Source organism: Rhodanobacter spathiphylli B39 (genome assembly GCF_000264295.1).
Taxonomy (GTDB): Bacteria; Pseudomonadota; Gammaproteobacteria; order Xanthomonadales; family Rhodanobacteraceae; genus Rhodanobacter; species Rhodanobacter spathiphylli.
In genome coordinates, this window is sequence record NZ_AJXT01000005.1 from 57,672 (window position 1) to 112,213 (window position 54,542).

Annotated in this window: 59 protein-coding genes (2 of these 59 cut by a window edge); 29 read left to right on the plus strand and 30 right to left on the minus strand. The window is 67.4% G+C overall.

Annotated elements, in window-relative coordinates:
* A protein-coding gene (gene mrcB / locus UU7_RS04170) for a penicillin-binding protein 1B (protein WP_007805653.1) crosses the window boundary here: on the plus strand, window positions 1–201 show its 3' portion. Its footprint begins 2,133 nt before the window's first position; only the last 201 of its 2,334 coding nucleotides appear in the window; its start codon lies beyond the left edge, outside the window; the stop codon is at window positions 199–201.
* A 2-nt stretch (window positions 202–203) separates the two neighbouring features.
* Complete coding sequence (locus UU7_RS04175; RefSeq protein WP_007805654.1) at window positions 204–731, plus strand: tetratricopeptide repeat protein; 528 nt, start codon at window positions 204–206, stop codon at window positions 729–731.
* A 255-nt stretch (window positions 732–986) separates the two neighbouring features.
* On the opposite strand, the gene UU7_RS17335 is transcribed toward UU7_RS04175, so the two are convergent.
* The 4 genes from UU7_RS17335 to UU7_RS04195 form a co-directional block, all read right to left on the minus strand.
* Window positions 987–1,406, minus strand: coding sequence for an STY0301 family protein (locus tag UU7_RS17335; RefSeq protein WP_157581859.1), 420 nt, complete (start codon window positions 1,404–1,406; stop codon window positions 987–989).
* Between the two features lie 12 nt (window positions 1,407–1,418).
* Window positions 1,419–1,811: a BPSL0067 family protein gene (locus UU7_RS04185; RefSeq protein ID WP_007805663.1), complete on the minus strand. Its 393-nt coding sequence runs from the start codon at window positions 1,809–1,811 to the stop codon at window positions 1,419–1,421.
* A 199-nt stretch (window positions 1,812–2,010) separates the two neighbouring features.
* Window positions 2,011–2,400: an MAPEG family protein gene (locus UU7_RS04190; RefSeq protein WP_007805664.1), complete on the minus strand. Its 390-nt coding sequence runs from the start codon at window positions 2,398–2,400 to the stop codon at window positions 2,011–2,013.
* Between the two features lie 74 nt (window positions 2,401–2,474).
* Window positions 2,475–3,023 carry a redoxin domain-containing protein gene (locus UU7_RS04195; RefSeq protein ID WP_007805665.1) on the minus strand — a complete coding sequence of 183 codons (549 nt, stop codon included), beginning with the start codon at window positions 3,021–3,023 and terminating at the stop codon, window positions 2,475–2,477.
* A gap of 103 nt (window positions 3,024–3,126) precedes the next feature.
* Between UU7_RS04195 and yoaA the strand changes: the two genes are divergently transcribed.
* The 4 genes from yoaA (at window position 3,127) to UU7_RS04215 (ending at window position 7,204) form a co-directional block, all read left to right on the plus strand.
* On the plus strand, window positions 3,127–5,094 hold the full coding sequence (yoaA, locus tag UU7_RS04200; RefSeq protein WP_007805666.1) for a DNA repair helicase YoaA: 1,968 nt from the start codon (window positions 3,127–3,129) through the stop codon (window positions 5,092–5,094).
* A 64-nt stretch (window positions 5,095–5,158) separates the two neighbouring features.
* Window positions 5,159–5,527 (plus strand): VOC family protein, encoded by a 369-nt coding sequence (locus UU7_RS04205; RefSeq protein ID WP_007805667.1) that lies wholly within the window; start codon window positions 5,159–5,161, stop codon window positions 5,525–5,527.
* A gap of 32 nt (window positions 5,528–5,559) precedes the next feature.
* Window positions 5,560–5,997 carry a nuclear transport factor 2 family protein gene (locus tag UU7_RS04210; RefSeq protein WP_007805668.1) on the plus strand — a complete coding sequence of 146 codons (438 nt, stop codon included), beginning with the start codon at window positions 5,560–5,562 and terminating at the stop codon, window positions 5,995–5,997.
* Window positions 5,998–6,046: 49 nt separating this feature from the next.
* Window positions 6,047–7,204 (plus strand): alpha/beta hydrolase family protein, encoded by a 1,158-nt coding sequence (locus UU7_RS04215; protein ID WP_007805669.1) that lies wholly within the window; start codon window positions 6,047–6,049, stop codon window positions 7,202–7,204.
* Between the two features lie 84 nt (window positions 7,205–7,288).
* Here the strand turns inward: UU7_RS04215 and UU7_RS04220 are convergent, their stop codons facing one another.
* Together UU7_RS04220 and UU7_RS04225 are read right to left on the minus strand one after the other, a co-directional pair.
* Entirely contained in the window at window positions 7,289–8,533 is a 1,245-nt protein-coding gene (locus UU7_RS04220) for an MFS transporter (RefSeq protein WP_007805670.1), read from the minus strand.
* Between the two features lie 189 nt (window positions 8,534–8,722).
* The gene (locus UU7_RS04225; RefSeq protein ID WP_007805672.1) at window positions 8,723–9,622 is read right to left on the minus strand and encodes an AraC family transcriptional regulator; all 900 of its coding nucleotides are present in this window, start codon (window positions 9,620–9,622) and stop codon (window positions 8,723–8,725) included.
* 96 nt (window positions 9,623–9,718) lie between these two features.
* Here UU7_RS04225 and UU7_RS04230 point away from each other — a divergent pair, with 96 nt between their 5' ends.
* Complete coding sequence (locus UU7_RS04230) at window positions 9,719–10,462, plus strand: SDR family oxidoreductase (RefSeq protein WP_007805674.1); 744 nt, start codon at window positions 9,719–9,721, stop codon at window positions 10,460–10,462.
* Between the two features lie 135 nt (window positions 10,463–10,597).
* On the opposite strand, the gene UU7_RS17590 is transcribed toward UU7_RS04230, so the two are convergent.
* From UU7_RS17590 to UU7_RS04245, 4 genes are all read right to left on the minus strand, one after another.
* A complete protein-coding gene (locus UU7_RS17590; protein ID WP_083845930.1) occupies window positions 10,598–10,873 on the minus strand; it encodes a LysR substrate-binding domain-containing protein in 276 nt (91 codons plus the stop codon).
* 31 nt (window positions 10,874–10,904) lie between these two features.
* A complete protein-coding gene (locus UU7_RS17595; RefSeq protein ID WP_162098634.1) occupies window positions 10,905–12,056 on the minus strand; it encodes a lipase family protein in 1,152 nt (383 codons plus the stop codon).
* Window positions 12,057–12,094: 38 nt separating this feature from the next.
* On the minus strand, window positions 12,095–12,610 hold the full coding sequence (locus UU7_RS04240) for a DUF6795 domain-containing protein (RefSeq protein ID WP_202946787.1): 516 nt from the start codon (window positions 12,608–12,610) through the stop codon (window positions 12,095–12,097).
* 294 nt (window positions 12,611–12,904) lie between these two features.
* Window positions 12,905–13,813 carry a LysR family transcriptional regulator gene (locus tag UU7_RS04245; protein WP_007805679.1) on the minus strand — a complete coding sequence of 303 codons (909 nt, stop codon included), beginning with the start codon at window positions 13,811–13,813 and terminating at the stop codon, window positions 12,905–12,907.
* Between the two features lie 127 nt (window positions 13,814–13,940).
* Between UU7_RS04245 and UU7_RS04250 the strand changes: the two genes are divergently transcribed.
* Genes UU7_RS04250 through UU7_RS04260 form a run of 3 tightly spaced genes read left to right on the plus strand, consistent with a single transcriptional unit; the run spans window position 13,941 to window position 15,904 of the window.
* Complete coding sequence (locus tag UU7_RS04250; RefSeq protein ID WP_007805680.1) at window positions 13,941–14,330, plus strand: DoxX family protein; 390 nt, start codon at window positions 13,941–13,943, stop codon at window positions 14,328–14,330.
* 60 nt (window positions 14,331–14,390) lie between these two features.
* The gene (locus UU7_RS04255) at window positions 14,391–15,203 is read left to right on the plus strand and encodes a dioxygenase family protein (protein ID WP_007805681.1); all 813 of its coding nucleotides are present in this window, start codon (window positions 14,391–14,393) and stop codon (window positions 15,201–15,203) included.
* Window positions 15,200–15,904: an alpha/beta hydrolase gene (locus tag UU7_RS04260; protein ID WP_007805682.1), complete on the plus strand. Its 705-nt coding sequence runs from the start codon at window positions 15,200–15,202 to the stop codon at window positions 15,902–15,904. Before UU7_RS04255 ends, UU7_RS04260 begins: the two co-directional genes overlap by 4 nt.
* Window positions 15,905–15,925: 21 nt before the next feature.
* On the opposite strand, the gene lepB is transcribed toward UU7_RS04260, so the two are convergent.
* On the minus strand, window positions 15,926–16,600 hold the full coding sequence (lepB, locus tag UU7_RS04265; RefSeq protein WP_007805683.1) for a signal peptidase I: 675 nt from the start codon (window positions 16,598–16,600) through the stop codon (window positions 15,926–15,928).
* 286 nt (window positions 16,601–16,886) lie between these two features.
* On the opposite strand from lepB, the gene UU7_RS04270 reads away from it, so the two are divergent.
* From UU7_RS04270 to tsaB, 3 genes are all read left to right on the plus strand, one after another.
* On the plus strand, window positions 16,887–18,515 hold the full coding sequence (locus UU7_RS04270; protein ID WP_007805684.1) for an ABC-F family ATP-binding cassette domain-containing protein: 1,629 nt from the start codon (window positions 16,887–16,889) through the stop codon (window positions 18,513–18,515).
* A 162-nt stretch (window positions 18,516–18,677) separates the two neighbouring features.
* Window positions 18,678–20,024, plus strand: coding sequence for a cell envelope integrity protein CreD (gene creD / locus UU7_RS04275; RefSeq protein WP_007805685.1), 1,347 nt, complete (start codon window positions 18,678–18,680; stop codon window positions 20,022–20,024).
* A complete protein-coding gene (gene tsaB / locus UU7_RS04280; RefSeq protein WP_007805687.1) occupies window positions 20,021–20,713 on the plus strand; it encodes a tRNA (adenosine(37)-N6)-threonylcarbamoyltransferase complex dimerization subunit type 1 TsaB in 693 nt (230 codons plus the stop codon). Before creD ends, tsaB begins: the two co-directional genes overlap by 4 nt.
* Window positions 20,714–20,751: 38 nt before the next feature.
* Here the strand turns inward: tsaB and UU7_RS04285 are convergent, their stop codons facing one another.
* Window positions 20,752–21,789, minus strand: coding sequence for a YeiH family protein (locus UU7_RS04285; protein WP_007805689.1), 1,038 nt, complete (start codon window positions 21,787–21,789; stop codon window positions 20,752–20,754).
* Window positions 21,790–21,876: 87 nt separating this feature from the next.
* On the opposite strand from UU7_RS04285, the gene UU7_RS04290 reads away from it, so the two are divergent.
* Window positions 21,877–22,770 (plus strand): LysR family transcriptional regulator, encoded by an 894-nt coding sequence (locus UU7_RS04290; protein ID WP_007805697.1) that lies wholly within the window; start codon window positions 21,877–21,879, stop codon window positions 22,768–22,770.
* Between the two features lie 39 nt (window positions 22,771–22,809).
* On the opposite strand, the gene ptsP is transcribed toward UU7_RS04290, so the two are convergent.
* From ptsP to UU7_RS04350, 12 genes are all read right to left on the minus strand, one after another.
* Window positions 22,810–24,579: a phosphoenolpyruvate--protein phosphotransferase gene (gene ptsP / locus UU7_RS04295; protein ID WP_040672823.1), complete on the minus strand. Its 1,770-nt coding sequence runs from the start codon at window positions 24,577–24,579 to the stop codon at window positions 22,810–22,812.
* A 145-nt stretch (window positions 24,580–24,724) separates the two neighbouring features.
* Window positions 24,725–24,994: an HPr family phosphocarrier protein gene (locus UU7_RS04300; protein WP_007805703.1), complete on the minus strand. Its 270-nt coding sequence runs from the start codon at window positions 24,992–24,994 to the stop codon at window positions 24,725–24,727.
* A gap of 8 nt (window positions 24,995–25,002) precedes the next feature.
* Window positions 25,003–25,395, minus strand: coding sequence for a PTS sugar transporter subunit IIA (locus UU7_RS04305; RefSeq protein ID WP_007805705.1), 393 nt, complete (start codon window positions 25,393–25,395; stop codon window positions 25,003–25,005).
* Window positions 25,396–25,433: 38 nt separating this feature from the next.
* Window positions 25,434–26,333, minus strand: coding sequence for an RNase adapter RapZ (rapZ, locus tag UU7_RS04310; protein WP_007805710.1), 900 nt, complete (start codon window positions 26,331–26,333; stop codon window positions 25,434–25,436).
* A gap of 4 nt (window positions 26,334–26,337) precedes the next feature.
* Window positions 26,338–27,288 (minus strand): HPr(Ser) kinase/phosphatase, encoded by a 951-nt coding sequence (hprK, locus tag UU7_RS04315; RefSeq protein WP_007805711.1) that lies wholly within the window; start codon window positions 27,286–27,288, stop codon window positions 26,338–26,340.
* A 145-nt stretch (window positions 27,289–27,433) separates the two neighbouring features.
* Complete coding sequence (gene hpf / locus UU7_RS04320) at window positions 27,434–27,757, minus strand: ribosome hibernation-promoting factor, HPF/YfiA family (protein ID WP_007805712.1); 324 nt, start codon at window positions 27,755–27,757, stop codon at window positions 27,434–27,436.
* A 146-nt stretch (window positions 27,758–27,903) separates the two neighbouring features.
* Window positions 27,904–29,361, minus strand: coding sequence for an RNA polymerase factor sigma-54 (locus tag UU7_RS04325; RefSeq protein ID WP_007805713.1), 1,458 nt, complete (start codon window positions 29,359–29,361; stop codon window positions 27,904–27,906).
* A gap of 97 nt (window positions 29,362–29,458) precedes the next feature.
* Window positions 29,459–30,178, minus strand: coding sequence for an LPS export ABC transporter ATP-binding protein (lptB, locus tag UU7_RS04330; RefSeq protein ID WP_007805714.1), 720 nt, complete (start codon window positions 30,176–30,178; stop codon window positions 29,459–29,461).
* Between the two features lie 3 nt (window positions 30,179–30,181).
* The gene (gene lptA / locus UU7_RS04335) at window positions 30,182–30,775 is read right to left on the minus strand and encodes a lipopolysaccharide transport periplasmic protein LptA (RefSeq protein ID WP_007805715.1); all 594 of its coding nucleotides are present in this window, start codon (window positions 30,773–30,775) and stop codon (window positions 30,182–30,184) included.
* A complete protein-coding gene (lptC, locus tag UU7_RS04340; protein ID WP_007805716.1) occupies window positions 30,738–31,334 on the minus strand; it encodes an LPS export ABC transporter periplasmic protein LptC in 597 nt (198 codons plus the stop codon). The genes lptA and lptC overlap by 38 nt, the downstream gene beginning before the upstream one ends.
* Window positions 31,331–31,882, minus strand: a complete 552-nt coding sequence (locus UU7_RS04345) for a KdsC family phosphatase (RefSeq protein WP_040672825.1) — start codon at window positions 31,880–31,882, stop codon at window positions 31,331–31,333. Before UU7_RS04345 ends, lptC begins: the two co-directional genes overlap by 4 nt.
* 81 nt (window positions 31,883–31,963) lie before the next feature.
* A complete protein-coding gene (locus UU7_RS04350) occupies window positions 31,964–32,974 on the minus strand; it encodes a KpsF/GutQ family sugar-phosphate isomerase (RefSeq protein ID WP_007805719.1) in 1,011 nt (336 codons plus the stop codon).
* Between the two features lie 208 nt (window positions 32,975–33,182).
* Here UU7_RS04350 and UU7_RS04355 point away from each other — a divergent pair, with 208 nt between their 5' ends.
* Window positions 33,183–33,422 carry a BolA family protein gene (locus UU7_RS04355; RefSeq protein ID WP_007805721.1) on the plus strand — a complete coding sequence of 80 codons (240 nt, stop codon included), beginning with the start codon at window positions 33,183–33,185 and terminating at the stop codon, window positions 33,420–33,422.
* Window positions 33,423–33,523: 101 nt separating this feature from the next.
* Window positions 33,524–34,783 (plus strand): UDP-N-acetylglucosamine 1-carboxyvinyltransferase, encoded by a 1,260-nt coding sequence (gene murA, locus UU7_RS04360; RefSeq protein WP_007805722.1) that lies wholly within the window; start codon window positions 33,524–33,526, stop codon window positions 34,781–34,783.
* 348 nt (window positions 34,784–35,131) lie between these two features.
* Here murA and UU7_RS04365 read toward each other — a convergent pair whose 3' ends face one another.
* From UU7_RS04365 to purM, 3 genes are all read right to left on the minus strand, one after another.
* Window positions 35,132–35,839: a DUF3108 domain-containing protein gene (locus tag UU7_RS04365; protein WP_007805724.1), complete on the minus strand. Its 708-nt coding sequence runs from the start codon at window positions 35,837–35,839 to the stop codon at window positions 35,132–35,134.
* A gap of 324 nt (window positions 35,840–36,163) precedes the next feature.
* Window positions 36,164–36,835 (minus strand): phosphoribosylglycinamide formyltransferase, encoded by a 672-nt coding sequence (gene purN, locus UU7_RS04370; RefSeq protein ID WP_425480500.1) that lies wholly within the window; start codon window positions 36,833–36,835, stop codon window positions 36,164–36,166.
* Entirely contained in the window at window positions 36,835–37,878 is a 1,044-nt protein-coding gene (gene purM, locus UU7_RS04375) for a phosphoribosylformylglycinamidine cyclo-ligase (protein WP_040672827.1), read from the minus strand. The genes purN and purM overlap by 1 nt, the downstream gene beginning before the upstream one ends.
* Before the next feature lie 166 nt (window positions 37,879–38,044).
* On the opposite strand from purM, the gene UU7_RS04380 reads away from it, so the two are divergent.
* The 5 genes from UU7_RS04380 to UU7_RS18220 all read left to right on the plus strand — a co-directional run bounded on the left by UU7_RS04380 (window position 38,045) and on the right by UU7_RS18220 (window position 41,645).
* The gene (locus tag UU7_RS04380) at window positions 38,045–39,028 is read left to right on the plus strand and encodes a DUF2066 domain-containing protein (RefSeq protein WP_007805730.1); all 984 of its coding nucleotides are present in this window, start codon (window positions 38,045–38,047) and stop codon (window positions 39,026–39,028) included.
* A 4-nt stretch (window positions 39,029–39,032) separates the two neighbouring features.
* Window positions 39,033–40,208, plus strand: coding sequence for an AI-2E family transporter (locus UU7_RS04385; protein ID WP_007805731.1), 1,176 nt, complete (start codon window positions 39,033–39,035; stop codon window positions 40,206–40,208).
* A complete protein-coding gene (gene hda / locus UU7_RS04390; RefSeq protein WP_007805733.1) occupies window positions 40,205–40,912 on the plus strand; it encodes a DnaA regulatory inactivator Hda in 708 nt (235 codons plus the stop codon). The genes UU7_RS04385 and hda overlap by 4 nt, the downstream gene beginning before the upstream one ends.
* A gap of 67 nt (window positions 40,913–40,979) precedes the next feature.
* Window positions 40,980–41,459, plus strand: a complete 480-nt coding sequence (locus tag UU7_RS18215) for a hypothetical protein (protein WP_157581861.1) — start codon at window positions 40,980–40,982, stop codon at window positions 41,457–41,459.
* Between the two features lie 12 nt (window positions 41,460–41,471).
* The gene (locus UU7_RS18220) at window positions 41,472–41,645 is read left to right on the plus strand and encodes a hypothetical protein (RefSeq protein WP_157581863.1); all 174 of its coding nucleotides are present in this window, start codon (window positions 41,472–41,474) and stop codon (window positions 41,643–41,645) included.
* 75 nt (window positions 41,646–41,720) lie between these two features.
* On the opposite strand, the gene UU7_RS04395 is transcribed toward UU7_RS18220, so the two are convergent.
* Window positions 41,721–42,524 carry an inositol monophosphatase family protein gene (locus tag UU7_RS04395; protein WP_007805735.1) on the minus strand — a complete coding sequence of 268 codons (804 nt, stop codon included), beginning with the start codon at window positions 42,522–42,524 and terminating at the stop codon, window positions 41,721–41,723.
* Window positions 42,525–42,636: 112 nt separating this feature from the next.
* On the opposite strand from UU7_RS04395, the gene UU7_RS04400 reads away from it, so the two are divergent.
* Window positions 42,637–43,398 carry an RNA methyltransferase gene (locus UU7_RS04400; protein WP_007805736.1) on the plus strand — a complete coding sequence of 254 codons (762 nt, stop codon included), beginning with the start codon at window positions 42,637–42,639 and terminating at the stop codon, window positions 43,396–43,398.
* A gap of 64 nt (window positions 43,399–43,462) precedes the next feature.
* Here UU7_RS04400 and UU7_RS04405 read toward each other — a convergent pair whose 3' ends face one another.
* The gene (locus UU7_RS04405) at window positions 43,463–44,782 is read right to left on the minus strand and encodes a hemolysin family protein (RefSeq protein ID WP_007805737.1); all 1,320 of its coding nucleotides are present in this window, start codon (window positions 44,780–44,782) and stop codon (window positions 43,463–43,465) included.
* 168 nt (window positions 44,783–44,950) lie between these two features.
* Here UU7_RS04405 and UU7_RS04410 point away from each other — a divergent pair, with 168 nt between their 5' ends.
* Together UU7_RS04410 and UU7_RS04415 are read left to right on the plus strand one after the other, a co-directional pair.
* The gene (locus UU7_RS04410) at window positions 44,951–45,580 is read left to right on the plus strand and encodes a DUF47 domain-containing protein (RefSeq protein ID WP_007805738.1); all 630 of its coding nucleotides are present in this window, start codon (window positions 44,951–44,953) and stop codon (window positions 45,578–45,580) included.
* A 78-nt stretch (window positions 45,581–45,658) separates the two neighbouring features.
* Window positions 45,659–46,771, plus strand: a complete 1,113-nt coding sequence (locus tag UU7_RS04415; protein WP_007805739.1) for an inorganic phosphate transporter — start codon at window positions 45,659–45,661, stop codon at window positions 46,769–46,771.
* A gap of 12 nt (window positions 46,772–46,783) precedes the next feature.
* On the opposite strand, the gene UU7_RS04420 is transcribed toward UU7_RS04415, so the two are convergent.
* Complete coding sequence (locus tag UU7_RS04420; RefSeq protein ID WP_007805741.1) at window positions 46,784–47,188, minus strand: hypothetical protein; 405 nt, start codon at window positions 47,186–47,188, stop codon at window positions 46,784–46,786.
* Between the two features lie 66 nt (window positions 47,189–47,254).
* Here UU7_RS04420 and UU7_RS04425 point away from each other — a divergent pair, with 66 nt between their 5' ends.
* The 5 genes from UU7_RS04425 to UU7_RS04445 form a co-directional block, all read left to right on the plus strand.
* On the plus strand, window positions 47,255–47,596 hold the full coding sequence (locus tag UU7_RS04425) for an MGMT family protein (protein ID WP_007805743.1): 342 nt from the start codon (window positions 47,255–47,257) through the stop codon (window positions 47,594–47,596).
* Between the two features lie 225 nt (window positions 47,597–47,821).
* Window positions 47,822–49,648 (plus strand): DNA helicase RecQ, encoded by a 1,827-nt coding sequence (recQ, locus tag UU7_RS04430; protein WP_007805745.1) that lies wholly within the window; start codon window positions 47,822–47,824, stop codon window positions 49,646–49,648.
* Between the two features lie 305 nt (window positions 49,649–49,953).
* Window positions 49,954–51,378 (plus strand): sugar porter family MFS transporter, encoded by a 1,425-nt coding sequence (locus UU7_RS04435; protein WP_007805746.1) that lies wholly within the window; start codon window positions 49,954–49,956, stop codon window positions 51,376–51,378.
* Between the two features lie 156 nt (window positions 51,379–51,534).
* Window positions 51,535–52,557 (plus strand): LacI family DNA-binding transcriptional regulator, encoded by a 1,023-nt coding sequence (locus UU7_RS04440; protein ID WP_007805748.1) that lies wholly within the window; start codon window positions 51,535–51,537, stop codon window positions 52,555–52,557.
* Between the two features lie 95 nt (window positions 52,558–52,652).
* Window positions 52,653–54,542, plus strand: the 5' portion of a protein-coding gene (locus UU7_RS04445) for a sensor domain-containing protein (RefSeq protein ID WP_007805749.1). The gene runs 993 nt beyond the window's last position; only the first 1,890 of its 2,883 coding nucleotides appear in the window; it begins with the start codon at window positions 52,653–52,655; the stop codon falls past the right edge of the window.

The window sequence follows — 54,542 nt, forward strand, 5'->3', positions numbered from 1 at the left end:
CTGGAGATGGCCTGGCTCAATCCCGCCACCGGCAAGCGTACCGAACCGCAATGCGAAGGTGCGCAGCAGGTGCCGGTGATCGCCGGCACCGTGTCGGCCGACACCGAAGGCTGCTTCTGGCAGAACCTGTTCGGCAGCGGCGACAACCCGCCGCCCGCCGACGCGCCGGTCGCGGCGCCTGCCATACCGAATGGAAACTGATCATGCTGTTCCGTGTCAGACATCTGCTGCTGTCCCTGCTCACCGCCGGCCTGCTCGCCGGCTGCGGCATGTTCGCCACCACGCCGCCCGCGCCGGCGCAGGTGCCCTTGCCGACCTATGACCAGGTGGCGGCGATCCGCGCGGCCGGAGCCCGCGAGAAGTCGATCATCGACGTCAATCCGCTGCGCGATCCCGGCGTCGACGCGCTGCAGGACGCCGCGAAGCAGGACGAGCAGGCCGGCAAATACGGCGCCGCCGCCGGCAAGCTCGACCAGGCCCTGAAGCTCAGCCCCGATTCGCCGGAACTGCTGCAGGAACGCGCCGAAGTGGCCGTGCGACTGAAGGATTTCGGCGCCGCCGAGCGCCTCGCCCATCGCTCGTGGAGCCTGGGCCCGCGGCTAGGCCCGCTGTGCGCACGCAACTGGCAGACCATCGTCGAAATGCGCCTGCAGGCCCGCGACCAGGCCGGTGCCGCCACTGCCCGCAAGTGGGTGGGGCAGTGCCACAAGGCCGGCGTGCCGCGGTACTGATAGGTTGTGAGTTTTTCAACCTCTCAGATCGGCCAAGGACGGCCGAGCATGAAGCAGTCACACAAGTGACTGTTTCATGTGAGCGAGTCCGGACATGCGCCGGACTCGCGATAGAAGAAAGCCACAGGAAGTGGTTTTCTTCTCAGGCTCTGAGTCAGCCGACGGGATCGCTCGCGTTTTCTCGCGCACCCGGCCAAGCGGACGTGCACACACGGCACGCGCGAATCACCGGCAGGTCGCGGTGCCGCGGCAAGCTTATTGGCAATGCGCCTCGGTCAGCCGCAAGCGCGATCCGGAGCGGGTGGTCGCGTAATTCACGCTGCAGCGTTTCATGCCGTGGGGCATCGGCTTCGCAATGAACAGCGTGGTGCCAACATAGAAGCACGCGACCCACAGAGGCTCGTCGGTCGACGGGGAGAAGGTCCAGACGTCCAGCGATTTTCCGCCGCCTTCCACGGTGCTGTCCGGTGCCAGCGACACCTGCTCCGACGGCGGCCCCGAATAGAATCCGACGCGATCGAGCGAACGGGTTCCGGTCGGCGTCACCACCTGCCAATCGCCCGGCGGACTGGCCGCGCTCGTGACAGCAAGCGTCGCCGGACAGTCGATCGGCTGCATCGCGGCGCATCCTGTTGACAGGGCAAGCAGGAAAGCACAAAAAAGGAAAGTCTTCATCGCATTCTCCCGCTATTCAATGACGTAAAACGAATCACCGTCGTTGCTGCGTTTCGTTCCGGGCGGGCGATGGAACCGGATGACCCGTTGTAAGACCTCACCCTGACTGTTCCACTGATCCAACACCACGATGCCACGACTGTCGTGGCTGAGATAGATCGCGGCATGTCTGCCCGAACTGTCGGTCGGGTATTTCGCATGGTCATCGAAGGTCGCGATGGCGGTGCCGCGAGCGAGTTCGCCGGGCTTGATGGATTTGACCAGTCGGCCACGAATCCATAGTGACGTCTGTGGAGCGGCGGTGACCTGGCGGACAAACTCGACGCACTCGGTATGTCCCTTCGTGTTGACGAACTTTCGCTTTCCGTAGACCGACGCTTCCTCGACGTTCATCAGATAAGGCATCTTCATCTTCCTTGATCGAAGCACTGGCTGGCAGGAATCCCACGATCCCTCCCGGATACTGGGAGCAAGATCGTATCGTCATGCTCCACGCGTAGTCATGTCGGGACTTTCCTTTCCGTGGGCGGGCCAGCCGACATGTGCTTGGGGGCATTCTTCTGGTCTTGTGTTCGTCGCCACACCCTGCCGGTTGCGCGGTGACTCAGAACAGCGCCGTCAGCACCAGCACGATGCCGACGATGCTCACTGTCCAGACCACCGTGCGCAGGTAGGGGATGCCGGCGGCATATACCGGCAGGTAGACCAGTCGGCTCCAGAAATACAGCTGGGCGCCGAGCGCGATCGTGCCGTCGTGGCGCTGCAGCACCAGGGCGAGCAGCACGACCACCGCGAACAGCGGGAAGGTTTCGAGGAAGTTTTGGCTGGCGCGGCACAGCCGCGCGGGGATGCCGGTCAGTGCCTTCGGTTCACCGTCGCGGGCGCTGGCGGCCCAGCCCAGGCCGCGCTGGCTCACCGAGCCGGTGGCGGCCAGTGCGATCTGCACCAGGCCCAGCACCACGCTCCACAACAGCATGCAAAGTTCGGTCGTCATGCGGCACATCTCCCGGTGGCGGTGCCCGCATGGTGAACGATTGTCGCGGGCGCGGCCAGTGACGCCGATGCGGCTCAGGCCACCTTCCGAAGTCGACTGGCCGGCAGCAGCTGTTGCACCCGTTCCAGCGGAATGCGGTCGCCGGCGTCGCGGCCGTAGTACGCCTCGACGATGCGGCCGTGCTCGTCGATCACGAAGTCGGCCGGCATCAGGTTGCCGGTGTTGAGCCCGGCCAGGCCGACCAGGCGCATGCCCTTCAGCAAAGTCGGCACGCGCGTCACGATCGCCTTCAGCTTGCGCCACAGCGAGCGCTCGATGCCGTAGATCTCGTGCGCGCGCGAGGTCGGGTCGGCCGCCAGCGGGAACGGTCGCGGCCGATGTCCGGCGAAGCGCAGCACGTCCGCCTGCGAGGCGCTGAACACCGCCACGATGTCCAGACCGCGCGCGGCCAGTGCCGCGTGTTCGCTGGTCAGTTCGTAGATGCGGAAATTGCAGAACGGGCAGGCCGCGTCGCGGAAAAACGAGAGCAGGGTCAGTCGCCCCGCGCGATGGATCGCGATCGGACGGCCGTGGATGTCGACCAGGTCAAGCGCGGGTGCGGCGGCGGGTGCGAACAGTCTCACGTGGATTCTCCCTGGGGTGGTGTCAGGCAAGTTGATGCAGTGGAGCGCGCCAAGGTTCCGCCCCGGGTTTTGTGGCGCGTCGCCGCTCCGCCATACTTGCCGGATGACTGCCCTCGACGACACCGGGTCCGACGACCTCGACGCCCTGCTCGGTGCCGACGGCCCGTTCGCCCGCGAGCTGCCGAACTTCGCGCCGCGACTGGCCCAGCAGGTGATGGCGCGCGCCGTGCAGCAGGCGATCGCGGGCCGCGACACGCTGGTCGCCGAGGCCGGCACCGGCACCGGCAAGACCTACGCCTACCTGGTGCCGGCGCTGCTGTCGGGCGAGCGGGTGATCATCTCCACCGGCACCAAGGCGCTGCAGGACCAGCTGTATTTCCGCGACCTGCCGAAGGTGCGCTCGGTGCTGGACGCACGGCTGAAGACGGCCTTGCTGAAGGGCCGCGCGAATTACCTGTGCCTGTACCGGCTGGACCAGACCGTGCGCGAAGGCGCCACCTTCGAACGCGCCCAGGCCGCCCAGCTCGCCACGATCCGTGCCTGGTCCGCGCGCACCCGCCGCGGCGACCGCATGGAACTGGCCGAGGTGCCGGAGGAATCGCCGCTGTGGCCGCGGGTGACCTCGACCGCGGAGAACTGCCTCGGCGTGGAGTGTCCGTTCCACGAGGACTGCCACGTGTTCAAGGCGCGCCGCGAGGCGATGGAGGCGGACGTGGTGGTGGTCAACCATCACCTGCTGTTTGCCGACCTCGCGCTGAAGCAGGAGGGCTTCGGCGAGATCCTGCCCGGCGCGGCGGCCTTCATCCTCGACGAGGCGCACCAGATTCCCGAACTGGCTGGCCAGTTCTTCTCGCAAAGCCTCAGCGCGCGCCAGCTCACCGACATGGCGCAGGACGCGCTGACCGAATGCAGCGGCGTCACCGGCGCGATCGGCCTGCTGCTGGAACCGGTCGAGGCGCTGCAGGACGCGCTGCGCAAACTGCGCCTGGCGATGGACCCGCTGCCCACGCGCGGCGCCTTCGCGCTGCTGGAGGATCGCGCCGATGTGCGCACCGCGCTGCACGAGCTGGGCGAACTGCTGGCCACGCTGGCCGAGCTGCTCGCCTCGCAGGCCGAGCGCTCGCGCGGCTTCGCCAACCTGCACGAACGCGCCGCGCTGTTCAGCGAGCGGCTGGAGCGCATCGTCGAGACGCACGGCGACCAGGACGTGCGCTGGTACGAAACCTTTCCCCGCGGCTTTGCCTTGTACGCCACGCCGCTGGACCTGGCCGCGCCGATGCGCGGCCTGCGCGAGCGGACCCAGGCGGCGTGGATACACACCTCGGCGACCCTGTCGGTGGCCGGCAACTTCGATCATTTCGCGCGCCAGCTCGGCCTGGACGAGCCGCAGACGCTGAGCCTGGAAAGCCCGTTCGACTATGCGCAGCAGGCCTTGTGCTACCTGCCGTCGGGCTTGCCCGATCCCAACGCGCGCGACTACACCGAGCAGGTGATCGACGCCGTGCTGCCGGTGCTGCACGCATCGAATGGCCGCGCCTTCCTGCTGTTCACCTCGCACCGGGCGCTGCGTCGTGCCGCCGAACTGTTGCAGGACAAGGTGCCGTGGCCGCTGTTCGTGCAGGGCACCGCGCCGCGCCCGCGCTTGCTGGAGGAATTCCGCGCCAGCGGCCACGGCGTGCTGCTGGGCGCGGCCAGTTTCTGGGAAGGCGTCGACGTGGTCGGCGAGGCGCTCAGCGTGGTGGTGATCGACAAGCTGCCGTTCGCTGCGCCCGACGATCCGGTGCTGATGGCGCGCCTTGCCGCGCTCGAACAATCCGGCATCAACCCGTTCATGGGCTGGCAGGTGCCCAGCGCGGTGATCGCGCTGAAGCAGGGTGCCGGCCGCCTGATCCGCAGCGTGCACGACCGCGGCGTGCTGGTGCTGTGCGACCCGCGCCTCACCGGCAAGGGCTACGGCAAGCTGTTCCTCGCCAGCGTGCCGCCGATGCCGCGCACCCGCGAGCTGGCGGACGTGCAGGCGTTCTTCAGCGACGAGCCGCAGGTGACCGCGAAGGATTCCTCCCGGGCGTAGCGCAGCGAGGTCGAAGGGGATTACCCTGAGCCCGCCCACAACCCGATCGGGAGAACATCGCAACATGGCCAAGGTCATCGGACTCGGCGGCATCTTCTTCAAGTCGCGCGATCCCGCGGCGCTCACCGCGTGGTACGCGAAGCATCTCGGCCTCGATGCCGAAGCATGGGGTGGCGCGCGCTTCGTCGAAGACGAGCAGCGTCCGGGCTACACGCTGTGGTCGCCGTTCGCGGCCGATACCGAGTACTTCGGCCCCGGCCCGCAAGCGTGCATGATCAACTTCCGCGTCGACGACCTCGACGCGCTGCTGGCGCAACTGCGTGCCGCCGGTGTCGCGGTGGACGAGCGCGTCGAGGAGAGCGAGTTCGGTCGCTTCGGCTGGATCACCGACCCCGAAGGCGCGCGCGTCGAGCTGTGGCAGCCGCCCCGGTAAGCGTTCGTTTCCTGTCGCAGCGCAACCAGGCCATGAGCCCGACATCGCACCGCGACCGCGAGCGGAACGGCCATCCGGCGGAACCCGACCTGGTCACGGCCCCCGAACTGCTGCCCGTGCTGGAAGCCCTGCGTCGGCGCGAGCCGATCTTCCACCGGCCGGGATTCGGCAGCCGCCGCGCCGACTTCGAACGCATGGTCGAGGCGGATTTCTGGGAAGTCGGTGCCTCCGGCCTGCGCTACAGCCGCGCCCATGTCCTCGATGTCCTCGAACACCGCGCCCCCGATCCTGCCGAACACGGCTGGACAACCCGCGACTTCCACTGCCGCGAGCTCGGCCCCGACACCTACCTGCTCACCTACACCCTGGAGCAGGGCGAACGCGTGAGCCGTCGCAGCACGATCTGGCGACGCCGGGCAGATGACTGGGTGATCCTGTTCCATCAGGGAACGCTGGTGGCCGCGTCCTGAGGCGACCACCCTCAGCTGTTGGCGAACGCGAAACCGGTAGTCGCGCCCCATGCTTCCTGTCCAGGCGAAGGAGTTGCTGTCGATGATCCGCAAGCCCCGTGGTGCATGGCTGTTCCTGGCGTTTCTCGCCCTGAGTGCGGGGACGGCAGCCGCGCACGATGCCGATCCCGAGAACAAGGCGACCTCCACCGCCACGGTGGACACCGGCGTGCTGAAGGGCGCGCCGTACCGGGTGGACATCCCCGCGCACTGGAATGGCGACCTGGTCATGCAGCTGCACGGTTTCGAGCCGATCGGAACGCCGCGCCCCGCGCCCAGGCCACCCGGCGAGGAGGCGTCGCCGTTTCTGGCGGCCGGCTACGCGCTGGCGCAGAGCAGCTATGCCTCGCAGGGCTGGGCGGTGGATGACGCGCTGCGCGACAACGAGCGCCTGCGCGCCTGGTTCGTACGGCGGCACGGCCAGCCCCGGCATACCTACGTCGTGGGTTTTTCGATGGGCGGCTACGTCGTACTGGCCAGCCTGGAGCATCACGGCCGGCATTACGACGGCGGGCTGTCGCTGTGCGGTGCCAACGTGCCCGGCACACGCGTGTTCGACGACATCCTGACCTCCGTCGTCGCGTTCGACTACTTCTTTCCCCGCACGCCCGGCTTGCCGCCGGGTGGCCTCGCCGATCCCGCCGCGCCCGCGCTGGGCCAGATGGAAGTGATGCATGCAGTGGATGCGGCGTTGCAGACCGACAAACACGCCGCGCAGCTGCTCGCCACGCACCTGCACGTATCGCGCGAACGCCTGGCCGGTGCCATCGGCGTGCATTACCTGGTGTTGCACCAGATGCAGCAACGCGCCAAAGGCATGCCGGTCGACAATCGCGCCACGGTGTACGCCGGCTTCGGTGACGATGCGGCCTTCAATCGCGGCGTGCGCCGCTACGCCGGCGACCCGCAGGCCATGCGCTACCTGGCCGTGGCCACCTCGCTCAGCGGCAAGATCCACAAGCCGCTGGTGCTGCAGTACAACCACGATGACTTCCTCATCCCCGTGCGCTACCAGCCGGTGTATCCGGCCATGGTGCAGTCCGCCCACGGCCGCGCGCCGACCCTGCTGCCGTCAGTCGGCGAAGGCCATTGCGGCTTTGCGCCGGAGCAGATCATGCAGGCATTCCAGACCCTGACCCGCGAGGCCAGCGGCGGGCCCACGGGGTGAAGACGACCTCGCGCTGACTTCCTCCCGTCGTGGGCTCCACGGCTATCCCGGGCAGCGGCGCCGTCGAACGCCACGCCGCTCCCTTCAGTGCGGTGCCGGCCGGCTCCTGCGCACCCGTCGCGCCACCGGCACCAGCGCGAGCAACGACACGATCGCGAAGCCGGCGCCGGCGAGGAAGGTGGCGCGCGAACCGAACGCATCCCACAGCCCGCCGGCCACCACGCTGGCCACCAGCAGGGCCAGTCCGCTGACCAGGTTGAACATGCCGTACGCCGTGCCGCGCAGGTCGGTCGGTGCCGCGTCGGCGACCATCGCGGCCAGCAGGCCCTGGGTCATGCCCATGTGCAGTCCCCACAACGCCACGCCCAGCGCCAGTCCAGCCAGTCCGCCGACGAAGGCCAAGGCCAGATCCGACAGCACCAGCACCAGCACGCCCAGCGCGAGCAGGCTGCCGTGGTCGAAGCGATCGGCCAGCACGCCGACCGGGTAGGACGACAGTGCATACACCACGTTCAGCACCACCAGCACCAGCGGAATCAGCACCAGCCCCAGGCCCAGCTCCTGCGCACGCAGCACCAGGAACGCCTCGCTGAAACGGGCCAGGGTAAATACCGCGGCGATCACCACCACGCCCCAGTACAGCGGCGGCAGGCGCGCCAACTCGGCGCGCGACAACGGCGAACGCGCCCGCCTGCTGTTCCGGTCGCGCGGCGCATCGTGCACGCCGAACAGCACCAGCGCGAACGCTGCAAGGCCTGGCACCACCGCGAACCAGAACACCCGCGGGATGTCGTCGGCGGTCAGCCACATCAGGGCGATCGCCAGCACCGGGCCGAGGAACGCGCCGGTGGTGTCCAGCGACTGGCGCAGGCCGAACGAGGCGCCGCGCAATTCGGCCGGTGCCAGGTCGGCGATCAGCGCGTCGCGCGGTGCGCCGCGGATGCCCTTGCCGACGCGGTCCACGAAACGCGCCGCGACCACCCAGCCGAGCGTGCTTGCCAGCGGAAAGACCGGCTTGGTGAAAGCGGCCAGGCCGTAGCCGAGCGCCACCAGCAACTTGCGCCGTCCCAGCCAGTCCGACAGTGCGCCGGAGAACACCTTGGTGATCGCCGCGGTGGATTCGGCGATGCCCTCGATCACGCCGACCGCCAGCGCCGAGGCACCGAGCGTGCCGACCAGGTACACCGGCAGCAGCGCGTGGATCATCTCCGAGGAGGTGTCCATCAGCATCGAGACCATGCCCAGCGCCCAGATGCCGGGCGGAATCCGGCGCAGCACGGAAGGCGCTTTCACCGTGGCGCTGCGGGTTGCTTCCAGGGACTGGCTCATCGTGGTGCCTATCGGAATGTCGCGGGTGGCTCGGACCGCCTGGTGGCGGGCAGGGTGCAGGCGAGATCGTAACCGCCGAGATCGTAACCGCGCTTGCCTCAACTCGGGCATCCATGCCGATGCCTGGAGCGCGGCCGCTGCTGCGGCTACTTGCGGCAGCACACTTGCGTGATGCTCCTGCTCAGCCTTCTATCCTTGCGCCCGCGCATACCGCATCGGCGACTGCCCGACGTGGCGGGCGAAGGCGACGCTGAAGGTGCTGGCCGAACTGTAGCCGACGCGTTCGGCTACTTCGGTCAGTGCGCCTTCCCGGCGCCGCAGCAATTGCTTGGCCAGCGCCATGCGCCAGGCGAGCAGATAGGCCATCGGGGCGATGCCGACGGCGCGGCTGAAACGTTCGAAGAATGCCGAGCGGGACAGTGCCGCCGCTTTCGCCAGTTGCGCGACCGTCCATGGCCGAGCGGGATTTTCGTGCATTTGCCGTATCGCCTCGGCGAGACGGGTGTCGGCGAGGCCGTGCAGGAGACCGGGTGACGCAGCCGTCCCCGCGCCGGATCGAAGCGCTTCGATAAACAGCACTTCCAGCAGGCGGGAGAGGATGACATCGCGTGCGGGGCGACGGGCGCGGGATTCGTCGGCGACAAGCTGCACCACGGCAGCCAGCCTCTTGTCGTCGCGCACGTGCACCAGCCGCGGCAGCAGCGAAACCAGCAAGGCCGCATCCGGTGAAGCGAAGCTGCAGTGGCCCACCAGCAATCGGACATCGGGCGGACCGGCAGGGTGGCCGAGCCGGAACTCGCCATCAGGCATTGGCATCGGCGGTGAGTCGACGTCTTCCGGGGTCAGCGCTTCCTGGCTGGTCATGGTGAAGTTCTGCGCCGCCGGGATCAGCACGAAATCGCCCGCATGAAGCATGATCGGCGCGTCGTCGTCGACCTTCAGGCGGCACGATCCGTCAATGACCACGCAGTAGAACGGCTGCCCGACTTCCTCGCGACGGACACGCCAGCGACCGGCGCCCACCACGACCTTGGAGAAGCGGGCGGCTGGCTGCAGCAGCGTGACAATCTCCGCAAGCGGGTCGATCATGAAGGACTCCTGCAAAAGAATAATGGACTTTCTATCATAGCAAGTCCTGACCAACCCGCCTATCGTTTCGACTCCGCCCACCATTACGGAGTCATCATGAAAACCATCCTGATCACCGGCTGCTCGTCCGGCTTCGGCCTCGAGATTGCCCGCCATTTCCTAGACCGCGACTGGAATGTCATCGCCACCATGCGCACGCCGCGCGAGGACCTGCTGCCCCGCTCCGCACGCCTGCGCGTGCTCCCCCTCGACGTGACCGATCCGCAAAGCATTGCTGCAGCAGTGGACGCGGCGGGGCCGATTGACGTGCTGGTGAACAACGCGGGGATCGGCGTGTTGAACGCACTGGAGGGCACCACCATGGACATCGCGCGCACGGTCTTCGAAACGAACACGCTGGGCACGATCGCGATGACCCGCGCGGTGCTGCCCCGGTTTCGTGAGCGGCGGGCGGGGCGCATCGTGAACATCACCTCCAGTGTGACGCTGAAACCGCTGCCGCTGCTTTCCGTCTACACCGCCAGCAAGGCGGCCATCAATGCATTCACCGAATCGCTGGCGCTGGAACTGCAGCCGTTTCATGTGCAGGTGAACCTCGTGCTGCCGGGGCGGGCTCCGGACACGGCCTTTGGCGAGAACGCACGGCCCCTGATGCAGGACGGCTTTCCCGAGGCCTACGACAGCTTTGCGCAGCGGGTTCTTGCGGAGTCGCGGCAGTCGTCCGAGATCACGCTGTCACGCGACGTGGCCGAAGCGGTGTGGCGTGCGGTGAACGATCCCGCGTGCCCGCTTCGCATTCCCGCGGGTGCGGACGCGGTGGCGGTGGCCGGGGTGCCCTGATCAGGGCCTCGCATGGCGGGTGCGGGTGACACGGCGTTGAATGCCGTCAGCTCCGCGCCGAACATCGCGCGCAAGCGCGCTCCTGCAGGCAAGGTGATTCGATCGCCGAAGGCGATGGATCACTCGGGGCGGCGATCACCGCGCCACATCCCACCCCGGCACCGCAAACGCATCCACCAGAAAATCCACCAGCCTGCGCGTCTTGATCGGCAGGTGCTTGCGCGACGGATACACCGCGTGGATGCCGAGCGTCATCGTGCTGTAGGTCGGCAGCAGTTCAACCAGGTCGCCGCGGCGCAGGTCGTCGGCGATGATGAAGTCCGGTTGCAGGATGATGCCCTGGTGGTCCAGCGCGGCGGCACGGCAGGTGTCGCCGTTGTTGGCGTGGATGCGGGCGTGGGTGCGGGTTATCGCGAGTTGTCTGCCCCGGAGGTTTTCGCCATCAACGAACCATCAATTCAGCGGCGCGCAAGGCCAGCCTGGAAATGACCCGAAAGAGCAGGTCAAATACGTACTGCACGAACGCAACGGTGATATTCATCGTGGCGGTGATGGTGCGGCCCATGAAACGCATCGCTGCAGACATCAATTGTCGAATCATCCCGGCAAGCTTGATCGACTGCAGGGCGCCACTGTAGAGCAGATGTGCCAGGCGATCGACGATCGTCGCACCGCCCAGCAGTGCGAGGCCTACGCCGTGACCTATCTGCTTCAATATCCAGTCCAGCGAGGACAGGATCATTCTCAATGCCGTGGCCGACAACATGATACTCGGCCCACTGACATCCGCGGCAGCAGCAAGCCAGACTTGAGCAGCTTCGAGGCTGCCCAGCGACGCCTCCCGGATAGGTAACCCGATCCATCCGAGCGACCCTACCGAGTGCGAGTATGTGGTCATCGAATGTGCGGCGGCGCTGATCACCTTGCCGGGCCCCTTCATGGCATAAGCACGGGATCCATAAGGTGCATGGCAATACGGATAGACAGGCACCATCGGCACCAGGTCCGTGTCGTGATATACGCGAAAGATGTTGTTGGTACCAAGCTTGTTGGTCAGATATTCAGCGTGCTGTCCTACCCCGGCGCGAGGTGCGCCGAAGGTGTACAAGATCAGTCGGCAGCCGGTATCGCCGAGACTATCCGCCAGCAGCGTCGCGATCGCGCCACCGAGACTGTGGCCCACAAGATGGATGGTCGATACATTGCGACCACGCAATGCCGACCTTACCTGCGGAAGGATGATTTGCGCGGCCGCCCAAAATCCTGAGTGAACGCAGAACCCGCTCGGCCCATTCACGCCGCCCAGCCGCGCATTGGTCATCCAGTCGCAGGCACTCAGCATAAATGTTCCTCGAATCGACACGAGGCATTCGCCTTGCCTGGCACCCTCGCCCCATGCGACGTAACCGAACCCGGTGGTTTTATTCAACGGCGCACCCAGGCCCGTGGTTCCTGTCAACCTTGTGGCGTCGAGCAACCGAAAGGCGTGACGGGTCAATGGCGCGGCAGCTGCCATGCGACGCATGTCCGTGGAGTCGCGGAGTGTGTAAGCGCTACTGGCGATTTCGGCTGAATCGGCAGGTGAAAGTTCCATGAGCCTGGCTCCCATTGCGTGGTGTTGTCTTGCTGGCGTCAAACAGCCTTGCAGATTCCGTAATGCTTTCCTTCAAAGTCCGGCTCGCGAGAAAGTTCGCACTGCAGACGAAGTGGGTGGCCGTCCAGCTCGGAGTTGAGCTCATAGCTGTTCTTCGTATGGATCCATGCCTCGTACTCTTTACCGGCGTACGTGATGATGATCGTCTGCGTGATCACCGGTTCATGCGGCACGATTCTGCTAAGGCCCGCTCGTCGTTCGACTATCGCAAAATGAAACCGGCCCGATGAATCGCTCAATGCTCGTTGCACGGGCAACTTCTCGTCAAACAACCTCAATTCCTGCCGAATCTCCGCCTCCTCCACTGGCGCGCCATCCTTCAGCACTACACCAGACACGGGCGAAAACAACACCAGCGAAGTAAACAGACCCATTGCACTTCCCCCGGAAATAACCAGCAGCAAAGCGGCCGCAACCAGCAGGCGATGCAGAATGCTCCGCTTCCTGCACTTTCTCGCCTCGCGTGCGCCGACCGTAGCGTTTGGCAATGGCACGTAGGCGTCCCCGATAGCTGCGGATGCGGTTGATCTTGCCTGCCGCACAAGCGCCGTGCAATCTCGGGGAGACTGAGAAATGCAAGTCGGGTTCACTTCCTGCAAACGATATAGCTGATGCCCTGCCGGCCGCTGCGAACAATGGACGTTATCGCGAGATAGGGTCCACACGAAAACCGGGGCGAGGGAAGTTGAGCAGGACGAAACCCGATGAGACTGCATGTTGGAGTGTCCACTTCTGGGCGAAATCGACACTCGCCCGACTGGCAAGATCCCGCCTCAGGTCGCCACTGATCACCGCGCCACATCCCACCCCGGCACCGCAAACGCCTCCACCAGAAAATCCACCAGCCTGCGCGTCTTGATCGGCAGGTGCTTGCGCGACGGATACACCGCGTGGATGCCGAGCGTCATCGTGCTGTAGGTCGGCAGCAGTTCGACCAGGTCGCCGCGGCGCAGGTCGTCGGCGATGATGAAGTCCGGTTGCAGGATGATGCCCTGGTGATCGAGCGCGGCGGCACGGCAGGTGTCGCCGTTGTTGGCGTGGATGCGGGCGTGGGTGCGCACCACGACGGGGCTGTCGTCGGGCGCGGTGAAGATCCATTCGTCGCGGGCGGCGAAGTAGCTGTAGGAGATGACCTCGTGCTGGGCCAGTTCGGCGGGGTGTGTGGGCGTGCCGTGCTGCGCCAGGTAGGCCGGCGATGCGCAGGCGATCATGCGGGTGGTGGCGAGTCGCCGGCTGACCAGCTGCGAGCTGGGCAGGTTGGTGATGCGCACGGCGAGGTCGTAGCCCTCCTCGACGAGGTCGACGACGCGATCGCTCAGTTCGATGTCCAGCGACACTTTTGGATACCGCTGCGCGAAGCGTCCCCATAGCGGGGCCAGGTGCAGCACGCCGAAGGTGAGCGGCGCATTGATGCGCAGCCTTCCGCTGGGCTCGCCGCTGCGCGAGCTGATTTCCGATTCCGCCTCGTCGGCCGCGGCCAGCAGCTCTTTCGCCCGGGCGAAGAACAGCTGGCCATCGTCGGTCAGCGACAGTCGTCGCGTGGTCCGGTGCAGCAGGCGCGCCCCAAGACGTTGCTCGAGTTCGCCGACATGGCGCGACACCGCCGCCTTGGACAGGTCGGTGGCCTCGGCGGCGCCGACGAAGCTGCCGGCTTCGACCACCGCCACGAAGCTGGCCATTTCCTGGAATTTGTCCACGGCACGGTCCCTTTGTCTCGATTTGCGGAACAGTAAGTCAATCCAGATCCAGTTTATCGGTATTCCTTTGGCGAATAGAGTGTCTTCCATCAACTCGCTCCATCACCCCATCACCAAAGGACTTGTCATGAACGCCTCGCTTGCGCTGTTTGGCCGCATCGGCCTTTCGCTGATCTTCATCATCTCCGGCTGGGGCAAGATCGCCGCCTACGCCGGCACCCAGCAGTACATGGAATCCGCAGGGTTGCCGGGCGCGCTGCTGCCGCTGGTGATCGCGCTGGAACTCGGTGGCGGCCTGGCCATCCTCACTGGCGCATTCACCCGCTGGATCGCGCTGGCGATGGCCGCGTTCTCGCTGGTCAGCGCCGTGGTGTTCCACGCCCACTTCGATGATGCCGCCCAGGCGATCAACTTCTGGAAGAACGTGGCGATGGCCGGCGGCTTCCTGATGGTCGCCGCGCACGGCGCCGGCGCGCTCAGCCTCGACCATCTGTGGAGCAAGCGCCGCGACGCCTGAGTTCCATCCTGCAGTTCACGCAACGGGCGCTTCGCGTCCGTTGCCCATGGAGAAAACACCATGATCACCGCCCCTTCGCTGTTCATCTCCCACGGTTCGCCGATGTTCGCGCTGGAACCGGGCCTGCTGGGCCCGAACCTGCGCGCCATCGGCCAGGCGCTGAGCGGCATCACCGCCGTGCTGGTGGTGTCGCCGCACTGGCAGACGCGGGGCGTGCGCATCGGCAGCAGCGCCGCGCCGGAAACGATCCACGACTTCGGCGGCTTCCCCGAGCCGCTGTACCAGTTGCAATACCCCGCGCCGGGCGCGCCCGCGCTGGCGCAGGATGCGGCACGCCTGCTTGCGTCGGCGGGTTTTGAAGTGACCGTCGACGAACGCCGCGGCCTCGACCACGGCGCGTGGGTGCCGATGCGCTATCTGTTCCCCGACGCCGACGTGCCGGTGTTCCAGGTGTCGCTGCCGCAGAGCATCGATGCGGCCGGTGCCCTGCGACTGGGCCAGGCGCTCGCGCCGCTGCGCGAGCGCGGCGTGCTGGTGGTCGGCTCCGGCAGCCTCACCCACAACCTGTACGAATTCCGCCAGCACATCCGCGATCCGGAGTACGCCCGGCAATTCGTCGACTGGGTTCGCGACGCGATAGCCGCGCGCGATGTCGAGGCGCTGCTCGACTACCGGCGTCGTGCGCCGCACGGTGAACGCGCGCACCCGACCGAGGAGCACTACCTGCCGCTGCTGGTCGCCGTGGGCGCAAGCTCCGCGACGGACACGGCACAGCTGGTCGAGGGCGGCATGACCTACGGCGTGCTGTCGATGGATTCGTTCGCGTTCGGTTTGCCCGATGCCGTGCAGTCCGCGCTCGGGAAAGCAGCATGAAGACCTTGTCGCCGTTGTCGAACGATCCGGCCTTTGCGCTGGCCTTCCGCACCTTGCAGCCGCCGCCGGCACAGCCGACGTCGCTGCTGGTGCTGCTGCACGGCGTGGGTGGCAACGAGAGCAACCTCGCCGCGCTCGGCGCCGAGGTCGACAGCCACACGCTGGTGGTGTTGCCGCGCGGGCCGATCACGCTGGGCCCGATGGCGTTCGGCTGGTTCCGCGTGGCCTTCAGCAGCAACGGTCCGCAGATCGTGGCCAGCGAAGCCGATGCCAGCCGTCGCATCCTGATCGACTTCATCGGACAACTGCAGCAGGCCCACGGCATCGACGCGGCGCACACCGTCGTGGCCGGCTTCAGCCAGGGCGGCATCCTCAGCGCCAGCGTGGCTTTGACCGCACCCGAACGCGTCGCTGCATTCGCCGTGCTGGCCGGGCGCATCCTGCCGGAGCTCGAGCCGCTGCTGGCGAGCGCGGACCGTCTGTTCGCCTTGCGTGGCTACATCGCGCATGGCACGCACGACGACAAACTTCCGGTGAGCTGGGCGCAGCGCAGCGATGACTGGTTGACCCGCCTCGGCGTCGCCCACGAGACGAAGCTCCATCCGACCGGCCACGAACTGGATGCGTCGATGCGCGCCGACTTCCTGGCCTGGCTGGCCCGGGACGAGCAGCGCGGAAGCCGATTCGATCCGGCGAATTAATCCCTGGCCGTACGGCCAGGGTCAGTGCAGCGCGGCGCCGAAGCGATCCCCGCGCGGCAGGTAATGCTGTTGCGGGTCCAGCGAGACCAGGACGTGGTGCGCGCGGCCGACGATCTCGCCGCGGGCGAAGAAGCCGAAGTAGCGCGAGTCCATGCTGTTGTCGCGGTCGTCGCCGAGCAGCAGGTACTGGCCGGGCGGCACCCTGGCCGGGCCGAAGTTGCTGAGCGGACTGGGGTGACGGTTGGACAGGCGGATCGCGTGGCGCAGCGCGCCATAGCGTTCGGTTTCGTAATGCGCGGGATCGCTGAGGTCGTCGTGGATGCCCTGATAGCCGCTGGCCGCGTAGCTGGCCGCGCGGCCGTTGATGAAGAGCACGTTGGCGCGCATCGCCACCTCGTCGCCGGGCAGGCCGACCACCCGTTTCACCAGGCGCTCGTGCGCGGCCGGCGAATCCAGCACCACGATGTCGCCGCGTTGCGGATCGGCCAGGTGGTGCAGCGAGACATGGGTCAGCGGCAGGCGCACGTCGTAGGCCAGCTTGTCGACCAGGATGCGGTCGCCGATGCGGATGGTCGGCTGCATCGAGCCGGTCGGCACCACGTTCCAGTCGGCCACCGCGCTGCGGAAAACCACCATGCACAGCATGAAGGTGATGAAGCCCCGGTTACGGGTCAGAAAGCGGACGAGCCTGTGCATGCGGATCTCCGGTCTTGTCATATGGGCAGTGCGATGCGCCGACCGCGCCGGCACCTCATGGTGCCTGACCGCGGCCCGGTGGTGAAGTTTCAGGATCGGGCAGGCCGGTGCCGAAGGTCATAGAATGCACGCGCACGACGGAGAGCACGGCAGCATGTGAGCGACATGATTCATCCATAGACCCATCCTGGATTCCGGGCGCCGCCAGTCAGGCGCGTCGCGTCGGCCATCCTCCTGGTTCATCGCCGCGGGCAGCAGCTGCCCGTGTGCTGTCGTGGAGAATCCCATGTCGGATGCACGCATTCGCGTCGTCAATCTCGTTTTTTCATGGCCTGACGGCACGCCGGTGCTGGACGGTCTTTCGTTCGCGCTGGGGCCGGTTCGCACCGGCCTGGTCGCGCCCAACGGTGCAGGCAAGAGCAGCCTGCTGAAGCTGCTGGCGGGCGAGTTGTCGCCGCGGTCCGGTCAGGTGGCGATCGACGGTGTCGTCGGGTATCTGCCGCAAAGCGTGTCGCTGGATGGCCAGGCCACGGTGGCCGAAGTGCTGGGCATCGCGGCCAGGTTGCAGGCGCTGGATGCGATCGCCGCCGGCCAGGTCGATCCCGTGCACTTCGATGCAGTCGATGGCGACTGGCAGGTGCGCGAGCGCAGCGTGGCGGCACTGGCGCGATTGGGTCTGGTTGACGTTGCGCTGGAGCGCCGGCTTGACACCTTCAGTGGCGGCGAGGCGATGTCGCTGGGCCTGGCGGCGCAACTGATGCGACGCCCGGACGTCCTGCTGCTGGACGAGCCGACCAACAATCTCGACCGCGCTTCGCGCCTGCGGCTGTATGCCGTGCTGCAGGAGTGGAAGGGCTGTCTGCTGGTCGCCAGCCATGATCGGGAATTGCTTGAGCGGATGGATCAGATCGCCGAACTGACGCCGTCCGCATTGCGCCTGTACGGCGGTGGCTTCGCGTTCTATCGCGAAACGCTGGAAACCGAACAGCGCGCCGTCGAACAGCAGGTGCGCAACCTGCGCAGCGAATGGAAGCGGGAGCAGCGCGACATGCAGCAGGCACGCGAACGCGCCGCGCGGCGATCGGGCAATGCCTCGCGCCACCTGGCCGACGCCGGGTTGCCACGGATCGTGGCCGGCAATCGCCGCAGCGCGGCGCAGGCTTCCGCAGCCAGGGTCGACGCGACCCATGCCGCGCGGATGGAACAGGCGGGCTCGCGCCTGCAGGACGCAAGGCACGCATTGAACGATGCGGCGGTGCCGGATTTTTCATTGCCGGCCACGCGGGTGGCCGCCGACCGGTTGCTGTTTTCGGCCGAGGGCCTGCAGGTGGTGCAGGGCGGTCGCGATCTTTTCGGCAGGCACGGCCTGAGCTTCACCATCCACGGTCCGCAACGCATCGCGTTGTGCGGCGCCAACGGCGTGGGCAAGACCACCCTGCTGCGGGTGATCGCCGGCGAGTGCAGGCCGGGCCGTGGCGACGTGCGGCATGGCCCGGGTCGGGTCGCCTACCTGTCGCAGCGGCTGGAGCTGCTCGATCCGGACCGTACGGTCAGCGAGAACCTTGCGCTCGCCGCCCCGGGCATGCCCGCACAGCAACGCGCAAACCTGCTGGCACGGCTGCAGTTCCAGGGCAACCGGATGGACCTGGCCGCCAGCGCGTTGTCCGGCGGCGAGCGCCTGCGTGCGGTGCTGGCCTGCGTGCTGCACGCCACGCCGGCACCGCAGCTGCTGTTGCTGGACGAGCCGACCAACAACCTCGATCTTCCCGGCGTCGACCTGCTGGCGCAGGCGTTGCGCGCGTACGAAGGTGCCCTGGTCGTGGTCAGCCACGATCCGGCCTTCCTGGCCGGGATCGGCATTACCCGGTGGGTCGAACTCGTGGATGGTCGATGGGTGGAAGACCTTCGGCGGTGACACCCCGCCAGCCTGCCCGCCGGTAAATCCGCGACTAGATCCGCGATCGCTCCCTCACCGCCTCGTGGATGCCATGCCCGTGCCCCCGAACGGCCTGCTTGCGACGCGTTGCGGGCCGTTGCGTCTGCTCTGATGCGCGCTCCATCCGGGGAGTGTGGACGCATGATTGCTTGGACACAGACGGTGACCGCCAAGGTGCTCGGGGTCGGGGTGCTGGCGTTGTTGATGACGATACCGCTGATGCAGGTACGCGGGCTGGTGGGCGAGCGGCAGCAATTGCGCACCGATGCGATCAGCCAGATCGCGCAAGGCTGGGGCGGCAAGCAGGTGTTGGGCGGGCCGGTGCTGGTGGTGCCCACCTTGCGCCAGGTGGCGGCGGAAGGTCAGGCGACGCCGCGCTGGCAGGCGGGCAGCGCAAGCATGCTGGCCGACGCGCTGAAGCTGGACGTGGCGATGGCGGTGACCACGCGCAGTTATGGCATCTACACCGCCCCGGTATTCGTCGCCACGGTGAAGCTCGGCGCGCAATTCCGGGCGCAGGACATCGCCGAGTATCGCCATGCCAGCGACGCGCCGTGGCAGGGCGGCAAGGCCGAACTGCGACTGCCGATCGGTGACTTGCGCGGCCTGCAGGAAATTTCCGACCTGCGGGTCAACGGTCAGCCGACCCGTTTCGAATCATCGGCCGATCGCCTTGGGGGATGGCCGAACGTGGTGGTGCCGATCGACCTCGACGTGCTGGGCGACCAGCCGATCGACGTGCAGATCAGCCTGAAGCTGGCCGGCACCGAGGCGCTGCAGATGCTGCCGCTGGCGCGCGTCACCGACGTGACCATGCGCGCGCCGTGGAGCGACCCCAGCTTCATCGGCGCCGCGCTGCCGCTGGAACACGCGATCGATGCCAGCGGCTTCAGCGCCCACTGGCACCTGCTGGACCTCAATCGCAGCTACGGCCAGCACTGGACGGACGGCGACGCCATGACAGCCGCGCTGCAGGCGTCGACCTTCGGCGTGCAGCTGTACCAGCCGGTCGACGTGTACCAGCGCAACGTGCGCGCGGGGAAGTACGGCCTGCTGTTCATCGCGATGACCTTCGTGGCGTTCTTCCTGTTCGAGGTGCTCAAGCGGCTGCGCGTGCACCCGGTGCAATACCTGCTGGTCGGCGCGGCGCTGGCCACGTTCTACGTGGTGTTGCTGGCGTTGTCCGAGCAGATCGGTTTCGGTCTGGCCTACGCACTGGCGGCGGCCGCGGTGGTCGTGCTGGTCGGTGGCTATGCGATGGCGGTGCTGCATGCACGGCGCGCCGGCCTGCTGCTGGGCGGCGTGCTGGGGCTGATCTACGCGATGCTGTACGGGCTGATCGCGGCCGAGCAGTACGCGCTGCTGATCGGCGCCCTGGTGCTGCTGGCGATGGTCGCGCTGATGATGTACCTGACCCGCCGCATCGACTGGTATGCGTACGTACCGACCTCGACCGAGCCGCCAGCGGCTATCATGGGACAATCATGAATCTGCTCGCGATCGAAACCGCCACCGAAGCCTGCTCCGTCGCCCTGATCCACGGCGACGAGCTGATCGCCCGCAGTGAAATCGCACCGCGCCGGCACACCGAACTGGTGTTGCCGATGGCCGACGAGCTGCTGGCCGAAGCCGGCATCGGCCGCCACGCGCTCGACGCGATCGCCGTGGGCCGCGGCCCCGGCGCGTTCACCGGCGTGCGCCTGGGCGTGTCGCTGGCGCAGGGCATGGCACTGGCGCTGGACCTGCCGGTGATCACCGTCTCTTCGCTCGCCGCGCTGGCGCTGGAGGCGCCGGAGGAGGAAGGCACCGCCATCCTCGCGGTGATCGACGCGCGCATGGGCGAAATCTACGCCGCCTGCTACCGCCGCGAAGACAACGGCGGCCTGGTCGCGCTGGATGACGAGCGCATCTGCACCGCCGAGACCCTGGTGTTGCCTGAAGCGGGCGCCTGGCAGGTAGTCGGCAGCGGCTGGGCCACCTACGCCACCGTGCTGAGCCAGCGCCTCACTGGCACCCTGCATTCGGCCGATGGCCATTGCTACCCGCAAGCTGCGCACGTCGCCGAACTGGCCATGCGCGAGTTCGCGGCTGGCCATGCGCAAGCGCCCGAGCTGGCCTTGCCGGTGTATCTGCGCGACAAGGTGGCGTTGACGCTGGTGGAGCAGGGCAAGGCGTAAACGTCGAGACTCATGCCGACCGGTGACGAGGGCGGGGATCAAAGCCGCCCGATCACCAGTTGCACCAGCAGGCTGCTCACCGCCACCGCGATCCACACGCCCAGCCCGAGCAGGATCGGACGCGGGCCGCTGGAGATCATCTTGCGCAGGTTGGCGGACAGGCCGATCGCGGTGAGCGCCACGATGATCAGGAATTCGGCGAGCAGGTGAATGGACGGCTGGATGGCCACGGGGATCAGCCCGGCGGTGCGCAGCGCCGAGGCGACCAGGAACCACAGGATGAACCACGGGAAGATGCTGGCCAGGCTGAAGTGGCCGGCGTTGCCGGCCTCGGCATGCTTGCGCTTCTCGCGGGCGGCGACCACGAAGGCCAGCACCAGGCAGATCGGGATGATCAGGGTGGCGCGGGTCAGCTTGACGATGGTGGCGTAGTCGCCGGCGGCGTGGCTGTAGCTGTAGCCGGCGGCGACCACCGACGAGGTGTCGTTGATCGCGGTGCCGGCCCACAGGCCGAAGCCGAGGTCGGTCAGGTGCATCAGGTGGCCGAGCAGGGGAAACAGCAGCACGGCGACCACGTTGAACAGGAAGATGGTGGAGATCGCAAACGCGGTGTCGTGGTCGTCGGGGCGGATGATCGGCGTCACCGCGGCAATCGCCGAGCCGCCGCAGATCGCGGTGCCCACGCCGATCAGCACCATCAGCTTGTCGTGCACGCCGAGCCAGCGGCCCAGTGCCCAGGCGGAAAGAAAGGCCATCGTCATCGTGACCAGGGTGACCGAGAGCGACTCCAGTCCGGTCTTCGCCACCTGGTCCAGGCTGAGTCCGAAGCCCAGCGCGATGATCGACCACTGCAGCACCTTCTTGCCGGCGAACGCGATGCCCGGCGCGTAACGCGCCCCCAGCGGCAGCGTGTTGCCGACCACGATGCCCAGCACGATGCCGATCACCGGCCCGCCGATCAGCGGTACCCAGCGGCCCAGCAGCCAGGCCAGCAGCGCGATAGTTACCGCCAGCAGCAGGCCGGGCGCGCGTTGCAGCAAGGGGTTGGGAGTGGCGACGGAAACGGGGGCGGACATGGCGGGCTCCTTGATTGGCGCCCATTGTCCGCCCCGCGATCCATAACCAGAACTTGGAATATGTGATTGGTCGTATAAACTCAGCTGATGATCAACATCAGCCCGCGACAGATGGACGTGTTCGTGCAGATCGCGCTGCTCGGCAGCGTGCGTGCCGCCGCCGAACGCCTGCACCTCACCCAGCCGGCGGCCAGCATGGCGCTGGCCGAGATGGAGCGACAGCTGGACGGGCCGGTGTTCGACCGCGAGCGCGGCCGCTTGCACCTCAACGCCCGTGGTCGCGAGCTGTTGCCGCTGGCGCAGGAACTGCTGGAGCGCCACGCCGAGTTCGGTCGCCGCGGCCGCGAGGACGGCGCCGAACTGGGCGGCGAGCTGCGCATCGGCGCCAGCAACACGGTGGGCAATTATCTGGTGGGTGAATTGCTGGGCGGCTTCGTGCGTGCGCATCCACAGGTGGCGATCCGGCTGCGCGTGGCCAACACCGAGACGATCACCGCAGGCATGCTGGAGCACAGCCTGGACATCAGCTGCGTCGAGGGCCCGGTGGCCCATCCGCTGCTGGAAGTGCGGCCCTGGCGCGACGACTCGCTGGTGGTGTGCGCGCCGCCGGAGCATCCGCTGGCGCGCAAGCGGGGTCTGAAGCCGGCGGATTTCGCCGGCGCCCGCTGGGTGCTGCGCGAGCCCGGTTCGGCCACCCGTGCCACCAGCGAGCGGGTGCTGTCACAGCTGCCGCCGGGCGAGACGGTGCTGGAGCTGGACCAGATCGAGGCGATCAAGCAGGCCGTGGTCGCCGGCCTGGGCATCGCCTGCCTGCCTTCGGTGGCGGTGACCGATGCCCTGGCGACCGGACGGCTGAAGGCGCTGAAGACGCCGTTCCTGGATCTGCAACGCCGGCTCTCGCTGCTGCTGCACCGGCAGAAATATCGGGGTGCGTTGCTGGATGCGTTTCTCGACAGCATCGGCTTCCGGCGCGGCGCCTGAAGCCCATGCCGTGTTGCCCGGCCGGAAACCCGCGATGACTCAGGTGGAAGCGCTGGCAGGGAGCGCCGGCTCCTGCGAATGGTCCAGGATTTCGCGCAGCATCGCTTCGGCCTGCTCGTGGGTGTGGGCCCGCAGCAGGCGGGCCAGGTTGCGGCGCAGGCTGGCGTGGTCGAGCGTGGCGAGGCGGTCGCGCACCTGCAGGATCTGCGCCGGGTGCATGCTGAATTCGTTGAGGCCCAGCAACAGCAGCAGCGCGGTGAAGTTCACGTCGCCGGCGATCTCGCCGCACAGGCTGACCGGTTTCTTCGCGCGGCGGCCGGCGCCGAGCACGTGCGAGATCAGTCGCAGCAGCGCCGGCTGCAGCGGGTTGTAGATGTTCTCCAGCGCGTCGTTGCCGCGGTCGGCGGCCAGCACGTACTGGGCCAGGTCGTTGGTGCCGATGGCGAGGAAGTCGGCGTGCTCCAGCAGGGCGCGCACGTTGATCGCCGCCGCAGGGACCTCGATCATCGCGCCCAGCGGCAGTTTCTCGGGCAGGTCGATGTTCTCGCGCTTCAGGTCCTGGCGCGCCAGCTTGAACAGCGTGCGCACCGCGATCAGTTCGTCGGGCTGGGTCACCATCGGCACCAGCACGCGCACCGGACCGTAGCAGGCGGCGCGCAGGATCGCGCGGATCTGCGTGGTGAACACCGCGGGATATCGCAGCGACAGGCGCACGCCGCGCACGCCCAGCGCGGGGTTGTCCTCGCCGCGGAGGCTGAGCCCGGCGGCGTCGGCCTTGTCGGCGCCCAGGTCCAGCGTGCGGATGGTGACGGGCAGGCCGCCCATGCCCATCACCAGGTCGCGGTAGGCGATGAACTGCTCGTCTTCCGAGGGCAGCCCCTTGTGCTTGAGGAACAGGAATTCGGTGCGGTACAGGCCCACGCCATCGGCGCCACGGGCGCGGGCCATGGCCACGTCCGATGGTGTTTCGGCATTGGCCAGCAGGGCGATCTCCACACCGTCGCGGGTGCGGGTGGGCGCGTTGGCCAGCTTGGCCAGGCGTCGTCCCTCGATCGCCGCCTCGCGCTGCCAGGCGCGATAGCGCGACAGGTCCTGTGCGGTCGGATGGACGATCGCCTCGCCGCCTTCGGCGTCGAGCAGGATCAGGTCGTCATCGTGGATGTTGGACAGCGCATCGCGGGCGCCCACCAGCATCGGCAGGCCCAGGCTGCGCGCCAGGATGGCGCTGTGCGAATAGGCGCTGCCGGAACTGGCGACCACGCCGAGCAGGCCGTTGCCGGCCAGCTGCGCCATGTCGCCCGGCGCGATCGAATCGGCCACCAGGATCTCGCCCACGCGGGCGGCCAGCTTGCGTTCTTCCGGACTGGTCTGCCGCTGCAGGGCGGAGATCACCCGGTTGATCACCTGTTCGACGTCTTCCTTGCGGCTGCGCAGGTAGGGATCGTCCATCGCCTCGAACACGGCGGACAGGCGATCGCGCTGCTTCTTCAGCGCGGCACCGGCGCGGTAGTGGCCGATCCGGACCAGGTCGTCGAGCCCCCGCAGCAGTTCGGCGTCGTCCAGCAGCAGGCTGTGCGCGTCGATGAATTCGTTGACCTCGCGGGCCAGCGCGCCGTGCAGCCGGTTGCGCAGTTCGCGCAGTTCCTGCCGCGCCGTGTCGAGCGCGCGGTGCAGGTGTTCCAGTTCGCCCTCGACTTCGTCCTCGCCCAGCGGCCGGTTGTCGACCGCGTAACGACTGGGCTGCACCAGCCGCGCGCGGCCAAGCGCCATGCCGTGGGCGGCGACGGTGCCGGGAAGGAGGTGTCTCACGCTCGGCTCCCTGCGGAGCCGGGAATGGGGAATGGGGAATGGGGCATGGACCGGAGCTGGGCGCGCGCAGGCCGGCGATGCACCGTCAATCTGGTGCAGCCGGCCTTGCCGATTCCCGATTCCCGACTCCCGATTCCCTGCATCACTACGCTCCCTCGTCGAACTTGCGCTCGAACAGCTCGACCACGGCGGCGAGTGCAGGTTCCTCGTCGGGGCCCTCGGCGCGGATGATCAGCGGGCTGCCCAGGCCGGCGGCCAGCATCATCACGCCCATGATGCTCTGGGCGTTGACCTCGCGGCCCTTGCTGACCAGCCACACGGTGGACTTGAAACCCTGCACCAGCTGTACCAGCTTGGCCGAGGCGCGGGCGTGCAGCCCGAGTTTGTTGGAGATGACGACTTCTTGTTCAAGCATGGATGGATTCAGGCATGGTCGATGAAAATTCCCCCGCGGCCACCGCTGGCCGCGATCTCGGCCAGTTCGTCCAGCGGCTTTTCCGCATAGTTGAGTACGCGCAGCAGCATCGGCAGATTGAGTCCGGAAACGCAGCGCAGGCGCACGCCCAGCGCGCCCAGCGACAGCCCGATGTTGCACGGCGTGGCGCCGTACAGGTCGGCAAGGATCAGCACGCCGTCGCCGTGGTCGAGTTCTCGCGCGTGGTGGGCGGTGAGCGTGCGCATCACGTCGGGATCGGCGTTGGGTGGCACCTCCACCGCGTCCACCCGCAAGGGCAGTTTCGGCATCACGTGGTGCGCCGCCGAAATGATCGCGTGACCGACCGCTTCGTGGGTCATCAGCAGCACGCCCACGCTCATGGCTGCTGCTTCCTGAGGATTGCCGAAGTCATGCCGGTTCACTCCAGCTCGCGATGGAAGGCGAGCACGCCTTCACGGCGGTCACGATAATGGGCGGCGAGCTTTTCGACCAGGTACACCGAGCGGTGACGGCCGCCGGTGCAACCGATCGAGATGGTCACGTAGCTGCGGTCGTCCTGTTCGAAGCGGGGTAGCCAGGCGTCCAGCCAGCGCGCGGTGTCGGCGAAGTATTCGCCGACCAGGGGTTCGGCTTCGAGGAATTCGCGCACCGGCGCGTCCTTGCCCGACAGCGGACGCAGGTGGGCCTGCCAGTGCGGATTGGGCAGGCAGCGCGCGTCGAACACGAAATCGGCGTCCAGCGGCAGTCCGCGCTTGAACGCGAACGACTGGAACATCAGGGTCAGCCCTTCGGTGGCCTGGGCGTAGCCGGTGGCCACCAGGCGGCGCAACTGGTGCACGTTGAGTTCGCTGGAGTCGATCACCTTCTCGGCAATCGCCATCAGCGGGCGCAGCAATCGGCGCTCCTCGACGATCGCGTCGGCCAGCGACACGCCGCGGGTGGCCAGCGGATGGCGGCGGCGGGTTTCCGAGTAGCGCTTGATCAGCACCTCGTCGCGGCAGTCAAGGAACACCAGGTGCACCTGCACGCCGGCGGCGGCCAGCTCGGACAGCACGGTCGGCATGTTGGCGAAGTCGGTGCCGCGATTGCGCACGTCCACGCCCACCGCGATGCGCCGGTGCTTGCTGCTGCCATGGATCACCGCGTTGACCAGCTGCGGCAGCAGGGCCGATGGCAGGTTGTCGACGCAGTAGAACTCGAGGTCCTCCATCGCGCGCAGCGCCACTGTCTTGCCACCACCGGACATGCCGGTGAGCACGATCAGGTGGATCTCGCTGGGGTCGACCTGCGGATTGAGCAGGGGAGTGTTTCCGTTCATGCGTTCACCATGGAGGCAGCCGCCGCAACTGGTGCGCCTGGCGGTCAATGAAGGTCTGCGCCGGATCGATGCCCTTGCTCTTCAGCGCATGGCTGCGCACGGCGGCCTCGACCAGCACGGCGAGGTTGCGGCCCGAGGCGACCGGCAGGGTGATCATCGGCACCTGCACGTCGAACACCTCGCGGTGGCCGATGTCGCCGGTCAGACGGGTCAGCGCATCGATGTCCTCGCCGTCGCGCAGCGGCTTCAGGTGGATCACCAGGCGCAGATATTTGGACGTCTTTACCGACATGTGGCCGAACATCTCGCGCACGTTGAGCACGCCCAGCCCGCGCACTTCCAGCAGGTCCTGCAGCAGGTCGGGGCAGGTGCCGTCGATCACGTCCGGCGCGATCAGGGTGAACTCGGTGGCGTCGTCGGCGACCAGCCGGTGACCGCGGCTGATCAGCTCCAGCGCCAGCTCGCTCTTGCCCGAGCCGGCTTCGCCGGTGATCAGCACGCCGATCGAGAAGACTTCCATGAACACGCCATGCAGGGTGATCTTCGCCGCCAGCATGCGCGCCAGGTGGTACTGCAGGTAGGTCAGCAGTTCGTGGCCGCGCTTGGAACTGGTCCACAGCGGCGTACCGGTTTCCTCGGCCACCTCGCGCAGGTCGGCGGGGATCGGCTGATCCTTGGTCACGATCAGCGCCACCGGCTGGTAGGCGGCGATCTTGTGCATCACCTCCCAGCGCTGGCGCGAGTCCAGCCCGTCGAGGAAGTTCAGCTCCTCCGAGCCGATGATCTGCACCTTGTTCGGGTAGATCACGTTGAGATAGCCGATCAGCGACGGCCGCCGCGACTGCGCCACGCCCGGCTCCAGCACGCGCGATTCGCCACGCATGCCCGACACCCAGCGCAAGGCCATGCGTTCGTGGACGCCGTCGAAGAGTTGTCGTGCGCTGATCCGGTCCAAGCTCAGTCCTCTGCGCCGCGTGTCGTTGCCCGGCGGGGCTTCGCGGCGACGCGGCCATTGTGCCAGCTTGGACGGTGGTACGTGTTCAGAAAAGGAAACGGCCCGCGCGAGGCGGGCCGTTCCGGGTAGTGTTCAAGCGACGGGATCAGCCGTACTGGCGCTCCTCGCGCGCTTCGCGTTGGTGCTTGTCGGCGATTTTCTCGCGGTGCTTGCGCAGCTGGGCCACCAGCTTGTCGAACAGCACGTCGATCGAGGCATACATGTCGGCCTCGGTGGCTTCGGCATGCAACGTGGCGCCGACCGCGTTGAGCGTGCCATCGGCGCGCTGCTGGAGCTTGTCTACCGAAAGCACGATCGCCAGGCTCATCAGCTTGTCGTCGAGGCGAGTGAGGCGGTCGAGCTTGGCCGTGGCGTGGTCGCGCAAGGCCGGGGTGACTTCAATCTGCTGGCCGCTGAGTTGGAATTGCATGGGTCGCCTCCTCTGGTGGTGCAGTGCCGCGTTGTCGCGGCGGGGTGGACGCGTCGGGCCACGGGCGCCGACACATCGTCAGTCATTCTGTAACAGGTATGGGAGCGAATTTTCGTTAACCAAGTTCCAGCCGCGACGGAGATGGTTCAGCCCGCGCGCTGGCGCTCGCTGGAGGTGGGGATGCGCAGGCCTTCCCGGTACTTGGCGACGGTGCGGCGGGCAACCTGGATGCCCTTGCGCTTGAGCTCCTCTGCGATGGCGAGGTCGGACAACGGCTTGCGCACGTCTTCGGCGTCGATGAGTTTGCGCAGCATGGCCTGGATGGCGGTGGCCGAGGCGCTGCCGCCGTCCTCGGTGGATACGCCGCTGGAAAAGAAGTATTTCAGCTCGAAGGTGCCGCGCGGGGTGTGCAGGTACTTGCGCGTGGTGACCCGGGAGATGGTCGATTCGTGCATGCCGACTTCCTCGGCCACCTCGCGCAACACCAGCGGGTGCATCGCCTCGGGGCCGTAGTCGAGGAAGGCGCTTTGCCGCCGCACGATCGCGTCGGCCACTTTCAGCAGCGTCTCGGCGCGCGATTCCAGGCTCTTGATCAGCCAGCGCGCCTCCTGCAGCTGGCCGCGCATCCAGCTGGCATCCTCGCCGCGCGCCTTGGCGATCAGCCCGCAGTAATGCTGGTTGAGGCCCAGCCGCGGCTGCGCGTCGGCATTCAGGCTGACCCGCCAGCGGGTGCCGTCGCGCAGGGCGTAGACGTCCGGCGCCACGTATTCCACCGGGGTGGTGTCCAGGGCCGCGCCGGGTCGGGGGTCCAGGCTGCGGATCAGTACGGCCGCCTCGGCCACGTCGTCCTCGCTGGCGCGCAGCCGCCGGGCCAGCCGGGCGATGTCGTTGCGGGCCAGCAGGTCCAGCTCGCTGTCCACGATCTGCAGCGCCAGTTCGCGCTGCGGGGTCGCGGCATCGAACTGTTCCAGTTGCACGCGCAGGCAGTCGCGCAGGTCGAGGCTGGCCACGCCGGTGGGATCGAAGCCCTGCAACTGGCGACGCACGGTCTCGATCTCGATCATGCTGGCATCGAAACCGGCGGGCAGGGCGGCGATGACCGCATCGAGGCCCTCGGCCAGGTAGCCGGCGGGGTTCAGCGCATCGATCAGCACCGTGGCGATCAGGTGCTGGCGCGGGTTGAACGAGGCCAGGTTGAGCTGCCACAGCAGGTGTTGCTGCAGGGTTTCCGGCGCCACGCTCTGCGGCTCGAAGTCGTCGTCGCCACGCGAGCCGGAGCTGCTCCCCGAGCTGCTGGCCGAGAAGTCGATGGGCGCTTCCGCTGCGCCGCCGCCGTCAGCCCATTCGCTGTTTTCGCTTTCGTCGTTGCTGCCGGCCGCGGACACGGCCTCGACGCTGGGGTAGTCGAATTCGGCCTCGCTGACCTCGGGGGCTTCCTCGTCCTCGATCTCCTCGGCGAATTCCAGCAGCGGATTGCTTTCGGCGATCTGCCGCAGCTCGGTCTCCAGCTCCAGTTGCGACAGCTGCAGCAGGCGTATGGCCTGCTGCAATTGCGGCGTCAGCGTCAGCTGCTGGTGGAGGCGAAACTGCAGTGCGGGTTTCATGCCAGCCGGGTCGAAAGATAACGCCACCATCGTACCCCGAGCCCGCGCGGGCGGCCATAGCCCGGGCCAGGCGGACGATGGTGTCGCGACAGCTTGTTCAGAGCCGGAACTCGCGACCCAGGTACACCTCGCGCACCTTGTCGTCGGCCAGGATGTGCGCCGGCGTGCCGCGCGACAGCACTTCGCCCTCGTTGAGGATGTAGGCGCGGTCGCAGATGCCTAGGGTCTCGCGCACGTTGTGGTCGGTGATCAGCACGCCGATGCCGCGTTCCTTGAGGTGGCGCACGATGCGCTGGATCTCGCCCACGGAGATCGGGTCCACGCCGGCGAACGGTTCGTCCAGCAGCATGTAGCGGGGGTTGGCCGCCAGCGCCCGTGCGATTTCCACCCGGCGCCGCTCGCCGCCGGACAGGCTGATGCCCTTCTGTTCGGCGATGTGGGCGATCTTCAGTTCGTCCAGCAGGTTTTCCAGCTCGGTCTCGCGCTGCTGCGCGGTCAGGCCGTCGCGCAGTTCCAGCACCGCCATGATGTTGTCGGACACGCTGAGCCGGCGGAACACCGACGCTTCCTGCGGCAGGTAGCCGATGCCGAGCTTGGCGCGCGCATGCATCGGCAGGCCGGTGATGTCGAGCTTGTCCAGCTTGATGCTGCCCGCGTCGGCCTCGATCAGCCCCACCACCATGTAGAAGCAGGTGGTCTTGCCCGCGCCGTTGGGGCCGAGCAGGCCGACCACTTCGCCCTCGCGGATCGAGAAACCGAATTCGCGCACGACCTGGCGCGACTTGAAACTCTTTTGCAGACCTTCGGCGGAGAGCATCGGTTACGGCTGTCCCTGCGTGGCCGGCTTGGCCGGTGCGCTCGAGGATGCGGCTGGCGCCGTGTCTCCGGCAGGCTTCGCCTTGGGCTTGAAGGTCATGTGGACCAGGCCGTCGCCGTTGCTTTCGCCGGTCATCTGGCTGGTCTCGGTGTTGTAGGTGAGCTTGTCGCCGTGGGCGTCGCCACGCCCCTTCTGGGTGATCGAGGCGTTGCCGCTGAGTACGGCAATGCCCTTGAGGTTGTCGTAGTCGAGCGTGGCGGCGTCGCCCAGCACCAGGTTGTTGTTCTCGTCCAGCTGTTCGAGATGGGCCGGGCTGCCGGTGATCACCACGCGGCTGATCTGGCTGTCGCCGTCGAAATACACCTTGGCCTGCGCCCCGGTGGCTTTCAGGGTGCCCTGGGTGATCACCACGCTGCCGCTCAGCGTGCTGACGCTGTTGGGCTTCTGGAAACCGTCGAAATGCTTCGCGCCCACGTGCATTTCCTGCTGGCGGTCGCTCTTCTTGGCCAGGGCGGGCTGGGCCGCCAGCAGGCCAAGGGCGGCAATGCCGAGCGCGAACCTAGCGCTTGCGCGGCGGGAAGGTGGCATGAACGTCATCGAGCAGCTCCAGGTGTTTGTCATTCAGGTCGGCGCGCATGCCGATACCGCTGATTCTAGTGCCGCCCTGCACCATTCGGGCGGCTGCGGCGGTTTCCAGCCGATTCTGTTTCGGCCAGGCAGTGATGTCGGCGGTCCGGATCTGCGCGGCGGGCGCATCGCGGAAGGCCGCCCGGTGCATGTCCACCGGGCCTTGCAGTTTCAGTTCGGTGCCGCTCTTGTTGACCCAGCCATACAGCGACTTGCCTTGCCAGTCGGGTACGCCGGCCTGGTTTGCCGGCAGCTGGAAGGTGGGTGAATTCAGGTACAGCGAATCGTCGCCCTCGCGGCGTTCCAGGTGCGGCGACTGCAAGTGGAAACTGGGCTGCCCCTCGGCGTTGAATTCCGTCATGCGGGCGTCGGTCAGGGTGTAGCCCGAGCGGGGAGGACCCACGAAGTCGTTGGTCCTGGGCGCCGGTCCGAACCACCACAGCAGGATCTGCGCGACGCCGGCGGCCAGCGCGATGGCGATGGTCGCGGCCGGCAGGCGCCGGTCGCGCAGCCACAGGCGCAGGCTCACTGCCAGCGCTCCCGCTCGGCGTCGCTCTTGCCCTGGGCGTGCAGGATCAGGTCGCAGGCCTCGCGCGCCGCACCCATGCCGCCGCTGCGGGTGGTCTGCCAGTGTGCCGCCTCGGCCACCCAGGGGTGGGCGTTGGCCACCGCCACGGCCAGCCCGGCGATGCGCATCGGCGGCAGGTCGGGCAGGTCGTCGCCGACGAAGGCGGCCTGTCCGGGCATCAGCTGCAGGGCGTCGAGCAATTGCTGCAGGCAGCCGCGCTTGTCGCCCTGGCCCTGGTAGACGTGGCTGATGCCCAGCTCCTCGGCGCGCAGCGCCACCGGGTGGCTGATGCGTGCCGTGATGATGGCCACCTGCACGCCGTTCGCCTGCAGCCGTTTCAGGCCCAGGCCGTCATGCACGTGGAAGACCTTGGTTTCGCGGCCGTCCTCGCCGTACCACAGGCGACCGTCGGTCAGCGTGCCGTCCACGTCGAACACGGCCAGGCGGATGTTCGCGGCGCGGGTGAGCAGGTCAGGGGGGATATTGGCGAGGTAAGAGGAAGTAGGCACGGCTTCGGGTGCGTGGTGGGAAAGGGTCAAGAGCGGGGTTGCCTGATTTTTCTGATTTGTCGAGACAAATCAGAGTCGGGATCAAACCACACGCGCCCGCAGCAGATCATGAATGTTCAGCGCGCCGACCACGCGCTGTTCGTCGTCGACCACCAGCAGGGCGTGGATCTGGTACTTCTCCATCAGCTGCGCCGCCTCGGCCGCCAGCTTGTCGGCGCCGATGGTTTTCGGGCCGCGGGTCATCAGCTCGGCCACGGTGGCTCCGCGCAGGTCCACGCCTTCGTCGTCCAGCGCGCGGCGCAGGTCGCCGTCGGTGAACACGCCCAGCAGGCGCTGATCGGCGTCGACCACGGCGGTCATGCCCAGGTGCTTGCGGGTCATCTCGACCAGCGCGGCGGTGATGCCGGCGTCCGGCGAAACCCTTGGCACGTCGTCGCCGGTATGCATCACGTCGCTGATGTGCAGCAGCAGGCGGCGGCCCAGCGCTCCGGCCGGGTGCGAGCGGGCGAAGTCGTCCGAGGTGAAGCCGCGCGCTTCGAGCAGGGCGATCGCCAGTGCATCACCCCACACCAGCGCCACCGTGGTGCTGGTGGTCGGCGCCAGGCCCAGCGGACAGGCTTCGCTGGAGATGCTGCCGTCCAGGTGCACGTCGGCCTGGGTCGCCAGCGAGGAGGTGGGGCGTCCGGTGATCGCGATCAGCGGGATGCCCTGGCGCTTGATCACCGGCAGGATCAGCAGCAGTTCGTCGGTCTCGCCGGAATAGGACAGCGCCAGCACCACGTCCTGCGGCAGGATCATGCCGAGGTCGCCATGGCTTGCCTCGCCCGGATGCACGAAGAATGCCGGGGTGCCGGTGGAGGCCAGGGTGGCGGCGACCTTGCGCCCGATATGGCCTGACTTGCCCATGCCGCTGACCACGACGCGACCCTTGCAGCCCAGGATCAGCCGGCAGGCCTCGACGAACTCCGGCCCGATCCGCGATTCCAGGGCCAGCGCGGCGGCCGCCTCGGTGGCAACCACCGTGCGCGCGCTGCGGGTGACCAGGTCGGCATCCAGCGAGGTCGGGAGGGGTGGGGCGGTGCGTGCGTTCATGGGGGCTCAGGCAAGGGTGGCGGGGACACGGAGGGCGATGGGAAGCGGGCCGGTTCCGCCTGCCGCCGAACCCTCGTCATTTCTGCGCCAGCGTATTTCCATTACCATGGCATCTTCCCATTTTAACGTCATAAGCCAGCACAAAGGATTCCGGTCCAGCGGGAATCCGCCTTCCGGCTGGCCCGACCACCTCATGGAACACTACCCGATGGACTCCAGCCGCATCCAGGCGATGATCGAACAGGGCCTGCCCGGTGCGAAGGCGGAGGTCAGCGGCGCCGATGGCGTGCATTTCGAGGCCACCGTGGTGGCCAGCCAGTTCGGCGGCAAGCTGCCGCTGGCCCGGCATCGGCTGGTGTACGCCACGCTGGGCGAGCTGATGGGCGGTGCGATCCACGCGCTGGCGCTAAAGACACTGACTCCGGAAGAAGCCGGGAACAGGGAATAGGGAACGGGGAATGGTCAAAAGCCATTCCGTCCAGTTCCGCGCCCGACCTCGGCTCCTCCGATTTCCCATTCCCGATTCTCCATTCCCGATTCCCTGCACCCATGGCCAAAATCCTGATCAGCGGCGGCACGCCACTCAACGGCGAGGTTGCCATTTCCGGCGCCAAGAACGCCGTGCTGCCCATCCTCGCCGCGTGCCTGCTGGCCGACGAGCCGGTGAGCATCGGCAACGTGCCGCACCTGCATGACGTCACCACCTTCATCGAACTGCTCGGCCAGATGGGCGTGCGACTGGTGCTCGATGACCGCATGAAGATGCACGTCGACCCGCGCACCACCAGCACCTGCGTGGCGCCCTACGACCTGGTGCGCACGATGCGCGCCTCGATCCTGGTGCTGGGGCCGCTGGTGGCGCGCTTCGGCCAGGCCGAAGTCTCGCTGCCCGGCGGCTGCGCGATCGGCTCGCGTCCGGTCGACCAGCACATCCGCGGCCTGCAGGCGCTGGGCGCCGAGATCACGGTGGAAAACGGCTACATCAAGGCCAAGGCGTCGCGCTTGAAGGGTGCGCGAGTGGTGATGGACATGGTCACCGTCACCGGCACCGAGAACATCATGATGGCTGCCACGCTGGCGCAGGGCACCACGGTGATCGAGAACGCGGCGCAGGAGCCGGAAGTGGTGGACCTGGCGCACTGCCTGATCGCGATGGGCGCGCAGATCGAGGGCGTGGGCACCTCGACCATGGTGATCCATGGCGTCGAACGACTGCACGGCGCCCAGCACGACGTGCTGCCCGACCGCATCGAAACCGGCACTTACCTGGTCGGCGCGGCGATGACCGGCGGCAAGGTGCGTGCCCGCCATGCCCGGGCGAGCTCGCTGGAGGCCGTGCTGGCCAAGCTGGAAGAGACCGGGGCGCACATCTCCACCGGCGACGACTGGATCGAGCTGGACATGGGCGGTCGTCGGCCAAAGGCGGTCAACATCAGCACCGCGCCATACCCCGCGTTCCCCACCGACATGCAGGCGCAGTTCACCGCGCTCAACTGCGTGGCCGAAGGCACCGGCGTGGTGACCGAGACGGTGTTCGAGAACCGTTTCATGCATGCGCAGGAATTGCAGAGGCTGGGTGCGAACATCCAGCTCGAAGGCAACACCGCCGTGATCCAGGGCGTGTCCCGGATGAGCGGCGCGCCGATCATGGCCACCGACCTGCGCGCCTCGGCCTGCCTGGTGCTGGCCGGCCTGGTGGCCAAGGGCGACACCACCGTCGACCGCGTCTACCACATCGATCGCGGCTACGAGAACATCGAGGAGAAGCTCGGCGTGCTTGGCGCGAAGATCCGGCGTCTGCCGAACTGAGGTTTGCTCCCTCCCCTGCGCAGCAGGGGAGGGCCGGGGTGGGGTGCTCTTGATCTTCGGCAAGGGGCTGGGCTACCTGCTCCTTGCGCCCGTCTTCTGCGAGGGGCTGGGCTTGCCCGCTGGTTTCGCCCGTTTTCCGCGAGGGCTTGGACTACCCCCGCTGGTTCCGCCGATTCCGCGAGGGGCTGGGCTGCCCCCGCGGGTTCCGCTCATTTTCCGCGAGGGCCTGAGCTACCCCCTCCCTTCCTCCCCCTGCGAGCAGGGGGAGGGATCAAGGTGCTCTCGGGGCTTACGGGTTTGCCGGGACGGCGGGTTTGCCGGGACGGCGGGATTGCCGGGCTTGGGCTCTTACTCGGCCTGGTAGCTCACCAGCTCCAGCACCAGGTCGCCGCCGTCGTGCTGGGCCAGTTTCACCGGCAGCGGGTAGCGGTCGGGGGCGTACCAGGCGCTGAAGCCGCGGTCGGCGTCGGTGCGATCGATGCGCTCGGCGTCGAAGCTGCCGGCGGGTACCTTGACGGTTTCCTTGCCGCTGACCTTGAAGTTTTGCGTCTGCACTTCCTGGCGTACCGCCACTGGCAGGGCGATCTGCTGCTTGCCGTCGCGCAGCGCCAACCCCAGCGCCAGCGCCAGGGTGTTGCGCTCGACCATGCCGGGACTGGCGGGATAGCTCTGTGCGCCCTTGCCCTCGTCGACACTGACCTGCTTGTTCGCCCAGTCCACCACCAAGTGGCGCTGCTTCTGCTTTACCGCAGCCTGCATCAGGTAGTCGTAGCTGATCGCCTCGGGCACGTCGCCTTTCCAGCGGAAACGCGAGGTTTCGCTGACACTGGCGCCGAGCAGGGCGGCCAGTCCGCCGGTGCCCTTGACGTCCTTGCTGTAGATCCACTGGCCGTCGCCGGCCGCGTGCAACCGGATCGTGGCGACGCCCATGGGCTGGCCACCTTGCAGCACGTCATAGGTGGCGGTGAAGGCCTGGGGTTGGGTGGCTGCGGCGGCGTGGCTGCCGAACAGCAGGCCAAGGCCGAGCAGGGGAGCGAGCAGGGATCGGATAGTCATGCGCCGAGTCTGCGCAGGCAGGGCTGAACCTGCTTTAAGGCGACGCTGATCAAGTATCACCACCGTCACCCACCCTCTCTGTTCGCAGACCACAGGGCCGTCGGCGAAGGCAGACTGGCCGTCTGTCGAGACGACGGACCGAAGGTATGCGGACAGAGAGGGTGGGCCTCAACTTCTTGAATTTGAAATGATGAGGTGATGACTGGAAGGCCCGCAGCCGATGCCGCGCAGCTTGGCAAGACGGCCAGTCTTGCCGGCGCCACGCAACATCACCTGCGGGCCTTCCAGTCATCATGACGGCGGCGATACTTGATCAGCGTCGCCTTAAGGCTGCAGCCCGTGTGTGCCCAGCTGCAGTGGCATCGACAGCGGCCGGCCGTCGAAGCGTGGGCCGTGGCCATCCCATTGCAGCCGGCCGCCGGCCAGTTCGGCCAGCACCGCCGGCAGCAGGCGGTGTTCCAGCGGCAGCAGTCGCTGCGCCAGCGACTGTTCGTCGTCGCCGGCACCGATCGGCAGGCGCGCCTGTGCGATCACCGGGCCGCCATCGAGTTCGGCAGTGACGAAATGCACGCTGGCGCCATGCTCGGCGTCGCCTGCTTCCAGCGCGCGACGATGCGTGTGCAGGCCCCGGTATTTCGGCAGCAGCGAGGGATGGATGTTGATGATGCGACCCGCCCACGGCCGCAGCGCCTCGCCGTCGAGGATGCGCATGAAGCCGGCCAGCACCAGCCATTCGGCGCCGCTGTCGGTGATTCGTTCGAACAGGTCGAGATCGAACGCGCGCCGATCCGCGTAGCTGCGGGGGTCCAGCGCCAGGGTGGCGATGCCGGCGGCTTCGGCCAGCCGCAGTGCGCCGGCGGTGGCCTTGTCGCTGCCCACCAGCACGAATTCGACCGGCAGCTCGCCGCGCGTTCGCGCGTCGAGCAGGGCGGCGAGATTGCTGCCGCGCCCGGAGGCGAGCACGGCGACCTTGGCGGGTGCGGAGGCCAAACCGATCAGCCGATATGCACGCGCTCGTCGCCCTGCGCGGGCACGATCTCGCCGATCACCGAGCTGGCGAGGCCGTGCGTGGCCAGCAGCGCGGACGCGCCGGCCACCGCGTCGCGCGGCAGGATCACGGTGAAGCCCACGCCGCAGTTGAACGTGCGCCACATTTCCTCGCGCGCCACGTTGCCTTCGCGCATCAGCCAGTCGAATACCGGCGGCAGCACGATGGCCGACGCCTGCAACGCGATGCCCAGGCCGTCAGGCACCACGCGGATGATGTTTTCCTTCAGGCCGCCACCGGTGATGTGGGCCATGCCGTGAACCGGGCTTTCCTTCAACAACTCCAGCATCGGCTTCACGTAGATCGTGGTCGGCGCCATCAGCGCATCGACCAGCTTCACGCCGCCGAGGTCGAGGTCGAGCCTGCCGTTATCAGGCGTGCAGCCCGCCCGATCGAGGATCTTGCGCACCAGCGAGTAACCGTTCGAATGCGGGCCGCTGGAAGCCACGCCGAGCACCACGTCGCCCGCGACGATCGCGTCGCCGGTCAGCATCTGCGACTTTTCCACCGCGGCCACGGTGAAGCCGGCCAGGTCGTATTCGCCCGGCGGATACATGTCCGGCATCTCGGCGGTCTCGCCGCCGATCAGGGCACAGCCGGCCAGCTCGCAGCCGGTGGCGATGCCGCCGACCACGGCCGCGGCGGTGTCCACGTCCAGCTTGCCGGTGGCGAAGTAGTCGAGGAAGAACAGCGGCTCGGCGCCCTGCACCAGCACGTCGTTGACGCACATGCCGACCAGGTCGATGCCGATCGTGTCGTGGCGGTTCAGCATCTGCGCCAGCTTCAGCTTGGTGCCGACGCCGTCGGTGCCCGAGACCAGCACCGGCTCCCTGTACCGGCCGGAAAGGTCGAACAGGCCGCCGAAGCCGCCCAGTCCGCCCATCACCTCGGGCCGCAGGGTGCGCTTGACCAGCGGCTTGATGCGTTCGACCAGCGCATTGCCGGCATCGATATCGACGCCGGCGGCGCGGTAGGTGAGGGCGTCAGACATGGCGAGGACCTTGGTCAGGATCTGCGGCGTGGGTGAAACGCGCAAGTTTACCAGCTTGTGGCGCCGTTGCCGTTCGCCTTCGCCGGCTTCGACACCGCCGCGATGGACGCTGGGGACACTATTGGGCAGACTTCCCGGGAGATTTCCCCAAGAAGATGCCTGCCCCATGCGCCTGTCCCGCCTGCTGATGCTCACCTTGCTGCTGGCTTTTGCCGCCTTGCCGTCCCTGCATGCCCAGCTCGCCGGCTCGCCGTATTCGGTGGTGGTGCCGGTGGCCGACACCAGCGACGCCCAGCGCGACCAGGCGTTCTCCACCGCGCTGGCCCAGGTGCTGACGCGGGTCGCCGGTGGGCAGGACCTGCGCAGCAACGCCGGTTACGCCGATGCCCTGGGCAAGGCCACCTCCCTGGTGCAGAAATTCCAGTACCAGCGCGCTGCCACCGGGCTGATCCTGAATGTGGATTTCGAGCCAGGTTCGGTGCGTCGGCTGGTCTCGAAGCTGGGCGTGCAAAGCGCGGGCATCAAGCCACCGGTGCTGCTGCTGGTGCAGGACGGCAATGGTCATCTGCTCGACCAGACGGCGCTGGCCAGCCTGGCGGCCAGTGCCAACGCGCGCGGCATCAATGTGGTGTATCCCGATGCGGCCAGCGCGCCTGACCCGGCCAAGATCGCCGCCGCCGACCCTGCTGCACTGGCCGGGGTCAACCGGCAGTACCGCACCGGCCTGGTCCTGCTGGGCAAGCTCGCCGGCAACAGCGCGGGCTGGACGCTGATTTCCGGCGGCCAGGCCCAGCACTGGACTGCGCAGGGCGCGAGCGCGGACAGCCTGCTGGGCGATGCCGGCAACGGCCTGGTCGACCGGCTGGGCAAGCAGCTCAACGTGATTGGCGCCGGCCCCAGCGAGGGCAAGCTGTGGGTCAGCGGGCTGGACAGCGCGATGGATTACGCCAGGCTGATCTCCACCTTGCAGGACGACCCGACGGTGAAACAGGTGCTGACCCTGGGCGCGCAGAACGATGCCGTGCTGCTGGACATCAAGGCGGCGGTTCCGATCAGTGCGCTGGCCGCCAACCTCGCCGCGGGCGGCCACCTGCTGCTGCAGGGCGAACCGCATCCGGGCGCCGACGCGAACCTGCGCTGGCTGAGGTGACCGGATGAATCAGGACAGGGACATTTCGCGGCGCTGGCAGCTGCTGGCGATCGTGCTGGTGATCGGCTACCTGATGTGGTTGCTGGCGCCGGTGCTGATGCCGTTCGCGGTGGCCGCGATGCTGGCTTATCTGGGCGACCCGCTGGCCGACCGGCTGGAGCGGCTGGGCCTCAACCGGATGTGGGCGGCCACGATCGTGTTCGTGGTGATCCTGGTGGCGGTGGTCGGCGTGCTGCTGCTGCTGATCCCGCTGATCGCGCGCCAGGTCGAGAACCTGGTCGGCAACCTGCCGCGCTATGGCGACTGGGCGCAGAACACCGTGTGGCCGTGGCTGCAGGCGCGACTGCACCTGGACCCGCACACCTTCGACAGCGATCGGATGCTGACGGCGATCAAGGAACACATCGGCTCGATCGGCGGCGTCGCCACCGCGGTGATCGGCAAGGTCTCGCGTTCGGGCCTGGGCATCGCCATGGCGCTGACCAACCTGGTGCTGATCCCGGTGGTGGCGTTCTACCTGCTGCGCGAGTGGGACCGGCTGGTGGCGAAGATCGACGGCATGCTGCCGCGCTCGATCCAGCCCACCATCGCGCACCTGGCCAGCGAGTCGGACAAGATCCTCGGCGCCTTCGTGCGCGGCCAGTTGCTGGTGATGCTGGCGCTGGGCGTCTTCTACGGTGCGGGCCTGGGCATGGTCGGGCTGTCGGTGGGGCTGCTGATCGGCATGGTCGCCGGCCTGCTCAGCTTCGTGCCGTACCTGGGCTTCATCATCGGCTTCGTGGCGGCGATCATCGCCGCGCTGGTGCAGTACGGCGACTGGACCCACGTGCTGCTGGTCTGTGGCGTGTTCGCGGTCGGCCAGTTGCTGGAAGGCTATGTGCTGGTGCCCAAGCTGGTCGGCGACAAGATCGGCCTGCATCCGGTGGCGGTGATGTTCGCGGTGCTGGCCGGCGGTTACCTGTTCGGTTTCCTCGGCGTGCTGCTGGCACTGCCGGCGGCGTCGGTGATCATGGTGCTGCTGCGCTACCTGATCGAACGCTACCGGATGAGCGAGCTGTACAACGAGGAAGGGCCGGACGATCCGGTGATCGCCGAAGTGGACGTCAGCGTGCATCGCGATGGCGAAGTCGAGACGGCTGCCGTCAACGTGCCATCGCCGGACGACTCGTCCACGCCATGATCCCGCAGTTGCCGCTCGCGCTGCGCTGGCCACGTCGGCAGCGCTTTGAACATTTTCATGCCGGCGCGAATGCCGCCGCACTGGCTGCGGTGCAGGCGCTGGCGCTGCAGCCCGGCGCGCCGTGGGTTTACCTGCATGGCGCCAGCGGCAGCGGCCGCAGCCATCTGCTGATGGCCGCCTGCCAGGCCGCCATCGCCGCCGAACGGCGCGTGCAGTACCTGCCGCTGGCGGCGATCGCCGACCACGCCGCGGCCCTGCGCGGCGTCGCCGGCAGCGAACTGCTGGCGCTGGACGACCTGGGCGCCATCGCCGGCAACCGTGACGCGGAACACGCGCTGTTCGACCTGTACAACCGCGCCCGCGCCGAAGGCAGCGCCCTGCTGTTCGCCGCCGACGCCACGCCCACCCAACTCGGCATCGAACTGCCCGACCTGCGCTCGCGTCTCGGCGCCTGCACCCAGTTCGCACTGAAGCCGCTCGACGACGACGAACGCCGCATGGTGCTGAAAGCGCAAGCCGCGTCGCGCGGCATCGAACTGGACGACAGCGTGCTGGACTGGCTCTTCGCGCGCTATGCGCGTGACTTGGGCGCGCTGCTCGACTTGCTGGACAAGCTGGACGTGGCGTCGCTGGCAGCACAGCGGCGGATCACCGTGCCGTTCCTGCGCGGATTCCTGCGCGAGGCTGACGAATCAGGATATTGAGTCGACTCGGACGGATGCGTCAGTCTTTGATAGGATTAGTGTTCATTTAGGCACACAAGGATGTCCTATGCCATTGCCATTCCCTGCACCTGGAACTGTTTTATGGGCGGTTGACACGGATCTGGAACGAGATGTCTTTCGATCCGGTGCGGCCACCAAGCCAAACGTCGAATATTTGCGTTTTGGCGACATCGGGGTGTCTGAGGAGGATGGGCGAATTCCGTACGACCAATGTGACAAGTTCATGGTCGATCCAGGCCAGGGAATATCGCTTTTTCTTGAACGGATGATTCCGGAGGGGCTGGTTGTTGTCGACACAGCTTCGGCAAAGAACATTGGCAAAAAAGCCCAGAAGAAAATTCATTGGTGGGGCGTCGACCAGAACCATCCTATTCCAGTAGGGCTTCAACTCGTCTACGACGGTCAGCCTCCCGGTCATTGCATATTGTCGGTTACTCGCAAGATGCCGGTTTCCGCCTTCCTTTCGTTGGTTGCGCAAGTTCCGTTCAGCCTGCGCGGCATTGATCTTGTTACTCCCATTTATTGACCTGGAACACCGATGAGTGCACTCGAATTCACAGACAGGGAACTGACGTATCTGCTGCTTTCGCTGAAAAAGTACGAGGCGCAATTGCTCTTGAGCGAAGACGAGGATATGGGCGATTCCGTCACCGACCTGCTTTTCGTGCAGGCTCTCATGAAACGACTGCGGCAGGCGCAGGCTTCACGCTGACGCAGAACCAGTTTCGTTATGACAAAAACAACGGTGCCATGGGCACCGTTGTTTTTTCACAGAAGGGGGAGACGCTCAGGTCTTCAGCAGCGCCGGCGTTGCCTGCTGCCCGATCGCGTCGACCAGGGCCTTGGCCACGTTGAGATTGCCGGCGACGATGTTGCCGCTTTCCGGGATGCCGTCGCGGCCGGCGAAGTCGCAGTAGCGACCGCCCGCTTCATGCACCAGCAGCACGCCGGCGGCCAGGTCCCAGGGCTTCAGGCCGATCTCGAAGTAGCCGTCGTAGCGACCGGCGGCGACGTAGGCCAGGTCGAGTGCGGCGGAGCCGGAGCGGCGGATGTCCTCGGCCTGGCCGAGGATGGCGCGGGTCATGTCCAGCTGCGGCACCAGGTGCTCGCGCTGGCGGTACGGGAAGCCGGTGGCAATCATCGCGCCGCCCAGGTTCTCGCGCTTGGACACGCGCATGCGGCGGTCGTTGAGGTAGGCGCCGTCGCCCTTGCTGGCGGTGTACAGCTCGTCGCGCAGCGGGTCGAACACCACGGCGTGGATCGGCACGCCCTTGTCCAGCAGCGCGATGGAGACGCTGAAGTGCGGGATGCCGCGCAGATAGTTGTGGGTGCCGTCCAGCGGGTCGATCACCCAGGTCAGCGGGCCCTTGCCGATCGCGCCGCTTTCCTCGGCGAGGATCGCGTGGTCGGGGTAGGCGCGGCGCAGTTCCTTGATGATTTCCGCCTCGGCCAGCTTGTCGACTTCGGAGACGAAGTCCATCTGCTGCTTCTCGACGATGTTCAGCCCGTCGATGCGGTTCATGTAGCGCAGGATCACATTGCCTGCTGAACGCGCGGCGCGCGCCGCGATCGTGACGTGTGGTCTGGCCATGGGTATCGACTTTGGAAGAGAGCGGGTTTGCGGCCGGCGATTCTAGCAGAGGCGAGCCCCGGACGCCCTTGTCCACTATCCTGTCGACCCGCACCGCCAATCTGCCCAGCGCATGACCGATCTCCACGACCTCGCCGCCCGCATCCGTTACGTGCTGGTGCGCACCTCGCACCCGGGCAATATCGGCAGCGCGGCGCGGGCGATCCGCACGATGGGCTTCCAGCGACTGGAGCTGGTGACGCCGTACCGCTTCCCCGACCCCGAGGCCAATGCCCTGGCGGCGGGCGCGGACGACGTGCTGGAACAGGCCGGCATCCACCGCGAGCTGGTCGATGGCCTGGCCGGCACCAGCCTGGCGCTGGGCTTGTCGGCGCGCCGGCGCGGGGTGAACCTGCCGGAAATTCCCCCCCGCGAGGCGGCGCAACAGGTGCTGGCGGCGGCGATGCGCGGGGAGCAGGTGGCGCTAGTGTTCGGCAACGAGCGCACCGGGCTGGAAAACGAGGAGCTGGCGCGCTGCCACGCGATGGTGCGGATTCCCAGCGTGGACGACTTCAGCTCGCTGAACCTGTCGCAGGCGGTGCAGGTGATGGCCTACGAGGTGCGCCTGGCGATGCTGGGCGACGACTTGCCCGCACCACCGCCCGAGCACGACGAGCCGCCAGCCGACGCGGCGCAGATGGAACAGTTCTACCGCCATCTGGGGCAGACCCTGGACGACATCGAATTCCACAAGGGCCGCGAGCCCACCACGATCATGCTGCGCCTGCGCAAACTGTTCCAGCGCGCCCAGCCGGACGAGCGCGAGCTGCGCGTGCTGCACGGCATCCTGGCCGACGCGCAGCGGATGGCCGGGCTGGCGAAGAAAAATCCGTAGGAGCGCACCCTGTGCGCGATGCTCTTCGTTACGTGACGGAAAGCATCGCGCACAGGGTGCACTCCTACACTTCGTCGGACGGCTCCAGCGAGGGCGCGGGGGTCACCAGCAGCTTGTCGATGCGGGCGCCGTCGAGGTCGACCACCTCGAAGCGGATGCCGTGCCAGGCGAACACTTCGCCGGTCTGCGGCACGTGGCCCAGCGCGGTCATCACCATGCCGGCGACGGTGCGGAAATCGTGTTCGTCCTCGCCCGGCAGCGTACTGATCTGCAGCAGTTCGCGCAGGTCGTCGGTGGGCAGGCTGCCGTCGATCAGCCAGCTGCCATCGGCGCGCTGCATGATCGGGCTGGCCTCGTTGCCGCCGCCGTGGCCGATCTGGCTGGCACCCACCACGGCGGCCAGCAGGTCGTTGACGGTGACCACGCCCTCGATGTCGCCGTACTCGTCGACCACCAGCGCCAGCGGCGTCTCGGCGTCGCGGAATTCCTCCAGCAGGTCCAGCGCGCGGGCGGCGGCGGGCACGAACAGGGGTTTCGACAGGTGTTCGAACAGTTCCGGCATGCCTTCGGCGAAGCTGTGCAGCAGGCGCTTGACCTCGACCACGCCGACCACGTCGCTCTCGTCGCCGCGGTAGACCGGGTAGCGCGAATACGGCGTTTCGCGCAGCACCTCGATGTTTTCCTCGCGAGTGCCGGCGATGTCCAGCCAGGCGATGCGCATGCGCGGGGTCATCACGCTGTCCACCGTGCGGTCGCCCAGGCGCAGCACCCGGTTCACCATGTTGTGCTCATCCGGGTCCAGCACGCCCTGTTCGGCGCTCTCGGCCACCAGCAGGCGGATCTCCTCCTCGGTGACCATGCCGCTACCGAGCTGGTTGACCCGCAACATGCGCAGCAGCAGGTTGCTGGAATGGTTCAGCAACCACACGAACGGCGCGGTGATCCGCGACAGCACCAGCATCGGGATGGCCACGTAGGAGGCCACCTTCTCCGGCGAGGCCAGAGCCAGCCGCTTGGGCACCAGTTCGCCGAACACGATCTGGATGTACGAGATCAGCACGAAGCCGAGCACGATGCCGATGATCCGCGCGTACGGCAGCAACCAGGTCAGGCGCGTGCCCTCCAGGGCGGCGGCGATATGGCCGCCCAGCGCGTCGCCGGCGATCGCGCCGGTGATCAGCATGACCAGGGTGATGCCGACCTGCACGGTGGACAGGAAATGCTCGGGCGCCTCGGCGTGGCGCAATGCCGCGGCTGCCTTGCGGCTGTTCAGGGCCATCTGCTTGAGGCGGCTCTTGCGCGAAGCCACCAGGGCCATCTCCGACAGCGCGAAGAAGCCGTTGCACAGGGCCAGGACGAGGACGAGCGCGATTTGGGTCAGCATCGCGGCGATGATGGGGGAGGGTGCATGGGCACAGTGTAAGTGGTGTTGCCCCCGCGCATCACCCCGTCGATGGACACGGATTGATCCGTCGATGGACACGGATTGATGCAGGGCAGCACGGCAGTCCTGTAACATTCCTGTCATTCCGTTCGATCAGGCGTGACCCGCATGTTTTCACTGCAGACGATTTTCGGCAAAGGCGACAAGTTCTACGGTTTGCTCGAACAGAGCGCCGAGACCGCCCACGAAAGCGCCAAGGCGCTGCACGAACTGCTGACCCGGCCGGGCGCCGAGCAGGTGATGGCGGCATTCGCGGTGACCCGGGCACGCGAAAAGGAACTGGCCGCACAGATCAGCGAAGGCCTGGTCAACACCTTCGTGACCGCGCTGGATCGCGAGGACATCGAGGCGCTGAACTCGGCCCTGTACAAGATTCCCAAGACCGTGGAGAAATTCGCCGAGCGCTACGAGATCGTGGCCGGGCGCCTGGTCGGCGTGGATTTCGCCCAGCGCGCGCTGGTGCTGGAGCAGTCCAGCGCGGTGGTGGTGCAGATGGTGCACGAGTTGCGCCGCGGCCTGCGCATCGACCCGGTGAAGAAGCTGCAGGATCGCCTGCAGGCGCTGGAGTCCGAAGGTGATCGCATGCTGCTGGCGCCATACCGCACGCTGTACGTGGAAGGCGGCGACGTGATGCGGGCGATGTTGTCCAAGGATCTGTTCGAGCTGATCGAGAAGGCCATCGACAAGTGCCGCGACGTCGGCAACATCGTCTACTCGATCGTGCTGAAGAACTCCTGAGGCCACGCCCGTGACCCTGTGCATTGCAAGCCGGCCTGCGACGCCGTGCGGGATTTCTCCCAGCTGCGGTGAGCGCCCATGAGCATCGTCATCGCGGTGGTGGTGATCGCGCTGGCCTTCACCTACATCAACGGTTTCCACGATACCGCCAACTCGATCGCCACCGTGGTGGCGACCAAGGTGCTGACGCCGGGGCAGGCCGTGCTGATGGCGGCCGGCACCAACCTGGTCGGCGCGTTCATGGGCACGGCGGTGGCCGCCACGATCGCCTCGGGGCTGATCAATGCCGGCGTCATCGAGATGAGTTCGCAGCTGCTGATCTGCGCGCTGCTGGCGGCGATCGTGTGGAACCTGATCACCTGGTGGCTGGGCCTGCCGTCCAGCTCCAGCCATGCGCTGGTCGGTTCGCTGGTCGGCGCGGCGATCGCCGCCTCGGGCAACAACTTCGATTCGGTGATCTGGGTCGAGGGCAGCGTGCTCAAGGGCCACGGCGTGATCCCCAAGGTGATCATCCCGATGGTGCTGTCGCCGCTGGGCGGTTTCGTCATCAGCTTCCTGCTGATGGGGGCGCTGTACGCACTGCTGGCCTGGTTCGCCAACCGACAGGGCTGGTTGCGCCGATTCGGGCGCACGCCGTTCGTCAACGCGTTCTTCGGCAAGGCGCAGATCCTGTCGGCCGGCGCGATGGGCGTGGCGCACGGCATGAACGACGCGCAGAAGAGCATGGGCATCATCGCGCTGGCGCTGGCCGGCGGCACCGCCGCCCACCAGTTCGACCAGCTGCCGCACTGGCTGGGCTTCCTGCGCATCGACGGCAACCCCGCCGGCGGTTTCGAAATCCCGGTCTGGGTGAAGGTGGTGTCGGCACTGACCATGGCCGCCGGCACGGCCGGCGGTGGCTGGCGCATCATCAAGACGCTGGGCCACAAGATGGTCAAGCTGCATCCGATCAACGGTTTCGCCGCCGAAACCAGCTCCGCCGCGGTGATCCTGGTGGCGTCGGTGTTCGGCATTCCCGTGTCGACCACGCACAACGTCTCCGCCTCGATCATGGGCGTGGGCGCGGCCAAGCGCTTCAACGCGATCCGCTGGTCGGTGGTCGAGCGGATGGTGTGGGCGTGGATGCTGACCCTGCCGATCACCGCGCTGCTGGCCTACGGCCTGGTGCTGCTGTTCCGGCTGGTGTCCTGAGCGAACGTCCGGCTACAGCGAATCGCTGCTGTGGGCGATGAGCTGTTCCAGTTCGTCACCCAGCGTGCCCAGCTCGCCGACCACGCGTTGCAGCTCGGCCTGATCGAGGAATTCGTAGGGGCGGTTCTCGCACAGGTGCAGGTAGGGCGAGCCGTCCAGGTCGGCGACCGCGAGGAAGCCGGTGCGCTGTTGCCAGTTGAAGCGCAGGCAGCGGTTGGGGTCGGTGCCGGCCAGCGGACCGACCGGGGTGGAGATGCGCAGATAGCGCCGTCCCGCCTCGTCCTCGAGCTCGGCCAGGTAGATCCCCTGGCAGCGATCCCCGGCCAGCTGCAGGTCGAAGCTGATCAGGTAGGGATCGTTGTGGCGCAGCTCGTGCAGGCTGCCGATGTGGGAACGCACGGCTTCGAAGTGGCGCATGGTGCGGCTTCCGCTGGCGAAGGTCGGAAGCTACTCTGACACGGATTCCCCTGCGTCGCGTGAACCATGAATGATGTCGCCGCCCGCGTCTACGCCGCCATCGCCGCCATTCCGCAAGGACGCGTGGCCAGCTACGGCGCGATCGCCGCGCGCGCTGGCCTGCCCGGTCGCGCGCGCCTGGTCGGCCGCCTGCTGGGCGAAGTGCCCGACGGCATGGAACTGCCGTGGTACCGCGTGCTGCGTTCCAGCGGGCACATCGCGATGCCCCCGGGCAGCCGCGGCTTCCGCGAACAGTCACGCCGCCTGCGCGCCGAAGGCGTCGAGGTAAAGAACGGCCGCGTCCCCCTCTCGCGTTTCGGCCTCGACGCCGATCTCGACCACGAGTTGTGGGGCCCCCCGCTCCAATAAAGTAAAAGCGCCTCTTGCGTTCGCCTCCTCTCCCGCTTGCGGGAGAGGATTGAGGAGAGGGAAGCCCCCGCTCCAATAGAACCAAAGCGCCTCTTGCATCCGCCTCTTCTCTCTGCCCACGCAAGGGGAGAGGCCCCCTGTCATCGCCAACCCACACGCCCGCGCGCGTCCCGCGCACACCTGCTTCCGCGAAGCGGCACCGCCGCATTTGCTAGCATTCCAGCAATGCCCACTTCCCTCGACATTCTTCAAAGCGTTTTCGGCTATCCCAGTTTCCGCGGCCAGCAGCAGGCGGTGGTCGAGCATCTGGGCGAAGGCGGCGATGCACTGGTATTGATGCCCACCGGCGGCGGCAAGTCGCTGTGCTACCAGATCCCCGCGTTGCTGCGCCAGGGCACCGGCATCGTGGTGTCGCCGCTGATCGCGCTGATGCAGGACCAGGTCGACGCCTTGCGCGAGGCCGGCGTGGCGGCGGCGTTTCTCAATTCCAGCCTGGCGGGGGACCAGCAGCGCGAGGTCGAGCGGCAGCTGCTGGCCGGCGAGCTGAACCTGCTTTACGTGGCGCCGGAGCGATTGCTGACCTCGCGCTTCCTCGACCTGCTCGAACGCACCGAAGTGGCGCTGTTCGCGATCGACGAGGCGCACTGCGTGTCGCAATGGGGCCACGACTTCCGTCCCGAATATCGCGAACTGGCGATCCTGCACCAGCGCTTCCCCGAGGTGCCGCGCATCGCGCTCACCGCCACCGCCGATCCGCGCACCCGCGAGGAAATCGTCGAGCGCCTGTCACTGCAGGATGCGCGGCAATTCGTCTCCAGTTTCGACCGGCCCAACATCGGCTACCGGGTCGGCCAGCGCCACAACGCGAAGCGCCAGCTGGGCGAGTTCCTGCTCGGCCACGAGGGCGAGTCCGGCATCGTGTACTGCCTGAGCCGACGCAAGGTGGACGACACCGCCGCGTGGCTGGCCGAATCGGGCATCGAGGCGCTGCCGTACCACGCTGGCCTGGACGCGGCCACCCGTGCGAAGAACCAGCAGCGTTTCCTGCGCGAGGACGGCGTGGTGATGGTCGCCACGGTCGCCTTCGGCATGGGCATCGACAAGCCCGACGTGCGCTTCGTGGCGCATCTGGACCTGCCGCGCAGCATCGAGGGTTACTACCAGGAAACCGGGCGCGCCGGCCGCGATGGCCTGCCTGCCGAGGCGTGGATGATCTACGGTCTGTCCGACGTGGTCACCATGAGCCAGATGATCGCGCAATCCGAATCGGCCGACGAACGCAAGCGGGTCGAGCGGCAGAAGCTGGAATCCCTGCTGGCCTACGCCGAGGCGATCGACTGCCGCCGCCAGCTGCTGCTGGGCGCCTTCGGCGAAAGCTATCCCGGCCCCTGCGGCCATTGCGACAACTGCATCGCGCCACCGAAAACCTGGGACGCCACGGTGCCCGCGCAGAAGGCGTTGTCGGCGGTGTACCGCACTGGCCAGCGCTTCGGCTCCGGCCACGTCATCGCGGTGCTGCGCGGCGAGGAGAGCGAGCGCGTGCTGAGCTTCGACCACCATCGCCTGAGCACCTTCGGCATCGGCGCGGAGCTGGACGACAAGCAGTGGCGCTCGGTATTCCGCCAGTTGCTGGCGGCCGGCCTGCTCGAAGCCGACGCCGAAGGCTATGGCACGCTGCGGCTCACCGCCGCCAGCCGCGCCGTGCTCAGCGGCGGCAAGCCGGTGCGGCTGCGCGAGGACGCCCGCCCCGAATGTGCCACCCGGCGCCGGCGCGACAGCAAGCTGGTCACCGGCGATCCGCGTCATGGCGGCAGCCTGGGCATCGAGGCCTACGAGCAGCCGATGTGGGACCAGCTGCGCGCGCTGCGCACCCAGCTGGCGAAACAGCAGGGCGTGCCGCCCTACGTGGTCTTTCACGACGCCACCTTGCTGGCGATGCTGCGGGCATTGCCGGCCAACGAGGACGAGCTGGCCAGCGTCAGCGGCGTGGGCGAGGCCAAGCTCAAGCGCTACGGCCGCGACTTCCTCGCGGTGATCAACGCGGCGGACTAGCTCTCTCGCCGCGGCACACCGTGGCGCCACCGATGATTCGCAAACGCCTGGCGCATGGCTGCGTCCGGGCGCCGTCAGCCGTTCCGCAAGCAGCATGGGAGCGCGGTTCCATCGACGTTTTCGGGTCAGGCTTGGCGAAACATGACAGCGCTGTCATAGTAGCTTCGATGGCGTCAGGTGCAGGAGCGGGCAGGGGTGGGCACGGGCAGTCCGTGTCGGTTCCTGCATACGTATTCAGCCGGACAGCGCCGCACGCACACCGCAGAATCGACTGCGATGACTGGTCATGACGTTGGGGAGACGCGATGAGCACGATGGATGCAACCGGTGACGGCCTGGGGCGGCACGCCACGGCGCGAGTGGTATTGATATCGGCGGCGGCCGCGCTGGGCGGATTCCTGTTCGGCTTCGACACGGCCGTGATCAACGGCGCGGTCGACGCGATCCGCGGCAGCTTCGCGCTGGACGCGGCCCAGATCGGCTTCGCGGTGTCCTGTGCCCTGCTCGGTTCGGCGCTGGGCGCCTGGTATGCGGGCATGCTGGCCAACCGCTTCGGTCGCGTGCGCACCATGCAGGTGGCGGCGGTGCTGCTGGTCGCCAGCGCGATCGGTTCGGGAATGGCCACTGCGGTGTGGGACCTGATCCTGTGGCGACTGGTCGGCGGCATCGGCGTGGGCGTGGCCTCGGTGATCGCACCCACCTATATCGCCGAGGTGTCGCCGGCGAACATCCGCGGCCGGCTCGGCTCGATGCAGCAGCTGGCGATCGTGCTGGGCATCTTCGCCGCCCTGCTCAGCGATGCCTGGCTGAGCGGCGCAGCGGGCGGTGCCAGCCAGCCGTTGTGGCTGGGGCTGGCGGCGTGGCGCTGGATGTTCCTGGTCGCGACCCTGCCGGCGCTGATCTACGGCGTGCTGGTGCTGGGCGTGCCCGAATCGCCGCGCCACCTGGTGGCCAAGGGCCGCATCGATGAAGCCCGCATCGTGCTGCGCAAGGTGCTGAACATGCACAGCGAGGCAGCGCTGGACAACAAGCTGCATGACATCGAAGGCAGCCTGCGTTCGGAGCACAAGCCAAGGTTGAGCGACCTGCGCGGCAAGGCAGCCGGCCTGCTGCCGGTGGTCTGGATCGGCATCCTGCTGTCGGTGTTCCAGCAGTTCGTGGGTATCAACGTGATCTTCTACTACTCGTCCACCCTGTGGCATTCGGTGGGCTTCAGCGAGGCCGACTCGTTCACCATCACGGTGGTCACCTCGATCGTCAACGTGCTGGTGACCCTGGTGGCGATCGCGCTGGTCGACAAGGTGGGGCGCAAGCCGCTGCTGGTGGTCGGCTCGGCCGGCATGGCGGTCACCCTGGGCGTGATGGCGTGGTGCTTCTCGCAAGCCACCGGCAGCGGCGCGGAACTGAGCCTGCCCGGCTCGGTCGGCATGGTGGCGCTGGTCGCGGCGAATGCCTACGTGGTGTTCTTCGGCGTCAGCTGGGGCCCGGTGGTCTGGGTGCTGCTGGGCGAGATGTTCCCCAATTCGATTCGTGCCACCGCGCTGGCGGTGGCCGCCGCGGCGCAGTGGCTGGCCAACTTCGCCATCACCAGCAGCTTCCCCGCGCTGGCCGAACTGGGCCTGACCTTCGCCTACGGCCTGTATGCCGGCTTCGCGTTGCTGTCGCTGCTGTTCGTATTGTCCGGCGTGCGCGAGACCCGCGGTGTCGAACTGGAGGACATGCGCGCATGAACGCCTTCCCGCAAAAGAAGCCTGCCGCGGTGCAGCTGGCCTGTGCCGCGCGCGAGCAGAGAAGGAGCCGATACGACGCGCGCCGCGCAAACCGGCTAGGATTCGGAAACGACGGCACGGCGCCGTCGCAAGGGATGCCGGCGGATCGCGTTGCGGATGAAGGCAAAGGCCACTTCAATCGACATTGCCCACCTGGCCGGGGTATCCCAGGCCACGGTGTCGCGTGCGCTGCGTGGCAGCCCGCTGGTCAATGAGGAAACCCGGCGGCGCATCCAGGCCGCCGCCGACCAGCTCAACTACAAGGTCGACAAGAACGCGTCCAACCTGCGCAAGATGCACACCGGCACGCTGGCGCTGCTGTTCTTCGAGGACCCCACCGCCGACGAGTCCCACATCAACCCGTTCTTCCTGTCGATGCTGGGCTCGATCACCCGCGCCTGTGCCCTGCAGGGTTACGACCTGCTGATCTCGTTCCAGCAGTTCTCGCACGACTGGCACGCCGACTTCGCCGACAGCAAGAAGGCCGACGGGCTGATCCTGCTGGGCTACGGCGATTACCTGGCCTATACCGACAAGCTCGAAAAACTGGTCGACCAGGGCACCCGCTTCGTGCGCTGGGGCGCGGTGCTGCCCGACCAGCCCGGCGTGTCGATCGGTTGCGACAATTTCGCCGGCGGCCTGGCGGTGGCCGAGCACCTGCTCGAGCGCGGCTGTCGCCGCATCGCGTTCCTGGGCGATGCCTCCAGCCACTACCCGGAATTCTTCGGCCGTTATCGTGGCTACGTCCAGGCGCTGGAACAGGCCGGCATCGCGATCGATCCGGACCTGCAGCAGAACGCCGAAAGCACCGAGCATTCGGGCTACGAGGCGATGCGCGGACTGATCCTCAACGAAATCGGTTTCGATGCCGTGTTCGCCGCCAGCGACCTGATCGCGATCGGTGCGATGCGCGCATTGAGCGACCACGGCATGCGCGTGCCGCAGGATGTCGCGCTGGCCGGCTTCGACGACATCCCCATGGCCAGCTTCATCAACCCGCCGCTGACCACCGTGCTGCAGGACACCCGCCAGGCCGGCGAAGTGCTGGTCGACAGCCTGCTCGGCCTGATCCGGGGCGAGCCGGTGGACAGCGAAGTGCTGCCGGTGAAGCTGATGGTGCGCCGCTCCAGCCTGCGCTGAGAAGGCCGGGTCGGCCGCCGTTGCGGCTGGTGTGGGTGATCCCGTAGTCTGCGGAGGTTGTCCGGGTTCCTCCGCACGACAGGATCGAGAGCGCCATGGATCGCACCACGTCCGAGCTGGAATTTCACCAGGTGTTCGAGCGCATCACCGATGCGTACGTGGCGCTGGATCGGGACTGGCGCTACATCTACCTCAATGCGAAGGCCTGCGAGTTGTTCGGCCGTCGGGTGGAAGACCTGATCGGCCGGCACATCTGGACCGAATTCCCCGAAGGCGAGGGCCAGCCGTTCCAGCGCGCCTACGAACAGGCGATGGCCGACCAGCAGCCACGGCAGATCGAGGCGTGGTATCCGCCGTACCAGCGCTGGTTCGAGAACCGCATCTATCCGTCGGCGGAAGGCCTGACCATCTACTTCCTCGACATCAGCGAACGCAAACGGGCCGAACAGGAATTGCTGCAGCACCAGCGCATGCTCTCGCAGGCGCAGCAGGTGGCGCACGTCGGCAGCTGGGAATGGGACATCGCGGAAAACCGGGTGACCTGGTCGGCGGAGCTGTATCGCATCTATGGGGTGACGCCGGCGCAGCACGCCGCCACGTTCGAGTCCTACCTGGCGCTGGTGCATCCGCAGGATCGCGAGCGCGTGCAGCAGACGATCGCCCAGGCCGTGACCGGAACGCAGCCGTTCGAGTTCGAGGAACGCATCGTGCGCCCGGACGGCGCGGTACGCACCCTGCTCAGTCGCGGCATGGTCGAGGTCGACGCCGCCGGTCGCGCGGTGCGCCTGATGGGCGCCTGCCAGGACATCAGCGAGCGCAAGCGTGCCGAACAACTGGAAGCCGGCCAGCACGAAATCCTGGCCGGCATTGCGGCGCAGCGTCCGCTGGCGCAAAGCCTGGCGCAGATCGCCCACCTGCACGAGGCGATGAACCCCGGCGCGCTGTGCTCACTGCTGCTACTCGACGAAAGCGGGCAGCACGTGCTGCACGGCGCCGCGCCGAGTCTGCCGGAGGCCTACAGTCGCGCCCTGCATGGCCTGGCCATCGGCGAAGCGCAGGGTTCCTGCGGTACCGCTGCGTGGCGACGCGAGCGCGTGGTGGTGGCCGACATCGCCAGCCATCCGTACTGGGCCAACTACAAGTCGCTGGCGCTGGCGCACGGCCTCAAGGCGTGCTGGTCCACGCCGGTGCTGGGCAGTGGCGGCAAGGTGCTGGGCACCTTCGCGGTGTATTTCCGCGAACTGCACGAGCCACGTCCGGAAGAGCTGTACAGCATCGACCGCATGTTGCCGCTCACCGGCGTGGCGATCGAAAGCGAGCAGCTCATCCGCCGCCTGCGCGAGCGTGACCGCTTCTTCGAGATGTCGCTGGAAATCTTCTGCATCATCGATCCGGCCGCACAGCGGCTGGTGCAGTTCAACCCCTCGTTGCCGCGCGTGACCGGCTACTCCGCCGACGAATTGAAGTCGCGCAGCTACCGCGAATTCCTGCGCGTGGAAAGCGACGTGTTCGACGTCGACCCGATGCAGCAATTCGATGCGGCCGGCCAGCGCATGCATGATTTCGTCAGCCGCTGCATCTGCCGCGACGGCAGCGAACGGCAACTGGAGTGGGTGTCGTTCGTGGCGCCCGACGGGCTGGTCTATGCCGTGGCGCGCGACATCACCGAGCGGCGGCGGGTCGAGGCCGAACTGGCTTACGCGTCCAGCCACGACCCGGTCACCGGCCTGCAGCATCACCTGTTGCTGGAACATGCGCTGTCGGAAATCCTGTGCTATCCGAACGTGCCGGCGTCGGTGCTGGTGGTGGGCCTGGACCGCTTCCAGCTGGTCAATGCCTCGGTCGGTCATCCCACCGGCGATGACGTGTTGCTGCGCCTCGCCACCCGGTTGCAGACGGCGCTGGGCGGGCGCGGCCGGATCGCCCGTTTCGCCGGCGATGAATTCATGGTGACGGTGGCCGGGATGCCTCCCGCCGCGGTGCTG

Excerpts from the sequence above, each read along its gene's own strand:
- UU7_RS17335 (WP_157581859.1), bottom strand. The coding sequence starts at position 1,406 with ATGAAGACTTTCCTTTTTTGTGCTTTCCTGCTTGCCCTGTCAACAGGA.
- creD (WP_007805685.1), top strand. The coding sequence starts at position 18,678 with ATGATTGCTTGGACACAGACGGTGACCGCCAAGGTGCTCGGGGTCGGG.
- UU7_RS04435 (WP_007805746.1), top strand. The coding sequence starts at position 49,954 with ATGAGCACGATGGATGCAACCGGTGACGGCCTGGGGCGGCACGCCACG.
- UU7_RS18215 (WP_157581861.1), top strand. The coding sequence starts at position 40,980 with ATGCCATTGCCATTCCCTGCACCTGGAACTGTTTTATGGGCGGTTGAC.
- UU7_RS18220 (WP_157581863.1), top strand. The coding sequence starts at position 41,472 with ATGAGTGCACTCGAATTCACAGACAGGGAACTGACGTATCTGCTGCTT.
- UU7_RS04300 (WP_007805703.1), bottom strand. The coding sequence starts at position 24,994 with ATGCTTGAACAAGAAGTCGTCATCTCCAACAAACTCGGGCTGCACGCC.
- purM (WP_040672827.1), bottom strand. The coding sequence starts at position 37,878 with ATGTCTGACGCCCTCACCTACCGCGCCGCCGGCGTCGATATCGATGCC.
- lepB (WP_007805683.1), bottom strand. The coding sequence starts at position 16,600 with ATGCACAGGCTCGTCCGCTTTCTGACCCGTAACCGGGGCTTCATCACC.
- yoaA (WP_007805666.1), top strand. The coding sequence starts at position 3,127 with ATGACTGCCCTCGACGACACCGGGTCCGACGACCTCGACGCCCTGCTC.
- lptB (WP_007805714.1), bottom strand. The coding sequence starts at position 30,178 with ATGCTCTCCGCCGAAGGTCTGCAAAAGAGTTTCAAGTCGCGCCAGGTC.
- UU7_RS04395 (WP_007805735.1), bottom strand. The coding sequence starts at position 42,524 with ATGGCCAGACCACACGTCACGATCGCGGCGCGCGCCGCGCGTTCAGCA.
- UU7_RS04175 (WP_007805654.1), top strand. The coding sequence starts at position 204 with ATGCTGTTCCGTGTCAGACATCTGCTGCTGTCCCTGCTCACCGCCGGC.
- UU7_RS04415 (WP_007805739.1), top strand. The coding sequence starts at position 45,659 with ATGAGCATCGTCATCGCGGTGGTGGTGATCGCGCTGGCCTTCACCTAC.
- UU7_RS04205 (WP_007805667.1), top strand. The coding sequence starts at position 5,159 with ATGGCCAAGGTCATCGGACTCGGCGGCATCTTCTTCAAGTCGCGCGAT.
- hpf (WP_007805712.1), bottom strand. The coding sequence starts at position 27,757 with ATGCAATTCCAACTCAGCGGCCAGCAGATTGAAGTCACCCCGGCCTTG.
- UU7_RS04270 (WP_007805684.1), top strand. The coding sequence starts at position 16,887 with ATGTCGGATGCACGCATTCGCGTCGTCAATCTCGTTTTTTCATGGCCT.
- murA (WP_007805722.1), top strand. The coding sequence starts at position 33,524 with ATGGCCAAAATCCTGATCAGCGGCGGCACGCCACTCAACGGCGAGGTT.
- UU7_RS04215 (WP_007805669.1), top strand. The coding sequence starts at position 6,047 with ATGCTTCCTGTCCAGGCGAAGGAGTTGCTGTCGATGATCCGCAAGCCC.
- UU7_RS04290 (WP_007805697.1), top strand. The coding sequence starts at position 21,877 with ATGATCAACATCAGCCCGCGACAGATGGACGTGTTCGTGCAGATCGCG.
- UU7_RS04385 (WP_007805731.1), top strand. The coding sequence starts at position 39,033 with ATGAATCAGGACAGGGACATTTCGCGGCGCTGGCAGCTGCTGGCGATC.
- UU7_RS04210 (WP_007805668.1), top strand. The coding sequence starts at position 5,560 with ATGAGCCCGACATCGCACCGCGACCGCGAGCGGAACGGCCATCCGGCG.
- UU7_RS04220 (WP_007805670.1), bottom strand. The coding sequence starts at position 8,533 with ATGAGCCAGTCCCTGGAAGCAACCCGCAGCGCCACGGTGAAAGCGCCT.
- UU7_RS04250 (WP_007805680.1), top strand. The coding sequence starts at position 13,941 with ATGAACGCCTCGCTTGCGCTGTTTGGCCGCATCGGCCTTTCGCTGATC.
- lptA (WP_007805715.1), bottom strand. The coding sequence starts at position 30,775 with ATGACGTTCATGCCACCTTCCCGCCGCGCAAGCGCTAGGTTCGCGCTC.
- UU7_RS04260 (WP_007805682.1), top strand. The coding sequence starts at position 15,200 with ATGAAGACCTTGTCGCCGTTGTCGAACGATCCGGCCTTTGCGCTGGCC.
- rapZ (WP_007805710.1), bottom strand. The coding sequence starts at position 26,333 with ATGAACGGAAACACTCCCCTGCTCAATCCGCAGGTCGACCCCAGCGAG.
- UU7_RS04440 (WP_007805748.1), top strand. The coding sequence starts at position 51,535 with ATGAAGGCAAAGGCCACTTCAATCGACATTGCCCACCTGGCCGGGGTA.
- UU7_RS04230 (WP_007805674.1), top strand. The coding sequence starts at position 9,719 with ATGAAAACCATCCTGATCACCGGCTGCTCGTCCGGCTTCGGCCTCGAG.
- UU7_RS17595 (WP_162098634.1), bottom strand. The coding sequence starts at position 12,056 with ATGGAACTTTCACCTGCCGATTCAGCCGAAATCGCCAGTAGCGCTTAC.
- UU7_RS04405 (WP_007805737.1), bottom strand. The coding sequence starts at position 44,782 with ATGCTGACCCAAATCGCGCTCGTCCTCGTCCTGGCCCTGTGCAACGGC.
- UU7_RS04325 (WP_007805713.1), bottom strand. The coding sequence starts at position 29,361 with ATGAAACCCGCACTGCAGTTTCGCCTCCACCAGCAGCTGACGCTGACG.
- UU7_RS04255 (WP_007805681.1), top strand. The coding sequence starts at position 14,391 with ATGATCACCGCCCCTTCGCTGTTCATCTCCCACGGTTCGCCGATGTTC.
- UU7_RS04410 (WP_007805738.1), top strand. The coding sequence starts at position 44,951 with ATGTTTTCACTGCAGACGATTTTCGGCAAAGGCGACAAGTTCTACGGT.
- hda (WP_007805733.1), top strand. The coding sequence starts at position 40,205 with ATGATCCCGCAGTTGCCGCTCGCGCTGCGCTGGCCACGTCGGCAGCGC.
- UU7_RS04225 (WP_007805672.1), bottom strand. The coding sequence starts at position 9,622 with ATGATCGACCCGCTTGCGGAGATTGTCACGCTGCTGCAGCCAGCCGCC.
- UU7_RS04350 (WP_007805719.1), bottom strand. The coding sequence starts at position 32,974 with ATGAACGCACGCACCGCCCCACCCCTCCCGACCTCGCTGGATGCCGAC.
- recQ (WP_007805745.1), top strand. The coding sequence starts at position 47,822 with ATGCCCACTTCCCTCGACATTCTTCAAAGCGTTTTCGGCTATCCCAGT.
- UU7_RS04400 (WP_007805736.1), top strand. The coding sequence starts at position 42,637 with ATGACCGATCTCCACGACCTCGCCGCCCGCATCCGTTACGTGCTGGTG.
- UU7_RS04365 (WP_007805724.1), bottom strand. The coding sequence starts at position 35,839 with ATGACTATCCGATCCCTGCTCGCTCCCCTGCTCGGCCTTGGCCTGCTG.
- UU7_RS04185 (WP_007805663.1), bottom strand. The coding sequence starts at position 1,811 with ATGCCTTATCTGATGAACGTCGAGGAAGCGTCGGTCTACGGAAAGCGA.
- UU7_RS04380 (WP_007805730.1), top strand. The coding sequence starts at position 38,045 with ATGCGCCTGTCCCGCCTGCTGATGCTCACCTTGCTGCTGGCTTTTGCC.
- UU7_RS04190 (WP_007805664.1), bottom strand. The coding sequence starts at position 2,400 with ATGACGACCGAACTTTGCATGCTGTTGTGGAGCGTGGTGCTGGGCCTG.
- UU7_RS04420 (WP_007805741.1), bottom strand. The coding sequence starts at position 47,188 with ATGCGCCACTTCGAAGCCGTGCGTTCCCACATCGGCAGCCTGCACGAG.
- UU7_RS04425 (WP_007805743.1), top strand. The coding sequence starts at position 47,255 with ATGAATGATGTCGCCGCCCGCGTCTACGCCGCCATCGCCGCCATTCCG.
- UU7_RS04305 (WP_007805705.1), bottom strand. The coding sequence starts at position 25,395 with ATGAGCGTGGGCGTGCTGCTGATGACCCACGAAGCGGTCGGTCACGCG.
- UU7_RS04355 (WP_007805721.1), top strand. The coding sequence starts at position 33,183 with ATGGACTCCAGCCGCATCCAGGCGATGATCGAACAGGGCCTGCCCGGT.
- tsaB (WP_007805687.1), top strand. The coding sequence starts at position 20,021 with ATGAATCTGCTCGCGATCGAAACCGCCACCGAAGCCTGCTCCGTCGCC.
- UU7_RS04285 (WP_007805689.1), bottom strand. The coding sequence starts at position 21,789 with ATGTCCGCCCCCGTTTCCGTCGCCACTCCCAACCCCTTGCTGCAACGC.